This window comes from endosymbiont of Lamellibrachia barhami (assembly GCF_011947365.2).
GTDB lineage: Bacteria > Pseudomonadota > Gammaproteobacteria > Chromatiales > Chromatiaceae > QGON01.
The window spans coordinates 3268333-3311092 of record NZ_JAAVSH020000001.1; the positions used below are offsets into that span (position 1 = coordinate 3268333).

General features: G+C 50.7%; 48 protein-coding genes, 1 tRNA gene and 4 pseudogenes. 26 read left to right on the forward strand and 27 right to left on the reverse strand.

Features of this window, described 5'->3' with window-relative positions; translation table 11 throughout:
- The 12 genes from G9Q73_RS14960 to G9Q73_RS15015 all read left to right on the forward strand — a co-directional run.
- Window positions 1-351, forward strand: a 351-nt coding sequence (locus G9Q73_RS14960; protein ID WP_177420485.1) for a chemotaxis protein CheW, incomplete at its 5' end; no start/stop codon positions are given.
- Window positions 352-354: 3 nt separating this feature from the next.
- Complete coding sequence (locus tag G9Q73_RS14965; RefSeq protein ID WP_177420486.1) at window positions 355-1416, forward strand: protein-glutamate methylesterase/protein-glutamine glutaminase; 1062 nt, start codon at window positions 355-357, stop codon at window positions 1414-1416.
- A 5-nt stretch (window positions 1417-1421) separates the two neighbouring features.
- Complete coding sequence (locus tag G9Q73_RS14970) at window positions 1422-2168, forward strand: flagellar motor protein (RefSeq protein WP_177420487.1); 747 nt, start codon at window positions 1422-1424, stop codon at window positions 2166-2168.
- Between the two features lie 10 nt (window positions 2169-2178).
- Window positions 2179-3009 carry a flagellar motor protein MotD gene (motD, locus tag G9Q73_RS14975; protein ID WP_177420488.1) on the forward strand — a complete coding sequence of 277 codons (831 nt, stop codon included), beginning with the start codon at window positions 2179-2181 and terminating at the stop codon, window positions 3007-3009.
- The gene (locus tag G9Q73_RS14980; RefSeq protein WP_177420489.1) at window positions 3006-3806 is read left to right on the forward strand and encodes a ParA family protein; all 801 of its coding nucleotides are present in this window, start codon (window positions 3006-3008) and stop codon (window positions 3804-3806) included. The genes motD and G9Q73_RS14980 overlap by 4 nt, the downstream gene beginning before the upstream one ends.
- Window positions 3803-4135: a hypothetical protein gene (locus tag G9Q73_RS14985; protein ID WP_177420490.1), complete on the forward strand. Its 333-nt coding sequence runs from the start codon at window positions 3803-3805 to the stop codon at window positions 4133-4135. Before G9Q73_RS14980 ends, G9Q73_RS14985 begins: the two co-directional genes overlap by 4 nt.
- 2 nt (window positions 4136-4137) lie before the next feature.
- Window positions 4138-4524 carry a chemotaxis protein CheW gene (locus G9Q73_RS14990; RefSeq protein ID WP_177420491.1) on the forward strand — a complete coding sequence of 129 codons (387 nt, stop codon included), beginning with the start codon at window positions 4138-4140 and terminating at the stop codon, window positions 4522-4524.
- 72 nt (window positions 4525-4596) lie between these two features.
- Window positions 4597-5079 (forward strand): chemotaxis protein CheW, encoded by a 483-nt coding sequence (locus G9Q73_RS14995; protein ID WP_177420492.1) that lies wholly within the window; start codon window positions 4597-4599, stop codon window positions 5077-5079.
- A gap of 248 nt (window positions 5080-5327) precedes the next feature.
- Entirely contained in the window at window positions 5328-5504 is a 177-nt protein-coding gene (locus G9Q73_RS15000) for a hypothetical protein (RefSeq protein ID WP_177420493.1), read from the forward strand.
- Complete coding sequence (locus G9Q73_RS15005; protein WP_177420494.1) at window positions 5501-5914, forward strand: DUF2802 domain-containing protein; 414 nt, start codon at window positions 5501-5503, stop codon at window positions 5912-5914. The genes G9Q73_RS15000 and G9Q73_RS15005 overlap by 4 nt, the downstream gene beginning before the upstream one ends.
- 122 nt (window positions 5915-6036) lie before the next feature.
- Window positions 6037-6570, forward strand: coding sequence for a molybdopterin-guanine dinucleotide biosynthesis protein MobB (gene mobB, locus G9Q73_RS15010; protein WP_177420495.1), 534 nt, complete (start codon window positions 6037-6039; stop codon window positions 6568-6570).
- 191 nt (window positions 6571-6761) lie between these two features.
- Entirely contained in the window at window positions 6762-7763 is a 1002-nt protein-coding gene (locus G9Q73_RS15015) for an SGNH/GDSL hydrolase family protein (RefSeq protein ID WP_177420496.1), read from the forward strand.
- Window positions 7764-7811: 48 nt separating this feature from the next.
- On the opposite strand, the gene G9Q73_RS15020 is transcribed toward G9Q73_RS15015, so the two are convergent.
- The gene (locus tag G9Q73_RS15020) at window positions 7812-8447 is read right to left on the reverse strand and encodes a class I SAM-dependent methyltransferase (protein ID WP_177420497.1); all 636 of its coding nucleotides are present in this window, start codon (window positions 8445-8447) and stop codon (window positions 7812-7814) included.
- Window positions 8448-8564: 117 nt separating this feature from the next.
- On the opposite strand from G9Q73_RS15020, the gene G9Q73_RS15025 reads away from it, so the two are divergent.
- Window positions 8565-8656: transfer RNA gene (locus G9Q73_RS15025), tRNA-Ser, on the forward strand.
- Window positions 8657-8875: 219 nt separating this feature from the next.
- On the opposite strand, the gene G9Q73_RS15030 is transcribed toward G9Q73_RS15025, so the two are convergent.
- The 3 genes from G9Q73_RS15030 to G9Q73_RS20570 form a co-directional block, all read right to left on the reverse strand.
- On the reverse strand, window positions 8876-9271 hold the full coding sequence (locus tag G9Q73_RS15030; RefSeq protein ID WP_177420498.1) for a bacteriohemerythrin: 396 nt from the start codon (window positions 9269-9271) through the stop codon (window positions 8876-8878).
- 326 nt (window positions 9272-9597) lie between these two features.
- Entirely contained in the window at window positions 9598-9984 is a 387-nt protein-coding gene (locus G9Q73_RS15035; RefSeq protein WP_177420499.1) for a hypothetical protein, read from the reverse strand.
- A gap of 332 nt (window positions 9985-10316) precedes the next feature.
- Window positions 10317-10415: a PEP-CTERM sorting domain-containing protein gene (locus G9Q73_RS20570; protein WP_177420500.1), complete on the reverse strand. Its 99-nt coding sequence runs from the start codon at window positions 10413-10415 to the stop codon at window positions 10317-10319.
- Between the two features lie 483 nt (window positions 10416-10898).
- On the opposite strand from G9Q73_RS20570, the gene G9Q73_RS15045 reads away from it, so the two are divergent.
- The 4 genes from G9Q73_RS15045 to G9Q73_RS15060 all read left to right on the forward strand — a co-directional run bounded on the left by G9Q73_RS15045 (window position 10899) and on the right by G9Q73_RS15060 (window position 16880).
- On the forward strand, window positions 10899-11558 hold the full coding sequence (locus G9Q73_RS15045) for a YopT-type cysteine protease domain-containing protein (protein ID WP_177420501.1): 660 nt from the start codon (window positions 10899-10901) through the stop codon (window positions 11556-11558).
- Between the two features lie 315 nt (window positions 11559-11873).
- Window positions 11874-13463, forward strand: coding sequence for an NADH-ubiquinone oxidoreductase-F iron-sulfur binding region domain-containing protein (locus tag G9Q73_RS15050; protein WP_177420502.1), 1590 nt, complete (start codon window positions 11874-11876; stop codon window positions 13461-13463).
- Window positions 13460-16153: a formate dehydrogenase subunit alpha gene (gene fdhF / locus G9Q73_RS15055; protein ID WP_177420503.1), complete on the forward strand. Its 2694-nt coding sequence runs from the start codon at window positions 13460-13462 to the stop codon at window positions 16151-16153. Before G9Q73_RS15050 ends, fdhF begins: the two co-directional genes overlap by 4 nt.
- Window positions 16154-16421: 268 nt before the next feature.
- On the forward strand, window positions 16422-16880 hold the full coding sequence (locus G9Q73_RS15060; RefSeq protein WP_177420504.1) for a rhodanese-like domain-containing protein: 459 nt from the start codon (window positions 16422-16424) through the stop codon (window positions 16878-16880).
- A gap of 88 nt (window positions 16881-16968) precedes the next feature.
- Here G9Q73_RS15060 and G9Q73_RS15065 read toward each other — a convergent pair whose 3' ends face one another.
- The 9 genes from G9Q73_RS15065 to G9Q73_RS15105 all read right to left on the reverse strand — a co-directional run bounded on the left by G9Q73_RS15065 (window position 16969) and on the right by G9Q73_RS15105 (window position 25704).
- Window positions 16969-17367: a hypothetical protein gene (locus G9Q73_RS15065; RefSeq protein ID WP_177420505.1), complete on the reverse strand. Its 399-nt coding sequence runs from the start codon at window positions 17365-17367 to the stop codon at window positions 16969-16971.
- A 365-nt stretch (window positions 17368-17732) separates the two neighbouring features.
- Window positions 17733-18527: a hypothetical protein gene (locus tag G9Q73_RS15070; protein WP_177420506.1), complete on the reverse strand. Its 795-nt coding sequence runs from the start codon at window positions 18525-18527 to the stop codon at window positions 17733-17735.
- A gap of 120 nt (window positions 18528-18647) precedes the next feature.
- On the reverse strand, window positions 18648-19529 hold the full coding sequence (locus G9Q73_RS15075) for a CsgG/HfaB family protein (protein WP_177420507.1): 882 nt from the start codon (window positions 19527-19529) through the stop codon (window positions 18648-18650).
- 1 nt (window position 19530) lies between these two features.
- Window positions 19531-19932, reverse strand: coding sequence for a curli assembly protein CsgF (locus G9Q73_RS15080; protein WP_177420508.1), 402 nt, complete (start codon window positions 19930-19932; stop codon window positions 19531-19533).
- Window positions 19933-19946: 14 nt separating this feature from the next.
- A complete protein-coding gene (locus G9Q73_RS15085) occupies window positions 19947-20369 on the reverse strand; it encodes a CsgE family curli-type amyloid fiber assembly protein (RefSeq protein WP_177420509.1) in 423 nt (140 codons plus the stop codon).
- Window positions 20366-21031 (reverse strand): helix-turn-helix transcriptional regulator, encoded by a 666-nt coding sequence (locus G9Q73_RS15090; RefSeq protein WP_177420510.1) that lies wholly within the window; start codon window positions 21029-21031, stop codon window positions 20366-20368. Before G9Q73_RS15090 ends, G9Q73_RS15085 begins: the two co-directional genes overlap by 4 nt.
- A gap of 481 nt (window positions 21032-21512) precedes the next feature.
- Window positions 21513-22469, reverse strand: coding sequence for a hypothetical protein (locus G9Q73_RS15095; RefSeq protein WP_177420511.1), 957 nt, complete (start codon window positions 22467-22469; stop codon window positions 21513-21515).
- A 390-nt stretch (window positions 22470-22859) separates the two neighbouring features.
- Window positions 22860-24149: a substrate-binding domain-containing protein gene (locus tag G9Q73_RS15100; RefSeq protein WP_177420512.1), complete on the reverse strand. Its 1290-nt coding sequence runs from the start codon at window positions 24147-24149 to the stop codon at window positions 22860-22862.
- A 211-nt stretch (window positions 24150-24360) separates the two neighbouring features.
- Window positions 24361-25704, reverse strand: a complete 1344-nt coding sequence (locus tag G9Q73_RS15105) for a multiheme c-type cytochrome (RefSeq protein WP_177420513.1) — start codon at window positions 25702-25704, stop codon at window positions 24361-24363.
- Window positions 25705-25885: 181 nt separating this feature from the next.
- Here G9Q73_RS15105 and G9Q73_RS15110 point away from each other — a divergent pair, with 181 nt between their 5' ends.
- Window positions 25886-26641, forward strand: coding sequence for a Mut7-C RNAse domain-containing protein (locus G9Q73_RS15110; RefSeq protein WP_177420514.1), 756 nt, complete (start codon window positions 25886-25888; stop codon window positions 26639-26641).
- An 87-nt stretch (window positions 26642-26728) separates the two neighbouring features.
- The gene (locus G9Q73_RS15115; RefSeq protein WP_177420515.1) at window positions 26729-27196 is read left to right on the forward strand and encodes a rhodanese-like domain-containing protein; all 468 of its coding nucleotides are present in this window, start codon (window positions 26729-26731) and stop codon (window positions 27194-27196) included.
- A gap of 34 nt (window positions 27197-27230) precedes the next feature.
- Here the strand turns inward: G9Q73_RS15115 and G9Q73_RS15120 are convergent, their stop codons facing one another.
- From G9Q73_RS15120 to G9Q73_RS15135, 4 genes are all read right to left on the reverse strand, one after another.
- Window positions 27231-27803: a T3SS effector IpaJ family cysteine protease gene (locus G9Q73_RS15120; RefSeq protein WP_177420516.1), complete on the reverse strand. Its 573-nt coding sequence runs from the start codon at window positions 27801-27803 to the stop codon at window positions 27231-27233.
- A gap of 137 nt (window positions 27804-27940) precedes the next feature.
- Window positions 27941-28576 carry a DUF4114 domain-containing protein gene (locus G9Q73_RS15125; RefSeq protein WP_177420517.1) on the reverse strand — a complete coding sequence of 212 codons (636 nt, stop codon included), beginning with the start codon at window positions 28574-28576 and terminating at the stop codon, window positions 27941-27943.
- 249 nt (window positions 28577-28825) lie between these two features.
- On the reverse strand, window positions 28826-29131 hold the full coding sequence (locus G9Q73_RS15130) for a C-type lectin-like domain-containing protein (RefSeq protein ID WP_177420518.1): 306 nt from the start codon (window positions 29129-29131) through the stop codon (window positions 28826-28828).
- Between the two features lie 160 nt (window positions 29132-29291).
- Window positions 29292-30554, reverse strand: a complete 1263-nt coding sequence (locus G9Q73_RS15135) for a PEP-CTERM sorting domain-containing protein (RefSeq protein WP_177420519.1) — start codon at window positions 30552-30554, stop codon at window positions 29292-29294.
- Window positions 30555-31249: 695 nt separating this feature from the next.
- Between G9Q73_RS15135 and G9Q73_RS15140 the strand changes: the two genes are divergently transcribed.
- Together G9Q73_RS15140 and G9Q73_RS15145 are read left to right on the forward strand one after the other, a co-directional pair.
- On the forward strand, window positions 31250-31531 hold the full coding sequence (locus G9Q73_RS15140; protein ID WP_177420520.1) for a BrnT family toxin: 282 nt from the start codon (window positions 31250-31252) through the stop codon (window positions 31529-31531).
- Entirely contained in the window at window positions 31524-31805 is a 282-nt protein-coding gene (locus G9Q73_RS15145; RefSeq protein ID WP_177420521.1) for an antitoxin, read from the forward strand. Before G9Q73_RS15140 ends, G9Q73_RS15145 begins: the two co-directional genes overlap by 8 nt.
- Before the next feature lie 48 nt (window positions 31806-31853).
- On the opposite strand, the pseudogene G9Q73_RS20735 reads toward G9Q73_RS15145, so the two are convergent.
- Both G9Q73_RS20735 and G9Q73_RS20240 read right to left on the reverse strand, forming a co-directional pair.
- A pseudogene (locus G9Q73_RS20735) lies at window positions 31854-32132 on the reverse strand (AAA-type ATPase lid domain-containing protein); the annotation flags it as partial.
- Complete coding sequence (locus G9Q73_RS20240) at window positions 32128-32385, reverse strand: response regulator (protein WP_369408962.1); 258 nt, start codon at window positions 32383-32385, stop codon at window positions 32128-32130. The gene G9Q73_RS20240 and the pseudogene G9Q73_RS20735, both read right to left, overlap by 5 nt.
- Between G9Q73_RS20240 and G9Q73_RS15155 the strand changes: the two genes are divergently transcribed.
- The gene (locus G9Q73_RS15155; RefSeq protein WP_177420522.1) at window positions 32294-32578 is read left to right on the forward strand and encodes a hypothetical protein; all 285 of its coding nucleotides are present in this window, start codon (window positions 32294-32296) and stop codon (window positions 32576-32578) included. The two genes, G9Q73_RS20240 and G9Q73_RS15155, sit on opposite strands and share 92 nt — an antisense overlap.
- Window positions 32579-32624: 46 nt before the next feature.
- Window positions 32625-33176: a transposase gene (locus G9Q73_RS15160; protein ID WP_177421474.1), complete on the forward strand. Its 552-nt coding sequence runs from the start codon at window positions 32625-32627 to the stop codon at window positions 33174-33176.
- A 411-nt stretch (window positions 33177-33587) separates the two neighbouring features.
- Here the strand turns inward: G9Q73_RS15160 and G9Q73_RS15165 are convergent, their stop codons facing one another.
- The 3 genes from G9Q73_RS15165 to G9Q73_RS15175 form a co-directional block, all read right to left on the reverse strand.
- Window positions 33588-34241, reverse strand: a complete 654-nt coding sequence (locus tag G9Q73_RS15165; RefSeq protein ID WP_177420523.1) for a PEP-CTERM sorting domain-containing protein — start codon at window positions 34239-34241, stop codon at window positions 33588-33590.
- Between the two features lie 57 nt (window positions 34242-34298).
- Entirely contained in the window at window positions 34299-35090 is a 792-nt protein-coding gene (locus tag G9Q73_RS15170; protein ID WP_177420524.1) for a PEP-CTERM sorting domain-containing protein, read from the reverse strand.
- A 167-nt stretch (window positions 35091-35257) separates the two neighbouring features.
- The gene (locus G9Q73_RS15175) at window positions 35258-35791 is read right to left on the reverse strand and encodes a discoidin domain-containing protein (protein ID WP_177420525.1); all 534 of its coding nucleotides are present in this window, start codon (window positions 35789-35791) and stop codon (window positions 35258-35260) included.
- A 551-nt stretch (window positions 35792-36342) separates the two neighbouring features.
- Here G9Q73_RS15175 and G9Q73_RS15180 point away from each other — a divergent pair.
- Window positions 36343-37098: a transposase gene (locus G9Q73_RS15180; RefSeq protein WP_304956605.1), complete on the forward strand. Its 756-nt coding sequence runs from the start codon at window positions 36343-36345 to the stop codon at window positions 37096-37098.
- 39 nt (window positions 37099-37137) lie between these two features.
- Here the strand turns inward: G9Q73_RS15180 and G9Q73_RS15185 are convergent, their stop codons facing one another.
- Window positions 37138-37554 (reverse strand): hypothetical protein, encoded by a 417-nt coding sequence (locus G9Q73_RS15185; protein WP_177420526.1) that lies wholly within the window; start codon window positions 37552-37554, stop codon window positions 37138-37140.
- 59 nt (window positions 37555-37613) lie between these two features.
- Here G9Q73_RS15185 and G9Q73_RS15190 point away from each other — a divergent pair.
- Together G9Q73_RS15190 and G9Q73_RS15195 are read left to right on the forward strand one after the other, a co-directional pair.
- Window positions 37614-38213 (forward strand): annotated as a pseudogene (locus G9Q73_RS15190) (transposase); the annotation flags it as partial.
- A 363-nt stretch (window positions 38214-38576) separates the two neighbouring features.
- Window positions 38577-39173, forward strand: coding sequence for a hypothetical protein (locus G9Q73_RS15195; protein WP_177420528.1), 597 nt, complete (start codon window positions 38577-38579; stop codon window positions 39171-39173).
- Window positions 39174-39326: 153 nt separating this feature from the next.
- Here G9Q73_RS15195 and G9Q73_RS15200 read toward each other — a convergent pair whose 3' ends face one another.
- From G9Q73_RS15200 to G9Q73_RS15215, 4 genes and pseudogenes are all read right to left on the reverse strand, one after another.
- Window positions 39327-39749 (reverse strand): SapC family protein, encoded by a 423-nt coding sequence (locus G9Q73_RS15200; RefSeq protein WP_177420529.1) that lies wholly within the window; start codon window positions 39747-39749, stop codon window positions 39327-39329.
- 1295 nt (window positions 39750-41044) lie between these two features.
- A pseudogene (locus tag G9Q73_RS15205) lies at window positions 41045-41932 on the reverse strand (sigma-54 interaction domain-containing protein); the annotation flags it as partial.
- Between the two features lie 268 nt (window positions 41933-42200).
- Window positions 42201-42368: pseudogene (locus G9Q73_RS19790) on the reverse strand (transposase); the annotation flags it as partial.
- Window positions 42369-42457: 89 nt separating this feature from the next.
- On the reverse strand, window positions 42458-42760 hold a 303-nt coding region (locus G9Q73_RS15215; protein WP_177420531.1), incomplete at its 5' end, for a PEP-CTERM sorting domain-containing protein.

Sequence of the window (42760 nt, forward strand, 5' to 3'; positions counted from 1 at the left end):
ATGGTTCGGGAACGCGCTCTGCCGCTTTTCTATCTCAGTCGATGGTTGGTGCAGAACAGTGCCATGGTGGAAGAGGGAAAGGGTAGTCGACATGTCGTTGTGGTCAATGTCGGTAACATCCAGGTGGGGCTGGTGGTGGATGAACTGATTGGCCAGGAAGAGGTGGTTATCAAGCCACTCGGCGCCATGTTGCAGGGATTGGAAGGCATGGCCGGTGCAACGATAACCGGCGATGGGAAAATCGCGCTGATCATGGATGTCCCAGGACTGATGCGCAAGTACGCCAATATTAGTGGGCCAGTGATCTGCAGAGGGTTTCAGAAACAACTGTCTCTCAGAAATGGATGGTGAGAAATGCAGGCCAGCCTGAAAGTCTTAGTCGTCGATGATTCAGCTTTTTACCGGCACAGGATTGGTGAGATGCTGGAGGCTGCGCCGGATCTTGAGATAGCCGGTTACGCCACGAATGGTGAAGAGGCGGTCAAGCTGGCGCAACAGCTACATCCGGATGTCATCACCATGGATGTGCAGATGCCGGTACTCGATGGAATTACCGCAGTTCGCCACATCATGGCGAGATCCCCGACCCGCATCCTGATGTTTTCGGCACTCACCAAGGCCGGGGCGCGGGAAACGCTTGATGCCCTGGAGTCCGGGGCGATGGATTTTCTTGCAAAAACGCCGGACGGTCTGAAATCGGGTGAATCCGCAGAGATTTTCGCAGAGCAACTCCGGCAGCGGGTAAGAGCTGTAGGGCATGGGCGGCTGCCGCTAAAATCAGCGAAAACCACAGGATTCGGGACAAGCAGGTTGCCGCTCGGGTATAGGCAGGAGACCGGGCCTGTTGACATGATTGCTATCGGTGCATCAACCGGTGGTCCTGTGGCATTGCAGAATATTTTAACCCGTTTGCCACGGAATTTTTCGATCCCATTGTTGGTTGCAGTACATATGCCCGCCGCATTCACTTCGGCCTATGCTGACCGTCTCAATACTGTTTGCGCCATTGAAGTGAAGGAGGCGAGGGATCGTGATCCGCTACGTCCCGGCAGGGTGCTGTTGGCACCAGGCGGCAGGCAGATGACAGTGGAAAAGGGACCCTCGGGTTCAATGGTGAGGGTCAAAGATGCGCGTGGGGGACAGATCTACCATCCCAGTGTGGATCAGCTGCTTGAGTCGGCGGCCAGGGTTTTTGGTGCGCAGGCACTGGGCGTGGTTCTGACGGGAATGGGCGCGGATGGTTTGGAGGGGGCGCGCAAGTTGAAGTCGACAGGCGCCAAACTCTGGAGCCAGGATGAGGCGAGCTGTGTGGTTTACGGCATGCCCCGGGTGGTTGAAAAAGCGGGTCTTGTGGATCGTGTTGTCTCGCTCGATGAGATCGGGCCTATGCTTGAAAATCTGGGTAGAGAACAGTAGAGAATATGAGAGTCGACTTCCTCAGCTTTATCGGCATCATCATCGCCTTTATGGCGGTGTTGGGCGGTAATTGGCTTGAAGGCGGGCACGTCGACTCGCTGGTCAACGGCCCAGCAATGATTATTGTGATTGGCGGCACCGTTGGTGCGATCCTTCTACAGACGCCTGTGCCTGTTTTTTTGCATGCGCTGAGGCTCTCAGGGCGTGTGTTTCTACCTGCCAGGATCGACATGTCCCCGACCATCAAGAAACTTATCACCTGGAGCAATATCGCACGCAAAGAGGGTCTGCTCGGGTTGGAAACCATATCCGAAAAGGAATCGGATGACTTTCTCCGTAAAGGCATGCAATTGCTGGTGGATGGCAGCGAACCGGAAGTGATTCGGGATATCCTCGAGATGGAGGTGGATGCCACGGAACACTACGATCTGCAGGCGGCCAAGGTTTATGAAGGCATGGGTGGCTACTCGCCCACTATCGGTATCATCGGCGCGGTCATGGGTTTGATCCATGTGATGCAAAATCTGGCAGACCCCGCCAAGCTGGGCAGCGGTATTGCTACGGCTTTTGTCGCCACCATCTACGGGGTGGGACTGGCAAATCTGTTTCTACTGCCGATAGCGGCAAAACTGAAGACCCAGTCGTTGGGAATGACGAAATACCACGAGATGGTGGTCGAAGGGGTTGTAGCGATAGCCGAGGGTGAGAATCCACGCAATATTGAGATGAAGCTGAAGGCTTTTCTCTCATAACGAGGGCAAAATGGCGCGCAGGCGTAAACGGCATGTGGAGCAGGAGAATCACGAAAGGTGGGTTGTCTCCTATGCGGACTTTATTACCCTGCTGTTTGCATTTTTTGTCGTGATGTACTCAATCTCTTCAGTCAATGAGGGCAAATACCGGGTGTTGTCCCAAACATTGAGCAATGCGTTTCAGGAGCCGTCCCGCAGCCAGGAGCCTATCCAAATTGGCGAGATCAGCCGTTCCAGCGGAGATCCCATGGGTGCCGAAGGCACCAACGCGCTGATCCAGACAGAGATACGTTTCGGCCCTGGCACTTACGATGATGATGGATTACTGGACAACGCGGTGGATGAGGGGCAACGCCTGAGCTATCTTGCGGCCACCATTGGTGACATGCTCGAACCCTATATCGAAAAGGATCTGGTCGATGTATCACACAGCGATACACGGGTGATAGTGGACATGAAGAACAAGATGCTCTTCCCCAGTGGCAGTGCCAAACTCTCCCGTGCCGCAGTAAAGGTTCTGCGGGATATCAGCAGCATTCTGCGACCATTGAAAAATCAACTGCAGATTGAAGGCTATACGGACAACCAGCCAATCCATACGCCTGAATATCCGTCGAATTGGGAGCTTTCCGCAGCGCGTGCGGCCAGTGTAGTGCATCTGATCGCCCGCATGGGTGTGGCCCCTGAACGCCTGGCAGCCATCGGATATGGTGAACACCGCCCGATTGCCGACAATGACAGTGAGACCGGGCGGCAAAAAAACCGCCGGGTAAGTCTGGTTATTCTCGGCATGAACGGCGACTCGGATCGGACCATTATCTTACCCGGCGGTGGCCGGTGAAGATCTGGACCATTGCCAACCAGAAAGGCGGAGTGGGCAAGACCACCACCACGGTCGGTCTCGGTGGCCTGCTGTCGCAGTGGGGTTTCAGAACCCTGCTGATCGATATTGATCCCCACGGTTCATTGACCAGCTATTTTCGTTATGACCCTGACGCCATCGAAGAGAGCGTCTACTCGCTCTTCAAGGCGGTGGCGGACAAACAGGATGTTGATCCAGCGACACTGCTCTACAAGACCGGTACCGACGGATTGGAACTGATGCCCGCCGCCATGGCGCTGGCGACCCTCGATCGTCAGGCAGGCAGGTTGGACGGCATGGGTCTGGTGATCAAAAACGCCCTCGCCCGGTTGGAAGATCGTTTCGACTATGTATTGATCGACTGTCCCCCGGTCCTCGGTATTCTGATGATCAATGCGCTGGCGGCTTGCGGGCAGCTGATTATTCCCGTGCAGACAGAGTTCCTTGCCCTCAAGGGGTTGGAGCGGATGTTGCATACCCTGAAGATGGTACTCAAGGCGCGACAGAATTCGCTGCCCTATACCATCGTCCCCACCATGTACGATCAGCGCACCCGTGCTTCCGTCGACAGCCTGAAGGTGTTGCGTGAGACCTATCAGGATCATCTCTGGCGAGGCCTGATTCCGGTTGACACCCTTCTGCGCGAAGCGAGCAGGGCAGGTATCCCCCCCGCAATGTTCGACCCTGGTGGTCGCGGTGTGAGTGCCTATACCGATCTACTCGAAGACCTGCAGCGGGAAGTGGAACAGCCGGTCAGTGCCGGAGCTGGGCGTTGAATCGACAACAGGAAAGGCCCTCCACCCGTCTTGCGGAGCCGGATGCCGCCCTCCGCAGCTATCTGGATGTGCTGCTGCAGGAGATCAGTGAGATTCCCGTCGAGGCGCCGGTCGCCGAAACTAAAGTTGTCAGCAAAATAGCCGATAATACGGAACAGTTGCTGACGGAGGCCGTTTCCGCCATACAGGTGAGTGAGGTGGCGGCTGCCGGGCCGGTGATCGAGGTCGTCAGTCAGACCGCTGAGGTCATACAAACAGTCAATGAACCGATCATCCCGTCCTGGGCCGAAATGCCGTTTCAGGTGTTGATGTTCAAGGTGGGGGGCTGAATATGGGAATACCTCTGACCGGATTGATGAGTATTCTTGAGTGGCGGGATGAGGCCGCTGTTATGCCAGGCCAGCCCAATTGGCATCTGGGTGTGTTGCTCAATCGAGGGCAGAAGATAGTGGTGCTCGACACCGCTCGTCTGGTGATGCCGGAGAGAGTCAGTGACAGGGTGCCGGGTGAACGACAGAGCGGCGGCCATGTTTTGATCGTGGGTGATGGCGGATATGGCCTTGCCGTAGACGGTATTGCAGAGACGATCATGCTGGATGCTGGAGGTGTGCGCTGGCGCACTGCCCAGGGAAAACGTCCCTGGCTGGCCGGAACGATGGTAGAGCAGTTGTCGGTGCTGCTGGATATTGACGGCATGTTGGGCATGATTAGTGCTTAAATAATTCGAAGAACATAATTCCCGTCCACTTTTTGACGTGACGGGGTGTAACAGGTGGGATGAGGTGTGTAAATGAACACAAATACTGCAGAAGTCGATGCGAATGATTCGGTGCTTCAGTTGGTCACCTTTCGGCTGAAGGATGAGTCATACGGCATCAATGTGATGAAGGTGCAGGAGGTTCTCAGGGTTACCGAGATCGCGCCGGTTCCTGGTGCGCCCCCCTTCGTACTGGGCATCATCAATCTGCGCGGCAACGTGGTGACCGTCATCGATACCCGCAGCCGTTTTGGTCTGCCTTCAGCCGAACTGGACGACTCAAGCCGTATCGTGATCATTGAGTCCGAAAAACAGGTGGTAGGCATCCTGGTGGATGCGGTGGCGGAAGTGGTGGAACTCAATGCGGACGAGGTCGACGCTGCACCCAATGTCGGCAATGATGAGAATTCGCGTTATATCCAGGGCGTGGCAACCCGTGAGAACGGTCTGCTGATCCTGGTGGATCTGAATAAACTGCTGACAGATGAGGAGTGGGCTGAGATCAGCATGTTCTGATGCCGAATGGCAATCCCATGCTACACTCCCTTCAAGTTGGCGCCTGTCCGGAAACGCTGTTTTTTTCCACGCAGCGCACGAAGTACACGCGACTGCATGGATGCAGGAGGTAGAGCAACGCAGGGAGCAGTTGCCGAAAGGTAATTTATTGTTGATCAATCTTTTGCCTTAGCGCTCTTCGCGGTTGGATATGGGTTTCCGGACGAACACAAGTTAGACCCCGACCATCTAAAACCAATGGAGCCGATATGCCGGAAATCGGCGAGCAGAGTCCGATAAATCCACTCTACCCCGTGAATCCCAGTCGGCGGCCGGAGCGTCGTGAACGCCCGAAGCCCCAAGAAGAGCGTAACAAACAGGGCAGGAAAAAAGAGCGCGCTCAGGAAAATGACAACGGCAAGCCGCACATCGATGAATACGCATGATGGATAGCACCATCCTCAACCTATGGATAACCCTTGCAGTTCTGGTGATCGCTGTTTTGGTGTTTATCGTACTCTCATATAAACAAACCAATCGCACTCAAGAGCGTCTCGCTGAAGCAATGCGTGAGGTGGAGATCCTCAAACAGACGGTCGGGGCGCTCTGTTCCAGTTCCGTCGGTGTGGATAAACGGGTCAATCGCATTGAACGCCATGGGCGGGATCTGGAAGAGCGGCAGGAGAGCATGGAGTACCAACGGGCCGGTGAGCCTCCCTACGCCGAGGCGATTCGTCTGGTTCAGGAGGGCGCCAAGGCCGATCAGTTGATGGATGAGTTGAACATCAGTCGGGGCGAGGCGGATCTGATCGTCATGTTGCACGGCATGAAGCGAAGCGGCTCTCCCATCGATTGAGGACGCCATCCAGCACAGTAATATCCAGGGGTCGGAGTCAAACCGCCTGTCCAGGTTTAATTATCTACCCATATTGTGCGGTTTGACTCCGACCCCTAACCTTCTCCCACACTGGTAGATAGATGATTCAGGCAGCTGTTCCCGTACTGGGATTTGCCGCATACAGCGGCACCGGAAAGACCACCCTGTTGACCCGATTGATTCCGCTACTGAAGGCGGAGGGAATCCGGATCGGCGTGATCAAGCATGCCCACCATAAAGTCGATGTCGACAAACCCGGCAAGGACAGCTATGAACTGCGCAAGGCCGGTGCCGGTCAGGTGTTGCTGGCTACCGCTCAGCGCTGGGCTCTGATGGTGGAGGAGGAGGTCGAGGGCGATCCTGACCTGCAGACAATGCTCGATCGCCTGGACGCCTCACAACTCGACCTGATCCTGGTGGAGGGTTTTCGTCATGTGCGTTTCCCCAAGATCGAACTGCACCGGCCTGTCATGGGACGTCCTCTGCTCTGTCTGGAGGATCCCTCGATCGTCGCTGTGGCCAGCGATGAGCCGTTACCTGTGTCGTTGACTCTGCCCCAACTCGACATCAACGATGTGCCGGCGATACGGGATTTCATCCTGTTCAAATACCTGCAGCCGAGCAGCGACGAGTAGGCGCTGCGCCTCGTTGCGATTGGAATTTGGATCTCGCAGCAGGCGCCACTCCGATGGATATTAGCATCTGAATGGCTATGGATAGAGGCCCACAGCGCTACGAACGTACTGATCAGGTCACCTTTTATTCCTGCCTTGACAAGCTATAGTTAGGTTCATTGCATCCCGTTTTCCTGAGCCAGGAGCGAAAAATGAGAAGATACGGACTATGGAGTCTATTGCTTTTTCTGGTGTTGCTATGGCCCCTGACGACTTTTGCCAGCCGCTTCAGCGACCTGTATGTGTTTGGTGACAGCCTGTCGGATCAGGGTAACGTCTCCACAATTACAGGAGGATTGATACCACCGCCGGAATACACTGACGGAATCAACAGTGGACGCTTCACCAACGGACTGAACTACGTCGATTATTTTTCTGACCGACTGGGTCTTCCCACTGGTAGCTCAGTGTTGGGTGGCAACAACTACGCCTATGGTGGTGCGCGCAGCTTCACCCATCCACTCGGCGCCTTCGGTGCACTGAGTCTCAATGAACAGAAAGATCTCTATCTGGGTGGACTGGGCATGACACTGGCTGATGCCGATGCGCTCTTTATCGTCTGGTCCGGATCCAATGACATGAGTGATATCCTGGACCAGGCGTTGGTCAATCCCTTATACGATCCCACTGCCGATATAACCATTGCAGTTGGCGGAATCGCTCAGGTGGTGGGGGAACTCGCCGCCATCGGGGCAAAAGATTTCCTCATACCCAACGTCCCCGACTTGGGTTTGGTGCCTCTCGTAACCGGTGGCGGAGCGCCCGTGGCGGGGGCGTCTTTTCTGACCAATCTCTTCAATAATGCCCTCGATGCCGCCCTGCTGGCGGTGATAGCCCCCTTTGCTGGCGTTGACCTGATGCGGTTCGATACCTTTGGGTTGCTCAACCAGGTTTATGCCGATCCTGCTTCGTTTGGTTTTACCAATGCCACAGATGCCTGTTACAGCGAGTTTGTCTTAGCTGGTGGAGCCACCTGTGCCAACCCGGATGAGTATCTCTCATGGGACGGTTTTCATCCCACGTCGGCCACTCACCAGATACTTGCTGCTCAAATGCACGAAGTGGTGCCTGAGCCGACGGTACTGGGGCTGATGCTTATTGGACTGCTGGGCGTGGCGATAGGACGTTTCCGCATCGCCTGGGTCCATTCCTGACCCCATAACTGCTACCGGCTGAGGGACCAGGGAAGGCGGGAAGTGGCACTATTTTTCGGCCGTAATGTAGGCGATCCATCCAGCGTCCGCTTCGCCCTCTTCAACAGGCTCGAAAATGCCATCCGCTTCACCCTCTTCATCGAAGCCCTGCCAATAAAAGGTCACTTTGCTGAAACCTGCGTCATCGAGCAGTTCCCTGATCTCCGGCAGTGTCCAGAGGCGCCAGTTGTAGCTGAAGGCCTTTTCCAGACGCGAATCATCCGGAAAATCGAAATGGATGTGGCAGATCAGGGTGCCGCTGATGGGGTCGTATTTTTCCTGCTCCCAGATATAGGTGAAGCTGCTGTCACCATCCTCGATCTCCCGCTCTTCGACGATGTCGCGGAAAGAGTCGTAACCCCCATAGGCGTCCATGAAGAGGATGCCCCCCTCAGCCAGCTGTTTGTGTACCTGCTTAAAGTAGCTCTTCAGTTGGTCGCGCTCCTTGAAAAGCCAATAGCTGAAGTTCATCGCCGAAATGATGTCCGGCGCTTCTGTTTGCACGGTTAACACATTATCCAGAATCAGCTCGATCCGGTTGGCCCTGGAGGCTTTGAGTTGGCCAATCTGGTGCGTTTTACCCCAGTCCAACACCTCTTTGTCCAGATCGACACCGATGGCACTGTTGGTTTTGCGGCGACGCACCCATTCACTACAGACGTTTGCAGTACCGCAGAAATCCTCGCGCAGAAGCTTTGCCCGGCGTCCGCGGAGCCTCCTGATGCCGATCTGGTTTTAACCTTTTGCGCCTCCCAAACGTGGGGAGAGGTGTCCGAGTGGCTGAAGGAGCACGCCTGGAAAGTGTGTGTACGTAAGCACCCGTACCGAGGGTTCGAATCCCTCCCTCTCCGCCAAATAGTCTGGTCTCTCTATAAAGTCTCCTGAGACGATCCAAGAATTCTAAATTAATCAACAGGATGTGCTTGACGAGTCGGCGCATTCTGCCCCTTACAGCGAACCAATACCCAAATCGCGATCGGTGCAGCTACTTGCTTTTGGAAAGGTAGTGCAATTTGCAGAAGTCGATGGTCTACATCATCATTACGAACGGTTGGAAGGTGTGCGTCCAGGTCCTACATCACTTCGACAAGATAAGAGCCCAACTTCATATCGGCAACGAGGATATGCTCGGTTAACCAAATCTCCAGAAACTCAATATCTTCATTCGAGAGCTGCTTGCCCTCATTCAGGAATTTCTGCTGCAGCGCCTTATGCTTACTGATTAATTTTGGTGCCTTGTGTTCCACAAAATCTTCATAATCATACTTCAGCATCAACCGCTCCTCGTGTTTGAAGTGCCAGACAGTACAACTTATCAGCTCTTCCAACACCGCCTCGATATAGTCTGCCGCATTCCCTTCCACTATAGAATGGGTGAGAATATTAAAAAGCTCTACAAGTTTGCGGTGATCTTCATCTATTTCCTCGACATCAACACTTAGCGCTTTGTCCCAAATTATATCCTTCACAAGCTCTTCTCCTGATGAAGCTGCCTTATTACGGCTCTCTTAACATATAGTTTTAATAGATATTTGACGCTCCTTGTCTCGATATCAGAATAAGCAAATCAGGGCTCCTAATTTGCCGTTTCCAGTATAGATCAGTTCATTCAGTAGTAGAAGTCGGAGTCGGCAACTCATTACCATGATGTTGCTTTGCCATGAACGGCCATCTGTTTGGAGATGCTTTTTCAACCCTGACTGGATATCACATCAGCTGAAACGCGCCAGAAGGCCTGAGCGTGGAAGTTGGCTATGCCCTTTCTCCCCAGCTGCTTTTCATCTTGTCTATTCAGTCAATCCGGTTTGTTCGCATCCCGATCCAATGTCTTGAGATGATGGTAATTGAAGGTGCCTATTACGGCGGTGAGGAAAAAGTAGAGCAGAATGAGAGAAAACAGCAAAAACATTGTGGAGGGAATATCCCCCTGTACTGCACGTAATACCAGGGGCAGGATGAAAAACAGGAAAAGCAATATGGACGCCAAACGGGATTTATAAAACAGTCCCGCTATGCAGGCGATAACGATGATCGCTCCGGCAGCCATTTCCGGCCGAGAGACGAGAAAGGAAAGCGTTTGTTCCCCGTGTACCTGGAGCAGAAGCCCAAAATCGAGAATCAGCCAAGCTACCGCGGCATAGATGCCGTTGACAATCGCCTGTTCAGCTTTCGCTAGATTCATGGCATCCAGTCATAATCGAATCAGTTGCATTTTGGGTTGTCCCTACCAATAACCCAATCCGATGACAGTGTTGAGAAACTGATCCGTGCAATGTTGCAACCATCCCTTAAAGTCGTTCCATGCATAATTTGAGGTCTTGGGGCATATTATGCCCTATCGGAGACTGAGTAATGCGAAAAAGCAGATTTAGTGAGAGCCAAATAGTTAGAATCCTGAAACAGTAAGGTGGTCGTAAGGTCAAGGAAGTCTGCCGGGAGCAAGAGCAGAAGTTCGTATTAGGGCCTGTCCCCTGTTTACGCGCGCGCGGCGGACTGGAGCTAAGTGTCCTCAAACTAAACCTTTCTGCGCCTGTAGAAACCGAGACCAGCGGGACCTAATCCCAAAAGAGTCAGGGTGGTGGGTTCTACGAGCGACAGAATAAGCTCTCGCATTCCTACAGGATCCGCCAAGTGCGGATAGGAGAAGGGATTGGAATTTGTTTTCGCCAAGCGAAGCAGATTTAATTGCGCCGTTCATGGTTGACTCCTGATTCCATGCTCAAACAGCCTGGATTCCTATTAACCTACGCAATATTCGCGCCACCACTATAAATCAACGACTTAGGTCATGGGTGATTAGTCAAGTGTAAAAAAATCCGACGGCCAAGAGTTGATGAAATAGTATGATCAAAGGTAACCAACTGATTTTTTTGTCAAAAAACTATGAAAACAGTGTAAGGCCAGCCGACACTCAGAATAAGTCGAATTCCTTTCTCTATTCGTGAGTACGAGATGTGTCTATTCTGGTGAAAACGCTCGCCATCCGCATAGTGTTGACAGGCCCTAACTCAATGTAATCTTTTCCCAACTATACTTAAAATAGCCCCGGCGTATGTCTGCCGGGTTTCACCAGTCGATTCCACAGGAGACGGAACCATGGCGTGGACGAAAGCCAAGTTCCAGCAGATCCTCGATGATTCCGGGATAAACGGGGAAGTGGTCATGGCCTACCAACAGGGCCAGGATCCCTTGGTGAAGGGGTTTGCCCAAGGGGAGGGGATCTGCGCCGGTATCTGTTACACGTTTCTGCGGCACGATCTGGTGCAGCCCAACGGCATGCAGCGCTCCAAAGGCGTCCAGGGTGGGCGTTCCACTGCCTCTGCCCGTTTTGTGCAGGCCTTGCTGGAGGCGAAGATCCGCGAGGGCTCCGGGGGCAAGAGCTTTGGCGAGGCGATCGCACCGGTGATGAAACGGGATGGGCTCAGTTCACGCGTCGTGGCCAAGGGAAGTGCGGATCTGTTTGGGCTGGGGGCTGGGGTAGCGATGGCGATTGATGATCTGCTGACCACCTCGGCACCGCCCCACGGCACCGCTACCCTGGCAGTAATGATCCGCATCCGCAAATCCACCGGGGGGCAGCATGCAACCGCGTTCACCGCAGTGGTGCCGGATGGCCCGGTACTCTTTCTTGATCCCAATCTCGGCAAGGTCCGTTTCACCGACGCTTTGGATTTCGGCACCTTCTGGGAGGAGAAGATGGAAGCCATCTACGCTAACCGGGGCTATGATCAGTACTTTTTGGAGGTGTTTAGTTGATTGTAAACGGTGCGGACGTCGGTGCATTCAGAATATCCAACAACAAATCTGATATGGCTAGACACTAGCCTGGCCCCACAAGAAAAGTAAGGCCGGGATATCTCAAGGGGAAGCGCTAAACAGTAATCCGAAGCGGGATAGCTGTTAGATTCAGCTGCGGTTGGCAAGGAACCATACGCTATATTATCCTCGATAAAAGAACTGATATGTGTCAGGAGAAGGCACCTGAAATCACATTCTTGCCGACTGCCTGTGCAGTCTATTTGATGCCGAAGTCATACCAGCCGACGGAACCAAGGCGCTGAGAGAGAGTGCATGTCAAAAAACATCCGTGCTTTAAGCAGTCGCCAGGGCCTTGAACACAATCTATTCGATTTGGTCAGCGCAACGATTCAGTCAGACACAGAGAAGAGCGATGCGGCAATGACCTTGTTGGCGGAAGAGGCTCGTCTGTCGGCTTCGGTCATCAAGGGAACCGCCAGTTTCTATGACTTTCTGAACGAACAGACGAAGAACAACGAAGTGCTGGTGTGTCACGGCACAGCTTGTCTGGTAAACGGTTCTGCCGCGGAAACTACAACGCGCCATCCACATGCGGGCAAAGCCATGTGCTGCGGGTACTGCTATCGCGGAGCAGGTTTGCTGAAACGCGAAGCTGAGGGCCGGCTGGATGGATACCATCAGGGGGATGACGATTTAAGCCGACCGGACATACCGGTCTATTGCCTCTCCCAGTCAGCCATACTTACCGGCCCGGTCGATTCGTTAGACGAACTCTATCGGATCGCATTAGACAAGCGCGATGAGATACTTCCTCAACTGGAGTGCTCGAAACTTCGCGGCCGAGGCGGCGCTGGATTTGGCTTTGCGTTTAAATGCGCTGCTACCGCTGAGGCTCAAGGCAGCGAAAAATATGTCGTCTGCAATGCGGACGAGGGCGATCCCGGCGCCTTCTCGGACCGATATCTGTTGGAACAGCAGCCCCATAAGGTGATGGCAGGCATGTATGCCGCCGGAGTCGCAGTAGGCGCCAACACCGGAGTGCTCTATATCCGTCGCGAATACCCTGAGGCGATTCGCAAGGTGGAAGCGGCCATGGCCGAGTTTGATTCCCTGCCGGATCAGATCAGTCGCGATTTCTCTTTTCAAATCATCGAAGGCGCAGGCTCTTATGTTTGCGGTGAGGAGACAGCACTGCTTAGCTCGATTGAGGGGCAGCGTCCTGAAGTTCGTGTACGTCCCCCGTTTCCTGCCACCCATGGTCTTTGGGGCAAGCCGACGCTACTTTCCAATGTGGAAACATTCGCCAATGTTCCCTGGATATTACAGCAAGGTGGCGAAGCCTATGCCGCTATCGGCACCGGGGAGAGCAAGGGAACCAAGCTGATCTCCCTCGATAGCCAGTTTGCGAAACCGGGCCTTTACGAAGTGGATTTCGGCTATCGGTTCAGCGACCTGATCTTCCGCCATGCTGGGGGGTTCGAGACCGAGGTGAAGGCGTTACAGGTGGGCGGACCGCTGGGGTCCATTCTCCCACTTACCGCCATCGACTCGTTGACAGTGGACTTCGAGAGTTTCCAGCGGGCCGGTTTCGCCTTGGGGCATGCCGGCATCATCGCCATCCCGAAGCGCTTTCCCATGATCGATTTCATGCGTCATATCTTCGATTACATGGCCGATGAGTCCTGTGGGAAATGTACTCCGTGCCGACTTGGGACAGCGAAGGGCAGTCATCTGCTGGAACAGACATCAGCGGATAATCCATTGGATAGCGAACTGTTTGAAGCGCTGCTGGAGTTGCTGGAGGTCGGTTCATTGTGCGCCCTGGGAGGCGGTGTTCCACTTCCGATGCGCAATGCTCTGATGCATTTTCATGATGAACTTTCCCCCTATTTCACAGCATGAGTCAGATCACTATCAACGGCATTGCCTATGCTTTCGAACCGGGAGAAACCCTCTATGAGTGTGTCAGCCGCCACCTTGGGGACACCGAGATTCCCGTGCTCTGCCATGACCCGGCATTGGAGCCGTTTGGCGCCTGCCGCATATGTCTGGTTGAAGTGGCTCGCGACAAAGGAGAAGCTGGTCGCTTAATGGCCTCGTGCCATACCCCCGCAGCAGATGGTCTGCATATCTCGACCCGTGGAGAGCGTCTGAACCGGGTGCGCAAAGGCATACTCGAACTGCTGTTGAGTAACTATCCGCAGAATAAACTTGAACCTGCGGCGGACGAGACTCCGTCGCTGTTCCAAAGGCTGCTGCGCGAGCGCGGTATCATCGAGAGTCGCTATCCACTGGAACAGGAACCCGGTAAGCCGGCGCAACCTCATACCTATCTGCGATTCGATCCGGCTGAGTGTATTCATTGCTATCGTTGTATCCGTGCCTGCGATGAGGTGCAGGGTCAGTTCGTATTATCCATGGTCAATCGTGGCATAAAGAGCCATATCATCCAGGGCTTGACGGGCGACTTTGGCGAGGCGGGTTGTGTCTCCTGTGGTCGATGCGTACAGACCTGTCCAACCAATGCCCTCAGTGACCGCTACCGGGCCAAGACTCTGCGGGCAGATCACACAGTCCAGACCGTCTGCACCTATTGCGGCGTTGGCTGTAATCTGGAGGTAAAGGTCAAGCAGGGTCGGGTGTCCGCTATCAGCGCCATCGAGGACGCAGAGGTCAATTGGGGACACACCTGCCTTAAAGGGCGCTACGCCTTTGAATACGTGCACCATCCTGATCGCCTGACGAGTCCGATGATTCGCCGTGATGCCGAGTTGGTCGAAGTCAGTTGGGATGAGGCGCTCGACTATATCGCTCAACGGCTCGCTGCTATCAGGCATGAACATGGTCCGGATGCCATCGCAGCTATTTCGTCTGCCCGCTGTACCAATGAAGAGAACTATCTGATGCAGAAGTTCATGCGTGCAGTGATCGGCAATAACAATATTGACGGTTGTGCACGGGTCTGCCATTCACCAACTGCTTTTGGTATGCAGCAGGTCTACGGTACGGGTGCGGCAACCAATTCGATCGGGGAGATTCCACTGGCCGACTGCCTGCTTGTTTTTGGCGCTAACCCCACTGAGGCTCATCCGGTTACCGGGGCCAGGTTGAAACAAGCGGCAATCCAGGGTGCTGATCTGATCATCGTTGATCCACGCCGCTCTGAACTGTCAAAGTATGCCGCCTGTCACTTGCAACCGCGCCCAGGCAGCAACGTAGCCCTGCTTAATATGCTTTGCCGTTACTTGATCGAGCTGGGATATGTCGACCAGGCTTTCGTTGCCAGCCGGACCGAGGGTTTCGAGGAATTCAGTGCGAAGGTGATGGCGCAGGATCTCGATCAACTGGAAAAGACAACCGGTGTATCGCGCGAAGACGCCCGACACGCCGCTGAAATTTATGGCCGTTCCCAGTGTGCCATGGCCTTTCATGGTCTTGGGATTACCGAACATTACCAGGGTAGTCGGGCGATCATGATGCTCGCTTCGCTGATTATGATGACTGGTAACATCGGCCGCCCTGGTACCGGCATGAACCCACTGCGCGGACAGAATAATGTCCAGGGAGCCGTCGACATGGGGGTTCAACCGGACTTTGGCGCAGGCTATCTGGACTACAAACAGCCGGAGATCAGGGCCCAGTTCGAGAAGATCTACGGCACCGAAATCCCGACCCAGGTGGGTCTGAAGATTCCGCAGATGTTCAGCGCGGCAAGGGAGGGAAAACTCAAGGCGTTATGGATCATGGGTGAGGATATACTGCAGACCGACCCTAATTCCTGCGAAGTCAAATATTCTCTCAATCTGCTTGATCTTCTGATCGTACAGGAGCTCTTCATGACCGAGACATGCAGTATGGCCGACGTCATTCTGCCGGCCTCATCATCTCTTGAAAAGAGCGGAACCTTTACCAACGGTGAACGGCGAATTCAGAAAGTCAACGCAGCTATCGGGCCTTTACGAGGTACTCGGCCTGACGGTGAAATCGTCTGCAACGTGATGGAACGCATGGGATATCCCCAAGGAGACTATGATCCCGCCGAACTGCTCAAGGAGATCTCCCAGATAGTGCCATTCTTTGCCGGTGTTACCTGGGAAAACCTCGAAGGTAACGGCAAGCAATGGCCGGTAGCGGCAGATGGAACTGATACTAAAATTCTCCATCAGCAGCGGTTCACATTGCCTAAGGGCAGGTTCCGTTTCTTCGAGTTCCAGGAGACCCCGGAGCTTCTCGACCACTCCGCGGAGTTCCCCTATATTCTAACCACCAGCCGACGCCTGGAGCATTACAATTGCGGTAGCATGACTCGGCGAACACCCAATCTGGAACTGGTCGATCATGATGTGTTGCTGGTCAATCCGGCTGATGCGGCAAGAGAGGGGATCACGGACGGTTCACGGGTGGAGATTCAGTCGTCCAACGGCGTGACCCATCTTAATGTGCAGGTCAGTGATGAGGTGAAACCGGGTGTTCTTTTCACGACCTTTCATTTTCCGGAGATTGCCATCAATCATCTGACCAGCGGCATCTTCGACCAGGAGAGTATGACGCCCGAGTATAAGGTCGTGGCTGTACGGCTTGTCGCAGGGTGAAATACGATTGGACAAGATTCTTTTTCTGCCGGAAGTCCGGTCTCTGTGCCTCGTCTGCTGTGCCACCTAATTTCGCTAAAGCAGTGAAAGCAGATAGAAAAAAACTGGGAGAGACCAGGGAACTAGCCTCAAAGCAGCCCTTAGGTACTATAATTACCAGTATAAGGAATGAGCACCCGGGGTAGCAGGAGGGGGCTCAACGGATGGTAAGTAAACCTCCTCATGCACGACCATCGAGGTTGCCAGTGCGTTGTTAGAGGAGGTGTGTATGAAAAAATTATTTCTGTTAGTAATCCTGTTCGTATTCTTTGTTGGCCCAGTCTTTTCCTATGATCAAAGGTTGGCAAAGAGCTATGAACAGTATTTCAGCTCATTCTCAGGCAAGGGAACCGGAAAGGCGTTGCAGATGATTCCGACGAAGGTCTTCGTCGAATCTCTGAAAAAGGGCGAGAAGCTGTTTATCGTGGATATTCGGACACCAGGAGAAACTGGAGTTTATGGCTTCAATCTAGCCAACAGTACAGTTATTCCGATGAATGAGGTTTTCACGTCAGCCAACTTGGCAAAAATCCCTACAAGCGGAAAAGTTGTGATTGTCTGCAAGGCTGGCCACAGGGCGATGGCGGTTGCCACAGGGTTGCGTCATATCGGGTTTAAGAACGTATTCGTTCTGAAACACGGAATTTCAGATGTAGCCCAATTCCTTTCGCCGAAAAGTGCTTATTAACCTAGCGTTACTCCCTGCGCTTTCGCGTGGGGAGTTCTCCAATGTTGCCCCAGTTTTCTACTCTACCAAATATCCTTTTATTCGCCCGTTAATGGGACAGCAGCGTATCAGGATGACAGAGTAGTTGATCGCTCAATATCGAAAAGACCATGAGATGGATACTATGGCTGTTCGCTTCTTCTCTTGCATTCAATAGATCTTCTTCCACCTCGTCAAACTCATCCTGAAGTTCCGGATACTGTTTCACGGCCTCGTTTGGACCTAGCAGACAATAGGCCGCGGCGATTGCTGCGGTATGTGTATGTTCTTCGATGATTTCACTTTTCGGTATCTGGAATTTCTTGTGAACACTGTCGGCGCGTTTGCGAATGCCCTGGGTGATTTTTCTGTAGGCGGCAGGATCGATATCGCCTTGATCCAGTCCAAAGGTCCTCAATACCTCAAAAAATCGGTCGTTATATGTTTTCTTTTTGAAGAAGATTTGCATGGTTTTATCCCTCAAAATCGATGTAAGAATCCTTCTTTATTTGCTTTTAATCTCTCACAACAGATTGATGTTGGCATTGATAATTGTCCAGCATCGTAAAAAAAGGACGCAGCGGCTTGGTTTAGGCTGGGTGACCGCTAACCAAGGGTCTGGCATCGAGCCTGATATTGAGAAAGTGCGGTAGCCATGGAGACCCAGATGCCGGCGCGCAGGGAAAGGCGCACTCGTGGACAGTGATAAAAAACGAGGAAGTGGGTGGTGACGGCTGGAAGTCGGAGGTATCAGGAGTAAAGGGTAGTCTATAAGGCTGCTCTATAAGAGAAAAGAATTACCTATAAGGTTGGCGGTTTTTTTGGGAACTTGACTCATTGAATCTGCCTGATCTGCATCGATTGGTTATCGCCAAAAATGCGTACAACAGCATTCAGAAAACTTCCCTGTTGTTCGATACTGGTGAAGTTGTGATCGCCGTGGTGAAGAACCTCAGCCAGGTTGAAGTCGCCGTTCTGTGTGATATCGCAATGATTCCCTGTGCCTGTCTGAATCAGACTGGCTCTGTTTCCGGAACCGTTTTGTAGAATCGCGGCGAGGTTTTCAATGCCATCCTGACTCAGTTCTGCAAAGTTGTTATCACCTGCCTGTGTGAGTATCGCTTCATTGCCTACGCCTGCCTGGGTGATCATGGCAATGTGTTGAACACCGCTCTGGTTGACGGCGAGGCTTTGGTCGATCCCTGCCTGCTCGATGTTCAGTTGCATGGCATTACCGCTGATATCAGCTTCCAGCAAGTTGCTAACGCCTGTCTGATTAATGTCCAGTTTGTGCAGACTCCCTTCGAGCTGCAAATTGGTCTGGTTGGCTGACCCCGATTGGTTGATCTGGATTTGACTCCCATCAGCAACAGATGTGATCACGGCTCCATTGGCACTGTCAGCCTGGATGGCCGCGATAAGATTGCCGTAACCTTGTTGTATCGACTGAAAAATATGGTCTTCGCCGGATTGAGACAGTTCGATATGGTTGCCACCACTCAGTTCAGACTGCGGGTCGAGATCATCAGCGATGACTGGATCCCAGGATAAAGAGAAAATCAGCACTGCCAGCAACAACAGGTGCTGCTGTAGAAGACTTGCCCTGAGGATTAGAGTTTGTGCGCACATCGGCCACTCTCTGTGGACTCCTGCTACAAGTTTGGATCATGGATGGGAGTGCTGCATCAGCAGAAAGTAGGAAATAACTAAAGAATTCTGTCTTGTTTTCTCATACTAAAGTATGAGTCTTCAGGGATTAGTGGACGTAAGCCGAGCTGGAGCATGGGCCTGGCGGTATTTCTTCAGTACCGGGTGATCCATTGCATCTAAATCGCGCAGTTGCCAGAGATTCTTCTTCAGACCATCACTGATAAGATGAATAACCGCAGACTCTATGGCAGATAGTACGCAAAGCTGTGCGGGTTCGTTGGTGGTCATTCCGCCTTCCAGTTCAAGTAGCCTTTTGTATTCGATGAAACGAAAAAGGCCGGACTGAACCTCCTGAGAGAGTATTGTCTTGGATGTCATGACGCTGCTAAGCACCTGTCCTGTGCGAATATCCACAGCGCGCAGGTTGACTGTAACCTGGTCGAGTCGGTATTGCCCGGATACGCCCAACCCAAAGTAGCGCGCGCCAAGTCCACCGGTTCGGATGTTGGAGTCATATGCAATGATTCCACCTTCCAACAGCACATTGGCGGCCAGTAATGAGGGAAGTTGCTCATCATTGTTCTTTGGTGTGTTGTTTTTTTTCAGCGCCGCGCGAATGATCTTTCGTTCAGTCAGCAGGTCCTGAAGGCCCTCTCTCTCAAGCGGGATGAACCAACCGGAATCGCTGAGTACGCTGACCAACATAGCAGTAGCGCCCTGGGTGACTGCGGTGGAGAAGGAACTGGCGGGGGAGGGACGGTATTGCCCCGACTGATCCTTGAAATTGTATACACTGGCGACTATGCGTCCCTTGGGCTTTGGCAGGTTGGTCAGGTCATGATAGGTACTGGCCCGGGGAGTCAGAGTGGTCTCTGATTCATCTGCGGGCATAGTTTCGATGTTCTTCAGACTCATGCATCCCGCAATTCCCAGGCTGAGAAAGGCACAGAATAGAATTGGATGCAGGTGACGCTGGGTCATATCAGTTCTCCGGATCAAGGCCATTCACTTCTATTACGCTGGTGTCGCCAGTAGCTTGATCGGTGATCGAAATCGAAAGGCCTCCATCGCCGTTATCGATGATGTCTACGATATAGTCCTCGGTAACGAGGCTGCCGGTATTGCCAGCCCCCACGTCTGTGAGCAGTTGATTCAGCAAACGCGACTCCAACGCATCAGTAAAACGGTCTAATGCACTGCGCTGGATGTAGCTGGAGGTGCGGGCGTTCGGGTCTTTGAAGGTGTCTTGTGCTTGGGCGTTGTTTAGCAACATACCGCCATTGAGTGTGCTGCCACCGAAGTTTGGGTTGACCGGTTTATAGGTCAGTTCTGAGGCGTTTACAGCCAGTGTCAGGAGTGCAATTGCCAGTATTGAATAACGCATGGGTTTATCTCCGTTCAGAATTCATCCCGCTCCAAGTCAAAGGTGTCGGAGAAAAGCTGCCGAAGCCGGGTTTTTCGTAGCGTTTCATCGACACTGCTGATGGCTTGCCTGGCTGTCTTTTTGATATTGGCTCTGCCTGGGTGAATGAATGTCTTGAAGACGATCTTTCGGTTTGAAGTGATCCATAACAGACTGCCCCAGCGTGCAGAGGGTCGTTCACGCACCACCAGGTTGTAGTCGGCACCGGGGTAGAGACTCTGGCGGAATCGGGTCAGGTGATCGGCGAATTCGTGGCCGGTTCGCGTGATTGTGTGGTCAAGTACCACGCCACTCAGTTCATTTTCGATACGAAAGGCTTCTGTATCGGCCTGCGAACAGACGGTTTGGCTGAACAGGAAAAGATAGAGCAGGATACAGGTTGACTGGATTCTTGTCATACAACACCGGCTTCCAGAAGAGGCTGGATCTGCTGGGTGGAAATACGGTTGAGAGCCTCCAATCGATTATTTGCACCGATCTTTCGGTAGATGTGATAAATGTGACTCTTTACTGTGTGTTCCGAAATTTTGAGCCTATTGGCGATCTGGCTATTACTGAGGCCGGGTGCCATCAAATGCAGGATCTGTTTTTCCCGGGGGGTAAGTGATGTCTGCTCAAAGGCAGATGATTGCGGCTGTCGAAACTGGTCGAGATAGTGATTGATGCTCTGCCTCGGTAGCCAGTATCCGCCAGTGAGTATTTCATTCAGCCCCTGTATGAGCTGCCGCACTGGCGTTCTGATGCTGAAGTAGCCCTTAAACATAGGCCAACTGATCAGCTCAGATGCCAGGGAATCACCCTGCGCGTTCAGTAATGCGGTCACAACTTCGGGTCGGAGTGATTGCAGGTCGGCAAACAGCAGTGGGATATCTTCGACCAGTACGCTACGGCAGTCGAGCAGTAGCAGGCGGTGGGAGGTGGTTAGCTCCTCAATGGTGTTAATGATGTTACAGAGTGTGAGAGATTTAGAAATCCGTTCACACAAAAGTGTGGTTTGCAGATCGGCAACACCCAATAGACCAATCTCAACTCGTTCCCTGAAGGCAGTTTTATTTTTCATTTTTCTGCTCGATAAGGTTTTTAAATCCCTCCATGAATTTTATGCCTATTTGAAGTCTAGATACTTTATGAAAATATACAAGTGACTGTTATAAATAGTGTTTGCAGAAATATCTGGCGGGAGGTGGAATGATAAATTACGCTGATCAGTGGTGAGAAATACCAAAAACAGTAAAGAATAATATTCCTGAATAATCATCGAATTGTCAGGAATAGCTGAGTTCAAATATGAGGTAGGGGTTTAATTCCTATTAGTATTTTTCATGTGTGAATAACTGTTTCACGTTATTCTTAGGTATGAATTGAAATTGAAAAGGTGAGTGACCCACAATACCAATTACATGTTGGATGCGTAGGCACGATCAAGCGCAACGGATCAGGCAATAGACTCAGTAAAAAGATGGCGCCTGATTGCTATGTGAAGGCTCACTCAAAGGCCGGTCGTTTTGCGCAACCGGCATGAAAGAGAACCTGTGTCGATATTACCGCTGGGTTACCTCAGCTGTGTTGCCATCTCCTTCCTGAGTCAGATTCACTACATTGAAGTTACCGGATTGCATAACGGTTGCGGATGAATGTGTCCACTGGTGCAGATCAACTTGGTTATTGTTGCCGGTCTGTTCTACAAACCCGGTGTTGTCACTATTTTGATAGACATTAATCAAGTTGTCGTCACCTATTTGTAACAAGCTTAACTCATTCCTACCACGATGTTGACTGGTGGTGACCCGGTTAAACATACCTTTCTGTGAGAGCAGGAGATGCTGATCTGCACCCCAACTAATGCTTGAGTCCACCCAGTTATCGTCACCATATTGACTGGCTACCAATTCGTTGCGGTAACCGTCCGTGACCTGTGTCTTGAGGTAATTACGGTCACCTGCCTGAACAATGTCTTGATATTCGGCACCGTCCAGATAAGCAAGGATCTCATTTCCCTCGCCATTCTGGATGTAGGTGATGTCGTACGCAATCCCAGTACCATCGGAGGGCCAGCCAAGATAGATTTGATTGTCATTCCCCTCCTGCTTGCTTACAAGGATATGCCCATATTGCATGCCAAAATAGGCTGAATTGTTTTCTCCATTCTGTCTGAAAAAGACATGTGTAACGTCTCCGACCAGATGGCCAAAGTTGCCCTCCCCAATCTGCTCTGCGAAGAGATCTTGGGTGACCATTTCGATTATCAACTCGTTACCAGGGCCAGTCTGGTGAATCTCCTCATAAGCATCCGTCATGCCGGTCTGGTCGATGGTAGCCAGGTTCATATCGCCGGTCTGATAGATGCCGGCGTACGATGTGGTGGCATCTTGCTGAATAATTGTAGCAACGTTGTCGGTGCCATCCTGTTCTACGATGGCAGTGTTACCGTCAGCGATAACTGCCAAAGGCAGCATTAGTCCCACAGTCGCCATGATTTGCAATAGCCTGCTTTTCATTTCGATCCCCTCCACGAATCTCACCCGTGGGTAAACACCAGCGATCCTGATTAAAGTCTGGCAGAAGTGACGGGAATGCCATCGGAAAAAAGGCTGATATTTTCTGAAGATTAGAGCGTAAAGCTCATACTAAAGTATGAGAATCGTGCCATTGACTACATTTTTTGCGTTTCAAACACTTTTTTGGGGCAGTTGGCTTTAGGAATGGATGATGAAACGTCACAATGTCATTGGTCTGTTCCAGATCACTATTACTCCCCTGGAATGCAGGCTAAACCGCAGAAATACAGGCATCGCCAGGGGAGGAGCGCCAAGCGTGTAGGTAAGCGCCAATCGATCCACCGATTTGATCAGTTCGGGTTTGAGTGAGAGACTTTCTGGACTCTAAGCCTACTTTAACCAGAGCTCAACCCGACGATTTTTTGCCTGCCCCAATTCTGACTCATTGGATGCCACTGGAACAGCGTTGCCATATCCACGGCTGGTCACTACCCAAACCCCCTTTTCTCTCAAGTATTTCCCAACCTGGTCAGCTCGTCGGACTGAGCGATTGTAGTTGACCATCGGTATGCCATCCGGTTTTTTCTCGGTGAAGCCGAAAAGCAGGATCCCACTCTTCAGTTTGTTTCTCTCATCCAAATATCGGTAGATACGGTCAGCATCCCGTTTTGCCTTGTTGTCCAGGAAGACTGTGCTTTCAGAAAATCGCATATTGACGGAGAGTCGTTTCGTACCTTGCGCAAGCTTCCTCAACGCTTCCGGATACTGATTGCCCAGTTCAAATGTGCTGGCGAACACTCTCTGTGAAACGAAACCGACCTTTTCTATCACCTCCTGAGCGGCATCGGAACGCGCATATTCGGTGAATTGTTGTGCCAGCGGATTGGCGTCGTCCGGGTTGGGTAGATAGAGGTAGAGTCGGCGAGACAATGCATAGTCTTCAGTTGCGACTGAGAAATTCTTGGGCTCAATGGCCGGCGCCTCCCCATCGGATATCGCCAGGGCATTGGATTGTAGAATGTGGGGCAAGCCGACAAAGCCTATTCCCTCTTTGTCCACCGCAACGCTGTTGGAGAGGTCGGTATTATCTGCAAAACGTTTTGCTTTTTTTGACAATGGAGTCTTTTTCCCCAAGACCAGGCTACGGAAGACATCAAATGTCCCGGATTGGTCATCCCTGGCATACAGATGGATTGCGCCCGGTGCTCTTCCCAGCATTTTCCAGTCGGTTATTTTTCCGGCAAAGATATCCCGAATCTGGGATTTTTTGAGGGTCGACAGGGGATTCTCAGGATGCACGATAACCGCTATGCCATCCAGTGCAATGACATGTTCGTTCTCCAGTGCAGTCATATTTCCGAGTGGCGCGAGTTCCTGGATCTCTTTCTCTTTGATTCGTCGCGACGACATGGCCAGATCCGCCAGGCCACCTTTCAGCCCCTTAAAACCGGTACTCGAGCCATTGGCGATAATCTCGATCCGTATGCTGTCTCCATCGGCTGAATTCGCTTGTACGATGCTTTCCTCTTCCCGTTGCGAAATCCGGATAGACTGATAGCCATTGGTTTTCAGCCAGGCCTTAATCAGTTCGGGAGCAAGTTGGGCGCCGACAGTATTTGATCCATGGATACGCAGCGACAGACTTTTGGCCTCAGCATTAAACAACGAGAACAAAAGCATGAGTAGAACTAACAACCGAAAATGCATAAATTCCCCTTGCAATCAAACTGTTGCATCTTACTGAAGCCAGCATATTCCAGCAAAATCATTTTGACGGAATGAAGAACGATACCAGAACATCTATATCCTGACGATTATGTGGCTATCGTGGTCTACAGGTTATGGGGGATAGATCACGGTTTCCTCTCAGTTCCAGAACGCAAAGAGAGGATCAGTCGGTAATCTCAATGATTCTACTGGCCCTTGCCATCAGCACGCTGTCAGTTGGAGCGATTCCGAGGCGTGTCACGAATCCGGGGGGATAACGGAGATATCGAAGTGTCACTTCGGCCTCCAGGCTACCCGATGCGTCAGCCGGCAGGGTGAAGCGAAACATTTCGCGGCGTACTTCACCGGCCTTCAGCCGATTATCGAAGACCTTGTCCGCAGCCTCCCAGTTATTGAGTGTCTGCTGACCCTCCGTGTCCACGACAATCGCCCGGTAGAGCCGGCTGCCATCTGCGATCTCCGTGCCAAGCAACGCGGCATCGGTGGGGTTCAGCCCAGCAACATCCCAGCGGGTACGCGTATTAGGCTTTGCCTTAAGCTGCCACTCCTGCCCCGAACTCTGATTCCTGAGCCTGACATCCAACCACGCCAGGCGTAATTCGATGGCTCCGGTGGGCATGCTGTGGCCCGCCTCGCTGTTGTCCAGTTCGACGCCGACAAATATCGTTTGACTTGGCTTGGCTTTGCCCGGGAAGCTTTGAACCCGCAATTTGACGGCCCCTTCGAGCTGACTTTTCACATTCGCGCCGGGAAACCGGTGGCTAAACACCTGTTCCCGCGTTGGTGGTGAGATGAGCGTACCGGCGGCGACGGTTCCTGTCTCAAAGACCGGGCTTCCCGCAATTAAGCGGCCAGCGGCACTCATATGACAATCCTGGCACTCGATGCCATTCCTCGACCAGTAGCTAGTCTTCCATTCACTGTAGGTGGTGTGCATTGGCACTCCGTGCCCGTTGGTCGCTTCGTGGCAGACGGCACAGGCCTCGCTCTTGCGTTGAAACGGAGAGTATTCACGGTGCCAATCTGATGCGAACTTCAGGGGGCCATACTTGATTGGGCCGGGCGATGGTATGTAATTGGCATTACCCGGCGCCAAACCCATATGGCCAATAGTGGTATGACAAAAGTCGCAGGTCACTCCGGGCGGATTCTCACCCAGACTGTCGCGGGCAGGCAAACGCTGGTTCTGAGTCAAAAAGGTGGTGGGCGAATGGCAGGCCAGGCATGAGCCTGCTTTATGTGCGGTATCGGGGTCTCCCGCTACTTGGGGAAGCAGCACGTTGTAGACCTGATTCTGGAAAACCGGATTCGCGAATGCTCTGGCGTGCATCGATTGCTCGAATTGGTTGTACAGACGCGCATGGCAGTTCGAACAGACCTTTGAGGACTCATAGGCTCCTGTTTTAACCAGATTAACCGTACCAGCTTGACCGGCGTTCGCCACTGGGGCCAGAAACACTGCCGTCATGAAGGTGATGAACGTGGCACAAAGCAGATTCGACGCCATCTCGCGGATCGACCAAGCGCTGTTGCTGTAAAATCGATATCTGGCCACCATTACCTCTACTAGATTTTTCCATCGAATCTTTTTATTGTAGTAGTTTGCTAGGAATTAAGGGAACGGATTTATTTAATGCCTTCTCCATTGAAAAGCAAATCTGTCCCCTTTTCTGGGCTATTGTGTTGGTATGGCCAACAACTGCGCTACGTTTCGCTTTTACGAAGAACTCAACGACTTTCTCCCCCAGGCGCAACGCAAGAGAGAGATCGTTTACCCATTTCACGATCATCCGGGGATAAAAGATTCCATTGAGGCATTAGACGTTCCCCATAGTGAAGTGGATCTGATTATCGTCAACGGGCAATCGGTTGGGTTTGATTATCCACTACAGGATGGTGATCGCGTAGCCATCTATCCGATGTTTGAGTCCCTTGATATCACCCCTCTGTTGCGACTGCGTCCGCAACCGTTGAGGGTGATTCGCTTTGTTGTAGATGTGAATCTGGGTAAATTGGCTCGAATGCTTCGCTGGTTGGGATTTGATACCCTCTATCGCAATGACTACCAAGACCGGGAGGTCGTTGATATATCAGTCAAGCAGCAGCGTATCATTCTCACACGCGATCGGCGATTGCTACGTGCCAAAGCAGTGACACATGGCTACTGGGTGCGCGAGGTAGATCCAGAGCGTCAGATCAAGGAGATACTCACGCGCTTCGATCTGCGCCGGCAAATCATGCCTTATGCCCGTTGCCAGGAGTGCAATGGCTTGGTCGGCGCCGTCGACAAGGCTTTGGTGCTTACTCAGCTTGAGCCCAAGACCAATCGCTATTACAACAAATTTTACCAATGCGCCGATTGCGGAAAGGTTTATTGGAAGGGGTCACACTATTCTCATATGCAGGAGAAATTACAGCGCCTGCTGGAAGATTCGATGCTATAAGGGGACACCCATCTGCATCGAATACACTTCAATAACGATGAGTAGGTATACTGCCCCCCGAATAGCCAGGATATTCAGGTTAATGTGATGAAAAGATTTATCGATCTGTTGAACGAGTGCCTTCCTGAAGTGGAGGAGATATACCCCTGGGATCTGGATGATCAGATGAAGGAAGGGCTTGATATGCTGGTTGTAGACGTGCGTGAACTCTATGAGTTCGACGTGATGCATATCGAGGATTCCATTAATGTTCCCCGGGGTATACTTGAGTCTGCTGTCGAGTGGGACTACGAGGAGACGGAACCGGATCTGGTGCAGGCACGTGACCGTTACGTGGTTGTCGCCTGTCGTTCAGGCAATCGAAGTCTGTTGGCAGCCAGAACGCTTTCCCTTATGGGCTTTAAAAATGTTGTTAACCTGAAGACGGGACTGCGCGGTTGGAATGACTACGAGTTGCCCTTGGTGGATCAGGCCTATCTGCCGGTAACAATCGGGGAGGGCGATGCCTACCTGGCCAACAAGGTTCTTCCTGAACAACGGCGACCGAAGGAGTAGCAGTGTTTTTCTGTCCACTTTTCTGATGGAGAGTTTAAATACCCAGTGAAATCCACAAACCAACAGGCGTATACGAGGTAGTTCCGAGAGAAGCCCAGTTGTGCAACTTTCCATCTCCAGGATCCATGTACAACCCGTTTTCTCCAAGCGCCAGCCAATGGAATCCACCCCCACCATTATCCACACAGATAGCCTGACAGACACTTGTTGCTGCAGGCGAAAACACGCCTTCCTTCCCGCCGGCACCTAACGTCTGGCAGGCCGACTGTTCATTCTTGAAAAGTGCACCGAAGACAGGATGACTAAGAAGAGGGCATCCCTTCATGAAACCGACGGTTGGTTTCAGCCCGAACTCCGCTGCCACATAGCTCATGGCAGCAGGCAGGTTATTCCCGCCAGGTCCACAACCTGTTATTGCATAGATATTTCGGGCCACTGTAAGGCCGGAAGTCCCTTGATAGATGGCTGATTTTCTGTTGCCATATTTTAAAAAGGTGGTCTTTGAAGCGGGTAACAGATTGAAAGCATCCAGGATAGAAGTCAGTGCATAGGCACCGCACACCATCGACCCACTAGGTTGCGCGTGAAAACCCTTCAAATCAGGCATGGTAAAACCCTCCTTTCTCAAATCATACTGTCTGCCGCCAAATAGTTAAAGGTGAAAAAGGTGACCGGTGAAAAAGGTGACAGATCTAATATCAGCTACTCCCTTCCGAAAAAAATAAATCTGTCCCTTATTTCAACTTATTTCCGGAGACGTCTCCCCAATATCAGATAACCAGTAGAAAACAACAACCAAGCAACAGGTTCGGGTGTTCCAACCGGCTTCGCTCCACGGACCTCAAGAACAAGATCATTGAAGTCGTTGTCAGTAAGATCCTCCCAGGCAAGTATGAAATTGCCTGCGCTTTGGCCGTTGAGAATCTCCCAGGTAACCATGTGGTCACGTACACACGAGTTCCTGTTTTCAATTGAGTTGACTTGAGAGCCGCAGAGATTTGATTCCATACCATACGAAAAGATATCGAAGGGTGATACACCAAGGTCGATAAACATGTCATCAAGTGGGTCTGAGTAAAAGGGGTTTGAAGTTGCCACAAATGTTTCGCGGTAGGGATCTGAAGCAATATTCTCAAACACACCAAAACCTTCTGAAGCATATCCGGTGAATTTTGCCAGCACCCTCGCCTCGACAGTGCTGGCGTCAGCAACCCATAATTGGTCAGAGACACCAAGTGGACGATCATCAATCCTGCGAACATTGGCCAGGCCAAACAATTGGTCGATGATTCCACCTGACGCCTCAATGCTAAGCTCACCAATTGATGCAAGATTGATAGGTGTATTGGTGAAATTTAGTGGCGGTAGATCGATATCCACAAAATGATCTCCAATGGTATCAAATTCGACAACGGTCTTGACTGTGCCCTCGTGATCGCTAACCGAAAAATCGTGCCATTTTCCGCCGGTGAAGTTGAGTGCGCGGGCAACCCTTTCATGGTCGTATTCAGGTTGGCCTGCATCGAAATTGGTAAAGGACCAGTCGCTGAGAGATCCGACTTCCTCACCCGTAACCCATGACCAGCTGTCCGTAACACTGCAGCTATTTGAATATTGATAAGCACCGAGCTAGGTTTGTTGCCAGGAACCGTTGATAAAAGTGTTTTCGACAAAGGCTTGTTCCCCGGCGTCATTGATAGTCAACAGGTGGCCTTTTAATTCAACGCCACCGCCTATATCAAGTGTATAACCGGCTGCTTCTGCCTGGGCAACATCCCACGTTTGATCGTAGTCAGCAATGCCGTAGTAATGCCCATCATGGGTCCAAGTGGTATCTGAAAATGGAATAGCGATAGCAACGCTTGCTGAACAGGAGAAGAGAAGAAAGGACGCCGCTTGTACAAATGATGACTGCATGGTATGTCGATGTTCCATTTCGGATTCCTCCAGGTTTTTGAAGAGGGTATTTCAGATTCACTGAATCTGTTTTCGTTATTCCAATTCAGGACGTGAGTTCGTGTTCTTGGCCTTAGAGCAGCAGCAACGGTTTTGTTCAGTGGGATTAGAACAAATCAGAGTAACAATCTCTCAGTTGTTACTCTGACCCTAAACTCTTCGACCCTAAACTCTTGAACCGTGGTCTGTCCCCTATTATTGTTTTCTTTTTTGTAAGCATAAATCCTGATAGTGCCGTCAGCATGAGCAGTAAGGTTGAGGGTTCAGGTACGTTTGATCGCATTACTAGATAATGGCCGACACCAGGGTCACGCACGTCAAAGCCCCATACATCTTGCTGGACAGGGAAAACATCGGCCTGTCCGCCAGGTGAGTGAATATCCCATGACATGTACATGTTTCCGAGGTCTGCCAATAGGTGACTACCAGTTAGAGGATCGATAATGCCGTCGAGAAGATCTGTCCTCGTGTAACTGTCGGTTTTTCCAAGACGATCGAAGAAGTCCTCCATCGAAGTCCATAGTGGTGAGTCTTGACTGTCAGTGGTATCGCCTGGGTGCAACCCGAAACTGTCCCAGAGATTGAGTACCTCGGCACGGGTAGCATAGCGGAAGTCCCGATGCCAGTTATTACCTACGTGGCCTAAAATATCATTCACGCTTAAGTCGACTGTCTCCAATAGATCTAGCCAGATTAATCCAGTAGCGTGCTCATGAAAAAAATTATTTGAGACAACTTGAGTTGAAATATTAAAATCAAGGCGTTTTGGTTGTAAACTATCGAGGTATAGTAGCTGAGTATAATTTATACTTTGTGTTCCTTGGAAAGATTTTCTAAAAAGTGTGCCAGAATCATGAGAAATTTCATACACAATAGACGCATTCTCATCAGACAATTCACCTGTAATATGAATGTCTAATGATCCCCTAAAGTAATCGTTTGGCTCTTTGGTGGCGTATATTATTGTTGAATTGCCGCTTGAAAAATACGAAGGTAGATTCGGTATTTCTGATCGATGTGAAACATAGGGAGAAAAAATATGCAGAGGACTTGCTGAACGAGTTCCTACTGGAATGCTTGCGCCCCCGCTGGCGGTTCCCCCGCTCGTAGATTCGTTGTTATATGTATCTTTTATGCTGCTAGTTACGTATACAGACACAGTAGGATATTTGCTATCGGATACTTCCTGGTAGTCCGCGTTGTATCCGTCTATCGAATTATATATTTCTGACCATGATGTGGCGCTAGCTGAGATCCAATCATCTGTATGTATATCAGATATATCATATGTTAGTTTGAGTGCTCCATTCGAAATAATATCCGCTTGTACATTCAGTGGTGAAAGACATGCTGCCATCAGGGCAATGGCTACCGTAGTAAATATATTCTGGCTGTTTTCCATAACTTTCCCCTTTTTCTTTCTTAAAGATGATATGGCTGTATTGTTGCCTTTTGCTATCTAAAGCTAATCAGTGATTAGGCTTGTAGGAGGAAGACCGAACCATGATCTTAACAATAAGGGACAGACCACGGTTTTAATAAGGGACAGACCACGGTTTTACTGACCTTTCCCAGTGCAACCTATCCTCCAGTTGATTTCTTCACCTATTAGCAAGCAGATCCAAAAACCACTGTCTGTAACCAGGCAATCCCAATACCAAAAAGACCAACTAAATCAAGGGCGACATAATAGTTGTCGTAAACCCCCCTCAAAAACGCATTTATTAACAACGAGTTGACAATTTAAATCCCGACATTATTTATGTCGTTTTTTGAATCAGAGAAAAGGCGTGGTGTTTGCGAATTTCAGTTTTGTAAAGAATCCCGACAAAACCGGGGTTTTTGATGATCTATGTCAGTTTTTTCTTTGCGGTGTAACATTTCAGAGAGGGACGAAATAGTCTGGAAGGGAACAAAAAGATTGGGAATCAAAGTGTTATCAGATTGCTGGCTTTATTTCAATGTGTAAATAAAACCGACACTTTTATGGATTTTGTCGTGCTGGAGTTTTGCGGGATCCGCTTCGCTTGATCTCTCCTACATTCTTGTTGTTATCTGAGTGAAGACAAAAGGCACACGCCTTGCTATCATTCAAAGGTGAAGACTTTTGCTTGGAATCTGGAAAAGAACGATCTGCTCAAAGAAGAAAGAGGGGTTTCGTTCGAAGAGGTTGTTCTCCATATCCAGCTTGGAAATGAGGTGGACATCTACGACCACCCCAACCAGGGGCGTTATCCAGGCCAGAAGATTTCTGTTGTTGTCATTGAAGGTTACGCATATCTCGTGCCTTTTGTTGAAAATGAAGATGAAATCTTTCTGAAAACTATCATTCCGAGTCGTAAAGCAACTAAGCAATATTCAGGTGATTCCAGTGAGTAAGCTTGATTCTGAAGAGAAAGAGATCCTTGAAGCCTTTGAAAAAGGCGAGCTTAAACGGGCAAAAAATTTCACGCAGGAGATTAAGCAACATAAAGCTGTTGCTGAGGCGACATTTAAGAAAGATGCACGTATCAACATCCGTCTATCTTCCCGGGATCTTCGCTCGTTGCAGGTACGGGCTTTAAAGGAAGGTATTCCATACCAAACATTGGTATCCAGCGTTTTGCATAAGTTCGTTGATGGTCAGTTGGTGGATAAATCAGCTAACGAATAACTCATGTAGGTTGGTGGATAATCCCCCCTACATTCTTACGCAATACGCCTACCGCTTCGGCCTGGGTATCCCCAGCCGTTGTTTTCTCTCCCACAGTGCCTTACGACTGATGCCAAGTTTTATTGCCAGTTCTGTCTCGGTCATGCTTTCCTGATGTTGTAGGACGAATTGCCGGAAATAGTCTTCCAGTGAGAGACCTTCGGATGGAGAGTCTGCAGCCTCTGTGTCCGGGGAGGTGTCGATGGCAAGCAGATCAGGTGTGATGAGATTGTTCTCACACAGGATTACTGCTCGTTCGATTGCGTTCTCCAGTTCCCGGACATTACCCGCCAGGGATAGCTGGTGATGGTTGCCGCAGTTGTTTGGCGTGTTTAAGGATGCGCTTCACCAGTAGCAGCAACTCTTCGTGATCGAAGGGTTTGGCGATGTAGTCCACCGCGCCGCGCTTCATGGCATCCACAGCTGCCTGTACGCTGACGTAGCTGGTCATGATCAGTACCGGCACGGGTGCAGCCGGTTTGATCAGTTCGACGCTGGCCAGACCGGGCAGACGAACGTCGGCGATGATTGGTCGACAGATCGATCAGCGGCTTCCCGATGAGTGGCGGTGGCAGGGCCGCCGGGTACGATTGGTTGATGGCACCACCGTCACCATGCCAGACACCCCTGAAAATCAAGCAGTCTATCCTCAACTACGGGGACAAAAAGAGGGGCTGGGCTTTCCAATTGTCGACTGGTCGGCATTACCTGCTTGTCCAGCGGTGCCTTGCTGAATGCAGTAGTTGGCCGCTTCAATGGTAAGGGTGGCGATGAACGACGCTGCTACGCTCCATCCAGGAAACCCTTGAGCCTGGCGACATTTTCATTGGTGACGCATTCTTTCCGACCTTCTTCTTCATTGCCGCCATGCAGGAGCAAGGCGTCGATATCCTGATGGAGCAACTGGGCGCTAGAAAGCGTGTAACCGACATCCGTTGCGGGAAGAAGCTTGGGCAACGTGACCACCTGATCAGCATCAAAAAGCCAAAACGAAAACTCGACTGGTTGAATGAAACAGCCTACCAGGCAGCACCAGAAATCATCACGGTGCGAGAGATCAATGCAGGCGGCAAGGTTAGGGTAATCACGATGAACTGTCCCAAAGCGGATCAGAAAGCACTCTACAAACAACGCTGGTCTGTAGAGCTGGACATTCTCCATATCAAGGAAACAATGGGGATGAATATCCTCAGCTGCAAGACGGCAGACATGGTTCTCAAGGAGATCTGGGTGTATCTGCTGGCTTACAATCTGGTCCGGCTCCTCATGGTGCAAGCTGCCTTATCAGCAGACATCATGCCGAGAGAAATCAGCTTCAAGCACTGTCTGTAATTGTGGTTGCTGTGGTGCGAAAGAGTGGACACGTCGGATAGTGAACAGCTACACATGCTATGCGTATTAATGGCCCATCAGCGCGTTGGAAATCGTCCTGGGAGAATCGAGCCAAGAGCTGTGAAACGAGGACCAAAACCCTATCCTTTACTTACCGCTCCAAGACATCAAGCGCGGGTAAATGCGCGGGAATTTGGCCACCCGAAAAAGCTTAAATAAGTGCCGTTTGGCTTAACTGGGTGTAACAATATCCTTGACCACGTCAAAGCTCTGCAGGTGATATGCTGGCCTTGAGTGTGCGCCTGTTTGCTACGGGCTGGCAGGTAAAGCACAATATTGATGGCAGTATCTATGTCTATTTTCGAGAGTGGAAAATGCCACATCCAGCCCCAGTCGAAGCGTCCTCTGGGATCAACGCCTGATCCCGGAGTTTGGGGCGCGACGAGCGAAACCCAGACCGCCCAGACTGAGTGCCAGTAATGCGAGTGTTGAGGGCTCGGGGACATCGACTTGGCGATATAGGAAATGTCCAATGTTATGGTGTGGATCGGATACGGTATCGCGGTGGTTGATTTGAGCGTAGTCCACCTTATTTGCCGCGTGGAAGTCTGAGATTTTTGCCACGGTTCCGGTACCGGGGATGGGGAACAGTTCGCGGGTGAACCCCACAGATTGAGTGTATCTCGATACTGCGCGCGTAATGCCGAGCGAAGCGACGGCGGCCGGAGCCCAAGCCGAATTATTGTCCACATGATAATACACACCGGAAGCTGGAATGGGTGCCCCTATCAGTTCGGTGAAGAGGGTACTGACATCATCCTGTGATGCCCAAGTCCAGCCTGTCATGTCAATGCTGATGCCATCGATGTTGGTAACTGATCCAAAACACGCAAACGTTGTGTCATTACATACACTGTCAACCTGATTCCAGGTTAGATTGGTCGTATCCGTTAGGCTACGCCACTCGTTATCTGATGCATCAATGTAACCAGCATGGGCAGTGGTTACGCCAACAAAAATGAGATAAAGGCCAAGGGCGAGTGCCGACTTCATGATTTGATTCACGCTTAAAATCCTCTCACCAATTGCTCGCTAAACTTATACCTAATTAATGCTAAATGCTCAGCTATTTCGCCTCTTTGCTATGAGTAAAGCACTCATGGAAAGCAGCAACAAGTACAGAGTCGAAGGCTCAGGTACCGATGTAATTGTCGCCCGATCATCGAAATAAAACCACAGTGATACATCCTCATCTGAGGGGCCATAGTCTCCGGCGATAGCGTAGAGCTGGTACTGGTGCCCCGCCAGCAATGTAAGCGTATGTTCAACGCCCCAGCCACCGGCTACATCCAGCACCATAGAAGAACTGGTTACATCAAAAAGACGCACTTCTGCAACAGAGTCGGTGTGGGCTGGTGGAGGCGTTCCACCCGGATATACTTCATTCAGTAGCCGGGTTCTGAAATCCGCGTCTTCGTTTAACACGTTGAATACCCACGATGTCGATGCTTCGCCCCTAACACTGGTGACTGACGTTAACGGATTGAAGGGACCAGAACCACTAAAGGGGTAATCATCAGCCTCGGCATCCAGGTTAAATCCATTCGTACCAGAGGACGAACCAGAGCCATTTGCATCGATAACATAATTTTCATTTTCGGAAGGACTGTAATAAAACTCCGTATAAGAGACAGTGGCGCCGCTGCCCAGCAACGATCCTGTCGCGCTGTCTGAATGAATGGTCGTACCCGATCTGGATTCAGTTTCTACATAGTAACTGACATCCAGGCTCTCTGATAATACTTGGATAATGGGGGTTGCCTGGGTTTGTGCTACAAGACCAAGCAACAAACACGTGGCAAGAAATATTGATTTTTGTGTGCAACAATTCATCTGCGCATCCTCCTCTGTCATTTTTTCGGCTTGTATATTCTGCTTTTCACTTCAAGAATACCGTGGTCTGTCCCCTATTGTTTTCTATTGTTTTCCCAATAGGGGGACAGACAATGGTTTTTCCAAGGAAACCGGGGACTGAGGGGACAGAGCCATGGTCTGTAACCTATTGTCCACTATCAATTTGTTTATGCTTGTTTCATCTTGCGGCTGGTAAAGCCAAGCCCAACTAGAGCTAGGCCCATTAGAGCAAGAGTGGAAGGTTCGGGTACCTCGGCCAAGATTTCAATCTCATTCCAAGCAACCCAGCTAGGGCTGGTTGTGGTAGTGATCCTTACAGTTTGGGCGCTGGTTGCAGTGGCATAAGTATGGTTTAAGATGTCACCATCACTAGTAAATCCAATCCAAGAGAAGTCAGATGCACCATCCAAAGTGACGTCATGTTGGGTTCCCCCAGCCGGGGTCTGTGCAACCCAGGCTCTAATTTCTACAATCTGGTATACGGAACCAAGATCAATTTCAATCCATTGTGTTGGCCACGAGCCTGCATTCCACAGAGTGCTAGTGTTGCCATCAATTGCGAGATCAGGTGTGTTTGTAAGATATGTTCCACTCGCCGTTGCTGTTCCCCCGGGTGCGACATTAATGAGTGCCGCGTGCGCATTGCTTACGCTGAGAAGCATGAAAATGGTGACGATGATAAGCATTTTTAACTGCGCCATGATTTTACCCTTACTATAGTTTTTGGACATAAATGGGAACAGACCACGGTTTTACTGACCTTTCCCCGTGCAACCTACCCTTGAGTTTGATCTCTTCACCTAGTAGTAAATGATTCTGAACACCACTGTCTGTAACCATGCAATGTTAATACCAAAAAGACCAACTTATTTGAGGGTGACATAATAGTTGTCGTAAACCCCCCTTAAAAACGCATCGATTATCAACGTGTTAAGAAATCAAATTCAGACATTATTTATGTCGTTTTTTGAAACAGAGAAAAGGCGTGATGTTTACGCATTTCGGTATTGTAAAGAAATCCGACAAAATCTGTATTATTGATGATCTATGTCAGGTCTTTCTGTAGTTGTGGGTATTGCAAATGTTGTATAGAGCTAATTATAAAAGAATAAAGTGTTTGTAAATCAATCTGTTATGATGTTTTTGGCTGATATGGCGAGTGTAAATAACACCGACAGTGTTTTGGTGGGTCTGCTTTGCTTGATTCCCTCTCCCTCTATCGGGGACAGACCACGGTTTCCTTGCTAATCTTATGAGCAGACAACTGATCAAGGATGATCTCAATATGCCAAGAAGACCCCGCATTACTCTTGCCGGCGTACCACACCACCTGATCCAGCGTGGGAATAATCGCCAAGCCTGTTTCTTTTCTAATGATGATTACCAAACGTACCTACACTGGCTAAAGGAGTACGCAGATAAACACGATTGTGCTGTTCATGCCTATGTGTTGATGACCAATCATGTTCATCTGCTCATCACGCCTTCAACCTCGGGCGCTGCTGGTCAACTAATGAAACAGCTTGGTCAGCGTTATGTTCAGTATGTCAATCGAACCTATCGGCGTAGTGGTACTCTATGGGAGGGTCGTTTTCGTTCGTGCTTGACTCAGGAAAAGGCGTACGTCCTTAGCTGCTACCGTTACATTGAGCTGAATCCTATTCGGGCGAACATGGTCGGGCACCCGGCAGAATATCCATGGTCGAGTTATCGTGTCAACGCACAGGGCGAGGTGTCTGATCTGTTAACACCTCACTCGCTTTACACTGCTTTGAGTACAGACGATATGGCAAGACAAACTGCATACAGAGAACTGTTTCGTTTTCAGCTTGACCCGATGATGGTTGATGATATTCGTTTGGCGACGACTGGAAACTATGCTTTGGGTAGTTCACAGTTCCAGGCACAAATTGCCGCTGCTTTGGGGAGACGGGTGACTCCAGGCAAATCTGGACGGCCGGGAAAGAAGAGAGAGCCGGAATCGAAGGATTTGTTTAGCGGAGATTGAGGATAGGGGACAGAACCGTGGTCTGTCCCCTATTAACTCTTATGTCGATGCTTCGCCCCTAACACTGGTGACTGACGTTAACGGATTGAAGGGACCAGAACCACTAAAGGGGTAATCATCAGCCTCGGCATCCAGGTTAAATCCGTTCGTACCAGAGGAAGAACCAGAGCCATTTGCATCGATAACATAATTTTCATTTTCGGAAGGACTGTAATAAAACTCCGTATAAGAGACAGAGGCGCCGCTGCCCAGCAACGATCCTGTCATGCTGTCTGAATGAATGGTCGTTCCCGATGCGGATTCAGTTTCCACATAGTAACTGACATCCAAGCTCTCTGATAATACTTGGATAATGGGGGTTGCCTGGGTTTGTGCTACAAGACCAAGCAACAAACACGTGGCAAGAAATATTGATTTTTGCGTGCAACAATTCATCTGCGCATCCTCCTCGGGCATTTTTTCGGCTTGTATATTCTGCTTTTCACTTCAAGAATACCGTGGTCTGTCCCCTATTATTATTGTCTCTGAAGAAACCGAAGAAAAAGCCTGACTGGATGAGCCAGGAGGCATTCGATCAGGCGCCAGAGACACTGACAGTGCGAGAATTATATACGGGTGGAAAGCTACTTGTGACGACGCTGACTTGCCCCAAGGACACGAGCAAAGCAGCCCTGAAAGCACTCTATCGAGACCGCTGGCATGTCGAGTTGGATTTGCGCAACATCAAGACCACCCTGGGCATGGAGACGCTGAGTTGCCGCACACCGGCTATGGCGAAAAAGGAGATCTGGGTCTATCTGTTGGCCTATAATCTAATCAGACTTCTGATGGCTCAGGCCGCTCAGTTGGCCGACCTGCTACCCCGCCAACTGAGTTTCAAGCACACATTGCAGTTGTGGTTTTCCTGGAGGCAGAGCGATCCTGGAAATTACGATGATGAAAAACTTGGCCGTCTGTTCATTCTGATTGCACAACAGCAAGTTGGGAAGCGACCAGGACGCATTGAACCGAGGGCGCTCAAACGACGACCGAAACCCTTTCCTCTACTCGTTAAACCCAGGCATGCAGCGAGGGAGGAAGTCAGGAAAAATGGACATCCCAAAAAGCTTAAGTAAGTGCCATTCTACTCTGACCCTAAACATCGTAAACATCCGCTGACCCTAAGCATCCAGAGGAAACTAATCATGGGATTTAAGCAATGCAGCAGTTGCAAAGGTTACTACAACGCAAATCGCGGTGGTTGCATCAATCCAGAGTGTACAGCGTGTGACAGAGCTCGAACCGCCAACCTCATTAGCACTCCAGTCATTCCGAAAGCGAAACCCAGGAGGCCAGTCACAAAGCCGTGGGTGAAGCCAAAACCCAAGAGGCCGGACACGAAGCCTTCGATAAAAAAGAAACCTCGACCTGCCAGTGGAATTGGAACTCCACCCAAGCTAGCCGGCCCTTCGCCGGTCGTTGTGCTCAAATCCGACACCATGGCAGAATCTGAACTACAGCGAAGCGATATTGGATACCACAACATCTATCGAGGGGACACCAGAACGCCCTCACAGTTAACAGCCTATGACGGATTCACCGCCTGGGTGGAGTTGAGCAAAGAGCAAGCGAGAAATGTCATCAGACGTAGCCAAGGGCAGAACTTCAATCTCAAATTGCCTAAGGAAGCAAAAAGATTGGAAGATGCTTTCAACAGAAACATGAATCTCAATCTGTTGACCCTAGGGCGTCAGATCAAGCTGGAGAAAGCGGGGGATACCTTCCATGTCTCAACCGACCCGACAGAAGGCTGCGGAGGCTATGCTAGCGGGTACATCTATGCCATGAAGTTCAAGACGTTGTACTTGATCGACAAAGCCGGGAACGTGTCGACAGGTTCGCTCAAGGACGTCAGAGGGATCAACCCCAAACTCGTTCTCGATACCCCTTCCTTGTCAAATGCAAATATCATCGGACTGGCCATACCGGGGCAAGCGGGAGTGGAAGTTGCATTCTTGACGAAGATACCAATGAAAAACATCTACAAGTACCGGATACCGCAGGGTCAGGGATGGAATTATTTGGAGTCAGAGTAGTTTCGTAGCAGGGACGGTGGTTACTCGACTCCCCTACACAGACCTGGACATGCTACGTTAAAGTGGACAGACGCTCTACCCAATCGAATAGGTCCGGCTTTAGCCGGACAATCCGGGCTGAAGTGGACCTACATTCAATCGAACAGGACTCATTCAGGAACCCGTATCAGTCGCCGCAAACCGCTGCATCAGACTATTGAAATTATCCAGAGAAGCGAGATGGATATAGATCCACTCCAACTCATCATTTTTAGCCAACTTTCCGATCACCTCTGCATCGAGATTTTTTAGCCGATCACGGTTGACCGTATAGAACCCTGTCAGCGACATCTTGACACCGCTGTCCAACTCCACATTGGCGTGCATCGGTTCCAGCAGATCCAATTCCTTCAGATGGTTTGAAAAGGTCTGCGAACGTTGGGACTCCACCTGATACTGCTGCAGAAAACCCACCATCCGCTGCAGGTAGACACTCTGACTGCCATCCTCCTCGAACAGCCGTTCTCCCCGGCCATCCTGATTTACACCTTGCGTTACAGCCTGGGTGAAGAGATCGCCCATGTTGTTAACGCCCATGGCGTGGGTATCCCTTCCAGTATTGCGGCCGGTTAATCCTGGTGGCGTTCGTCATAAGCGACGCCTGGCACATCATCAGCAGCACTATCTATGGCGTCACTCTGATCCTCTGCTACACTGCCTCGACGCTATATCACGGTATGCGTAGGCATAGCCGCTGCTGCCCTTTGCTAAGCTTAGCCTGTGATCTGCTGTTGTTGTAGAAAGGCTCACTGTCGTGGCGGGGATCGCCATTCCAGGGGTCCAGATAGATGTAAAATTTCTCCTTCATGTAATCGTCGAGGTCTTCTCCCCATAGCTTTGGCTGTCTGTGATCAATCTGAGTCCTTGGATTTTAGGTTTTGCCTCGCCTGACCGGTGATATTCCTAGATTCATTGGTTACGATCATCTGAATCCAGTGAAAGGAAGTCAGACACTCTCCTTCAGGACACTTGAAACTGGGATCGAGCTGAAACCCGCCATCGATTCCGGTCCCCGACCAACTGCCGGATGACCAGGGAGCGTATACATCGATATTGATCTTTCCAATTGAGGAGACAGTGAACGTATAAAGCGGTTTTCCGGAAGCCTGGAAAGAAGCCACCGTGCAAAAAAGAACGATGCAGATAAGCATCAAACGATTATTTGGTGAAGTTCTCATCGAACCAATCTCGGTCAACATGCTGCAAAAGAATACAAAAGAATAATAGGGGACAGACCACATTTTTCTGCCACTTACCTATCGCAACAGCCCTCGAATCCATTACGTTGCCTTTTCACAAACAGACTCTGGAAGCCACTATCTGTAACCATGCAATCCCAATACCAAAAAGATCAACTAAATCTAGGGCGACATAATAGTTGTCGTAAATCCCCCTCAAAAACACATTCATTAACAACGTGTTAACAAATCAAAATCCGACATTATTTATGTCGTTTTTTGAAACAGAGAAAAGACGTGATGTTTACGAATTCCAGTTTCGTAAAGAAACCCGACAAAAACGGGGTTTTTGATGATCTATGTCAGGTTTTTCTTTTCGGGGTAACATTTCAGAGAGGGATGAAATGTTCAGGAAGAGAATAAAACGCCTGGGAATCAAAGTGTTACCAGATTTCTGGCTTTAGATGGATGTGTAAATAAAACCGACACTATTTTAAATTTTGTCATGTTTTAGTGGATCCGCTTCGCTTGATCCCCCCTACATTCCCGGCAGAGGTTGGGCAGCAGCAATCATGGTGCGCGCGGCGCACCCTACGTTTCTCATATTCAGAGAAGGACTATCATCACGAACGCCGAAGCTTGAGTTGTAAATGGTCATCGCTTCGGCCTCGGTATCCCCAGCCGCTGCCTTCTCTCCCATAGTGCCTTACGGCTGATGCCGAGTTTTTTGGACAGTTCGGTCTCGGTCATGCCTTTCTGATGTTGCAGGACGAACTGCCGGAAATAGTCCTCCAGAGAAAGATCTTCAGATGGAGAGGTTGTAGCCGGGGAGGCGTCGATGGCAAGCAGATCGGGTGTGATGAGATTGTTCTCACAAAGAATTACCGCACGTTCGATGGCATTCTCCAGTTCCCGGACATTACCCGGCCAGGCATAACTGGTGATGGCGTTGAGTGTCTCCTGAGTGAGTTCCATCGTGGTGTGGTTGAGTTGTTTGCAGATCTTTTGCAGCAGGAATACGGAGAGTTTGATGATGTCCCGTCCCCGTTCACGCAGAGGCGGCAGATTGAGCTCCATCACCCGCAGGCGGAAGTAGAGGTCGCTGCGAAATTCTCCCTCCTGCACCCGCTGTTTGAGATCCTGGTGGGTGGCGGCGATGAGACGAATATCCACCTGTTTCGACCGCTCGGAACCGACGGGTTTGATCTCGCCATTCTGCAGTACCCGCAGCAGCCGTGCCTGAGCGGCTGCCGGCAGTTCGCCGATCTCGTCAAGAAAGAGGGTGCCCCCATCGGCGCTTTCGATCAGCCCAGTGTGTGCGGTATCAGCACCGATGAAGGCGCCTTTCTCGTGACCGAAGAGTTCTGATTCGATCAGCGCTTCTGGGATGGCAGCGCAGTTGACGGTGATGATAGGCGCGTCGTTGCGTCTGCTCTGTTCGTGCAGGGCGTGGGCTACAAGTTCCTTTCCGGTGCCTGATTCACCCAGAATCAGGGTGGTGGTATCGGTCGGTGCGACTTTGCTGATGCGGCGGCAGATCTCGAGAGTTTGGGGTCAGAGTAAGAACTCTTAATTCTTTCATGAAGTTTTTACTCTGACCCTAAACTCTATTATTCCTCTTTGGGGAGACGGGTGACTCCAGGCAAATCTGGACGGCCGGGAAAGAGGAGTGAGCTGGAATCGAAGGATTTGTTTAGCGGAGGTTGAGGATAGGGGACAGAACCGTGGTCTGTCCCCTATCAGAACCGAACCGTGGTCTGTCCCCTATTACTGAAGTACTAAACTCCTTATCTACTCTGACCCTAAACTCCTGAAATGCCTGCCCATCTTCTACCTGATGTTCTTTCACCCAACGCCCCAGCATTTGGGCATTGATACCCAGACTGTTTGCTGCTTCCCTTCGAGTATATTCCTGCTCAAGAACCAGACTGACCGCATCTAGCTTGAATTCCTTCGAATATTTCTTTCGTTCTTTCATTTCTCTACCTCAGTTAAGTTAATGATGCTTAACTGGGGTGTACAAGTCCATTAGACCACTTCAGTCTGTCCCTATTATTCTTTGCTAGATCAAAGTGACCCTCTTCGCCTATAAGCTAACATAACTAGACCAATACTCATCAACATTAAGGTGGATGGCTCAGGTACTTTGCAGCATGCATTAGAGACAACCTGATAGTTCGGATGTCCTAGCTGGACCATCTTTTTCAATGTGCCAGACGTGGCAGAAAATGTAGGTACTTTTGCAACCGGTGGATCGCTCTTCAATCGCTCCCACCCCCACAATACCGAACCCAAATAAGAAATTGTGTTATCGTAGGCGCATACGAGCGCCATTTCGGCCGACCATTCCAATGGGTGCTTGACGTTGTT

Coding starts and splice junctions, on each gene's coding strand:
- G9Q73_RS15090 (WP_177420510.1), bottom strand. CDS start 21,031: ATGAAAAATAAAACTGCCTTCAGGGAACGAGTTGAGATTGGTCTATTG.
- G9Q73_RS15035 (WP_177420499.1), bottom strand. CDS start 9,984: ATGAATCTAGCGAAAGCTGAACAGGCGATTGTCAACGGCATCTATGCC.
- G9Q73_RS15195 (WP_177420528.1), top strand. CDS start 38,577: ATGGCAGAATCTGAACTACAGCGAAGCGATATTGGATACCACAACATC.
- G9Q73_RS15000 (WP_177420493.1), top strand. CDS start 5,328: ATGCCGGAAATCGGCGAGCAGAGTCCGATAAATCCACTCTACCCCGTG.
- G9Q73_RS20570 (WP_177420500.1), bottom strand. CDS start 10,415: ATGCGAGAGCTTATTCTGTCGCTCGTAGAACCCACCACCCTGACTCTT.
- G9Q73_RS15095 (WP_177420511.1), bottom strand. CDS start 22,469: ATGAAAAGCAGGCTATTGCAAATCATGGCGACTGTGGGACTAATGCTG.
- G9Q73_RS14995 (WP_177420492.1), top strand. CDS start 4,597: ATGAACACAAATACTGCAGAAGTCGATGCGAATGATTCGGTGCTTCAG.
- G9Q73_RS15175 (WP_177420525.1), bottom strand. CDS start 35,791: ATGGCGCAGTTAAAAATGCTTATCATCGTCACCATTTTCATGCTTCTC.
- G9Q73_RS14970 (WP_177420487.1), top strand. CDS start 1,422: ATGAGAGTCGACTTCCTCAGCTTTATCGGCATCATCATCGCCTTTATG.
- G9Q73_RS15050 (WP_177420502.1), top strand. CDS start 11,874: ATGTCAAAAAACATCCGTGCTTTAAGCAGTCGCCAGGGCCTTGAACAC.
- fdhF (WP_177420503.1), top strand. CDS start 13,460: ATGAGTCAGATCACTATCAACGGCATTGCCTATGCTTTCGAACCGGGA.
- G9Q73_RS14990 (WP_177420491.1), top strand. CDS start 4,138: ATGGGAATACCTCTGACCGGATTGATGAGTATTCTTGAGTGGCGGGAT.
- G9Q73_RS15085 (WP_177420509.1), bottom strand. CDS start 20,369: ATGACAAGAATCCAGTCAACCTGTATCCTGCTCTATCTTTTCCTGTTC.
- G9Q73_RS15115 (WP_177420515.1), top strand. CDS start 26,729: ATGAAAAGATTTATCGATCTGTTGAACGAGTGCCTTCCTGAAGTGGAG.
- G9Q73_RS15005 (WP_177420494.1), top strand. CDS start 5,501: ATGATGGATAGCACCATCCTCAACCTATGGATAACCCTTGCAGTTCTG.
- G9Q73_RS15100 (WP_177420512.1), bottom strand. CDS start 24,149: ATGCTTTTGTTCTCGTTGTTTAATGCTGAGGCCAAAAGTCTGTCGCTG.
- G9Q73_RS15070 (WP_177420506.1), bottom strand. CDS start 18,527: ATGTGCGCACAAACTCTAATCCTCAGGGCAAGTCTTCTACAGCAGCAC.
- G9Q73_RS15185 (WP_177420526.1), bottom strand. CDS start 37,554: ATGCCCGAGGAGGATGCGCAGATGAATTGTTGCACGCAAAAATCAATA.
- mobB (WP_177420495.1), top strand. CDS start 6,037: ATGATTCAGGCAGCTGTTCCCGTACTGGGATTTGCCGCATACAGCGGC.
- G9Q73_RS15155 (WP_177420522.1), top strand. CDS start 32,294: ATGATCAGTACCGGCACGGGTGCAGCCGGTTTGATCAGTTCGACGCTG.
- G9Q73_RS15135 (WP_177420519.1), bottom strand. CDS start 30,554: ATGGAAAACAGCCAGAATATATTTACTACGGTAGCCATTGCCCTGATG.
- G9Q73_RS15130 (WP_177420518.1), bottom strand. CDS start 29,131: ATGGAACATCGACATACCATGCAGTCATCATTTGTACAAGCGGCGTCC.
- G9Q73_RS15060 (WP_177420504.1), top strand. CDS start 16,422: ATGAAAAAATTATTTCTGTTAGTAATCCTGTTCGTATTCTTTGTTGGC.
- G9Q73_RS15065 (WP_177420505.1), bottom strand. CDS start 17,367: ATGCAAATCTTCTTCAAAAAGAAAACATATAACGACCGATTTTTTGAG.
- G9Q73_RS15045 (WP_177420501.1), top strand. CDS start 10,899: ATGGCGTGGACGAAAGCCAAGTTCCAGCAGATCCTCGATGATTCCGGG.
- G9Q73_RS14965 (WP_177420486.1), top strand. CDS start 355: ATGCAGGCCAGCCTGAAAGTCTTAGTCGTCGATGATTCAGCTTTTTAC.
- G9Q73_RS15110 (WP_177420514.1), top strand. CDS start 25,886: ATGGCCAACAACTGCGCTACGTTTCGCTTTTACGAAGAACTCAACGAC.
- G9Q73_RS15120 (WP_177420516.1), bottom strand. CDS start 27,803: ATGCCTGATTTGAAGGGTTTTCACGCGCAACCTAGTGGGTCGATGGTG.
- G9Q73_RS15200 (WP_177420529.1), bottom strand. CDS start 39,749: ATGGGCGTTAACAACATGGGCGATCTCTTCACCCAGGCTGTAACGCAA.
- G9Q73_RS15015 (WP_177420496.1), top strand. CDS start 6,762: ATGAGAAGATACGGACTATGGAGTCTATTGCTTTTTCTGGTGTTGCTA.
- G9Q73_RS15080 (WP_177420508.1), bottom strand. CDS start 19,932: ATGCGTTATTCAATACTGGCAATTGCACTCCTGACACTGGCTGTAAAC.
- G9Q73_RS15105 (WP_177420513.1), bottom strand. CDS start 25,704: ATGGCGTCGAATCTGCTTTGTGCCACGTTCATCACCTTCATGACGGCA.
- G9Q73_RS15075 (WP_177420507.1), bottom strand. CDS start 19,529: ATGACCCAGCGTCACCTGCATCCAATTCTATTCTGTGCCTTTCTCAGC.
- G9Q73_RS15180 (WP_304956605.1), top strand. CDS start 36,343: ATGAGCAGACAACTGATCAAGGATGATCTCAATATGCCAAGAAGACCC.
- G9Q73_RS15170 (WP_177420524.1), bottom strand. CDS start 35,090: ATGACAGAGGAGGATGCGCAGATGAATTGTTGCACACAAAAATCAATA.
- motD (WP_177420488.1), top strand. CDS start 2,179: ATGGCGCGCAGGCGTAAACGGCATGTGGAGCAGGAGAATCACGAAAGG.